The sequence below is a fragment of the Streptomyces sp. RK9 genome (genome assembly GCF_045070545.1).
Lineage (GTDB): Bacteria > Actinomycetota > Actinomycetes > Streptomycetales > Streptomycetaceae > Streptomyces > Streptomyces alboflavus.
In genome coordinates this window covers 2,559,755-2,615,382 of sequence record NZ_CP173704.1, presented here as the reverse complement: position 1 = coordinate 2,615,382, position 55,628 = coordinate 2,559,755, and the positions used below count along the sequence as shown (strand labels likewise).

The window sequence follows — 55,628 nt, the reverse complement described above, 5'->3', positions numbered from 1 at the left end:
GCGCGTGCGGCTCCGCTTCGTCCGGGTGGTCGGCCGGGACGGGCGGCGCCAGGAGTTCGAGGGTGGTCTCCGCGGCGGCGATCAGGGGGTCCCGGTCGCCCGAACGGGACGGCAGGACATTGGAGTTGGCCTCGGCCTCGGAGCCGGGCAGCTGCACCAGCGGGGCCTCGGCGCGCGCGGCGGGCACCGCGCCGGGCATGCCCACCGCGGGCGGGGCGGCGAGGATGCCGTCGGGCAGCACGACGACCGCCGCGATCCCGCCCTGCTTCTGCTCGCGCAGGCGCACCCGCGCCCCGTGCCGGGCGGCGAGCCGCGCCACCACGTACAGGCCGAGCCCGAGTCCGTCGCCGCCCTCCTGGTCGTACACGTCGTCGGGGGAGAACTCCGCGAGCCGCGCGTTGAGTTCCTCCAGGCGCTCCGCGCCGACGCCGATGCCCTCGTCCTGCACGGAGAGCATCACCTCGCCGTTCTCCAGGAGCCAGCCGGACACCTCGACGGCGGCGTCGGGCGGCGAGAACGAGGTGGCGTTCTCCAGGAGTTCGGCGACCAGGTGGCTGATGTCGTCGGCGGCGAACCCGGCGATGTGGGCGTGCGGCGGCAGCGTAGCGATGCGGACGCGTTCGTACCGCTCGATCTCGCTGACGGCGGCGCGCACGACGTCGACGAGCGGCACCGGGCCCGCGTGCTGGTGGCCGTGCTCGGCGCCCGCGAGGACCAGGAGGTTCTCGCTGTGGCGGCGGGTGACGGTGGCGAAGTGGTCGAGCTTGAAGAGGGTGGCGAGCCGGTCGGGGTCCTGCTCGCGCTCCTCCAGGCTCTCGATGACGGTGAGTTGCCGCTCGACCAGGCCGAGCGTGCGCAGCGCGAGGTTCACGAACGTGCCGTGGATGCTGCGGCGCACCCGCTCCAGGTGGACGGCGGCCTCGGCGAGTTCGGCGCGCAGCGCGTCGCGCTCGTCGGCCATCTCCTGGCGGGCGTCGGCCATGGTCTGGCGCTGCCCGATGAGGTGCTTGCGGTCGGACTCCAGGGTGGTGAGCCGGTCCTGGAGGGCGACGGCGTGGCCGTGCAGCGCGTTGACGGAGCGTACGACCGCGGCGAACTCGTCGTCGCGGCCGGTGAAGCGCACCGGCTCCTCGGTCGCGGGCGCCGTCGCGACCCGCTCCGCGCCCCGGCGCAGCGCGGCGAGCGGCCGGGTCAGCGAGCGGGCGGTGCCCATGCACACGCCGACGGCGACGAGCAGGAGCACGCCGACGAGCGCGATCCGGATCTCCAGCGCGGTGACGTCGTCGTCGCGCAGGTCGCCGAGGCTCTGGGTGCGGGCGTCGGCGAGGGCGTTCTCGGCGCCGCGCATGGCCTCGATGCGGGCGGACAGCGCGCTGTCGAGCTTCTTGCGGTCCAGGCGCTGGTCGGCGGCGGAGAGCCGGGGCCGGTCGGTGAGTCGCGTCAGGTACTGCTCGGCGGTCGTGACGCCGTTCCCGGTGACGGTGGACTCGTAGGTGGCGCGGGCCTTGGCGGGCGCGGCGTCCAGGAAGTCGGCGAGCGCGGCGAGCTCGCGGACGTGGGCCTGCTGCGCGGCGGCGCTGAGGCCGTCGCGGCGCCCGTCCTCCTCGCTGTCGCCGGTGCCGGAGTTGGTGGGCAGCCCGGTGACCGGGTCGACGGTGGAGCCGGTCGACGCGGGGCGGGGCACGGCGAGCGCGGCGAGCAGCAGGCCGCGCGCGGATCCCGCCTGGTCGACGGCGTGGTCGAGGTCGGCGAGGGCGTGGGCCCCGGAGCCCGCGCGCGGCGGGAGTCTCTCGGCGAGTTCACGGGTGAGGCCGTGCAGTTCGGCGATGGCTTTCGCGTACGCCTTGTGGGCGTCCAGGGCGCTGGTCTTGCCGGTGAGCGCGGCCCTGCGCACGGACGCGAGCCCGGCGAGGTCGCGGCGCAGCTCGGCGGTGACGGAGGTGTTGGTGTTCGCGCCGTCGGCGGCGTCGCGCAGCTCCTCGATGCTCCGGTCCACGCGCGCGCTGTGGCTCTCGGAGAGGCCCTTGCCGTCGGGGCGTCCTGCGGCGATGTACGCGGTGACCTCGTCGCGCTCGTCGGCCAGGGAGTGACTGAGGGTGATCGACTGCTGGGTCAGCTCGGCGAGCGTCACCAGGCTCTGGGATTCGTTCAGTTGGCTGGACGCGGTCACGATGACGGGCGCGCCCGCTCCGGCGACGGCGGCGGCGACGACTGCGACGGCCACGATGAGGCGGTTGCGGACGCGGGACTTGGGCGGGGTGGGGGGTGCGGGGGTGGTGGGGGTGATGGGGGCGGACGGGGCGTCCGGGCTTGTCGTGAGTGAGGCGGTGCCTGTGGTGGAGGTGGTCGCGGACGTGGCGGTGCCTGTCGTGGACGAAGCCGTGGGCGTAGCGGCGCGTGTCGTGGACGAAGCCGTACCCGTCGAGGGCGAAGCCGCCGACGCAGTCGTGCCCGCGCCGGGCTCCGGCGTGCTCTCCGCGGCGTCGGGCCCGCGCTCCGCGGGAGGGGTCGCGCCCGGCGAGTCACCTGCCGGGGCCTTCTGCCTGCCTTCGCGCCGAGGCCGCATCTCTTGCACCGGTGCTCGCATTCCTGTTTTCGTCTGCCCTAGGGCCCAGGTGACGATCCGTCAACGCGAGCGCTCCCGGCACGGTTCCCGACCTTCGCAGACGATTCCAGTGCCGGAGCGCGGCAGTCGAGCATCGTCTGCCTGGCCACCTGAAGGAGTGAACATCGGCAGGGAGTTGGTGAGCAAGTCACCCTGCGTGTCGTGGGGGCCGCGCGCGGTGTGCCAGTTGGACGTCTGTGGGCGGCTTTGGCAGGATGCGCCGCCACACCGGCGTCGGAGTTGATCATTCCGGCCGAAATCCGGCGCCTGACCTGCCGACTCACCCTCTGTGGCCGCCCACACCGTCCACCCCGGGGGTGTACACCCGCCTCGGGCAGACTGGCCGAATGCGCATCGAACTGACCACCGAACCCGGCGACCCGGACCGCCCCAACGAGGACTACGCGTCCGTGGCGCTCCCCGCGTCCGGACAGGGCGGATCACTGGTGCTCCTGGACGGGGTGACCCCTCCGTCCAGCGACGCCGGCTGTTCGCACACTGTCCCCTGGTTCACCGCACGGCTGGGCGGCGCCCTGGGCGAACTGTCCGTTTCACGGCGGGATCTGACGCTGCCTGAGGTCCTCGCGGCGGCCATCGCGCGCACCGCGGACACCCACCGTGACGCCTGTGACCTTTCTCACCCGCGCACCCCGCAGGCGACGGTGGTCCTCGCGCGGTGGGACGCGGAGCGCTTCGAGCACCTGGTCCTGTCGGACTCCGCGCTGCTCGTGGCGGACGCCGACGGCGAGGTGGAGGCGGTGCTCGACCCGCGGCTCGACCAGCTCCCGGACGCGGTCCGCAGGCAGCGCGACGCCGTACGGGCGCTGCCGCGCGGCTCGGCGGAGCGGCAGGCGGAGGGGCGCAGGTACGCGGCGGCGGTCGAGGCGCTGCGGAACGCCGAGGGCGGCTTCTTCACGGCGGCGGCGGATCCGGCGGTGGCGGCGCTCGCGGTCACCGGCGAACGGCCCCGCTCCGCCGTCACCGCGCTCGCGGCCCTGACGGACGGCGCCGGGCGCTGGGTCGAGACGTTCCGCGAGGGCGACTGGGCGGACTGCTTCGCGCTGCTGCGCAAGAGCGGCCCGCAGACCCTGGTGGACCGGGTGCGGGAGCTGGAGCGGGCCGACCCGGAGGGTGCGGTGTTCCCGCGGGGGAAGCGGCACGACGACGCGGCGGTGGTGTGCGTGGAGCTGTAGCTCCGCGGGCGCGGGGAGTTGTGGCGCCGCGGGCGTTTCGGCACCCACCGGCCGGGACAAATAGCAGAACAATTCAATTCACCAATTCCCGCAGCCGCGGCGAACTGATCTCCGGAACATTTCAACTGAAGCAGAGATCAGGAATTGCCTGTTGAAATTCCATTCCGCGACAGGGAAGGATCAGCGGGCATGGGGAACGCATGGCCACATCCGGTCATGTGCCCGCGCACGAAGGAGAATTGAATGTCCCGGCGCATGGCGGTCATCGCGGGTTCGGTACTCGCGGCCGCGCTGGTGCTCAGCGGCTGTGGTTCGGACGACGACGGCGGCGACAGCAAGGAGGGCGGTTCGGGCTCGGCCGGGGCCGAGGCGAAGGTGCTCGCCGAGGTGGCACAGCCGAAGGTCGGCGAGATGGCCGGTGCCATGGGCATGTGGACGACGGACAAGAATTTCGTCAAGGCCGGCCTCAAGAAGATATCCGGCTACCCACTGGCAGGCGGAAAGGCCGAGTGGGAGGTCCCGCTCACCGGCGAGGTCTGCTGGTCGTCCCAGACGCCCACCAAGGACGGAAAGGTCGCCGTCGTCTTCCAGAACGACAAGAAGGACCCGTCCGTCTGCACGGAGATCGGCGTCGTCGACATCGACAAGGGAAAGCTGCTCTGGCACAAGCAGGCCGTGAATGAATACGGCAGCGCCGAGATGTTCGACGAGATCGCGGTCGGAGGCGGCACGGTCGCCGCGGCGGGCACCAGCGCGAGCGCGGGCTGGAAGCTCGACGGCACCCCCCTGTGGAAGCCGTCCGACGAGACCTGCGACACGGTCGGCCACGCGGGCGACGACACCAAGCTGATCGTGGTCCGCGACTGCGGCGACACCGACGCCCCCAAGCTCCAGGTGGAGACGGTCGACCCGGCGACACGCGCACCGAAGTCCACGTACAAGCTGCCGCAGGGCACGGAGTACGTCCATGTGGTCGCCGTCGACCCGCTGGTGCTCGCCGCCGACGACGGCAAGTCGCAGGGCGGCTCCGGGATCTCGCGGTTCATCACCGTCGACGACAGCGCCGCGCGGGGCGAGGAGCTGAGCACGATCCCCGCGGGCGGCGGCAAGCACGGCAAGTACGAGGCCGACTGCCCGGCGACCGAGGTCACGGGCTGCGCCCAGCTGGCGGTCAGCAAGGAGAAGAACGCGCTGTACCTGGGCACTTCGGACCCCGCGAGCAGTTCGTCCGAGGCCAGGAACGACCTGGTGTCCTTCGACCTGAAGACCGGTAAGCAGCTGCACCGGACGCCCGGCTCGGACTCGGGCCGGCTGGTGCCGATCGGCCTCGACGACTCCGGCAAGGTCATCGCGTACCAGGAGGCGAACATCGCCCGCGAGGAGGGCGGCGGCGTCTGGCAGGCCGACCCCGGCACCCTCAAGGCGCGTCAGATCCTCCAGAACCCGTCGGACAGCTACGAGATGGAGTCCCGCTTCGAGTCCGACCGCCGCGCCCTCTACGCGGGCGGCCGCCTCTACCTGGGCGCGGACCACGTGACGGAACCGTCGACGGTGTACAAGACACCGCAGCCGCTGGCGGTGGTGTTCGGAAAGAAGTAACACTCGTTCGGGAAAGAAGTACCCCCGAACGCACCTGCAGCGCAGCAAGAACATCAATGCGGGCGTACCGGGCGCAACGCCCACCATCCGGCGCGGGGTAAACGGGTGGAGCGGGTGGGAGAAATCCGCCGCGAAGCGGGCGGCATACCCCCGCCCTAGGCCTCCGCGCCAGAATTGAGTTTGCCCAGCAGCCGCGCAAGCTCGGCCACCTCCCCCCGATCCCACCCGGCGAGCTGCCGAACGTACCGCTCCCGCCGGGCCCCCCGAACCGTCCAGAACCGCTCACGCCCTTCCTCCGTGAGCCGCACGAGCCAGGCCCTGCCATCGGCGGGGTCTGGCTCACGCGCGACAAGGCCCAACTGCTCGAGCCCCCGCAGCTGCCTGCTCATCGTCGCCTTGCCGACCCCGATGAACGCGGCGAGATCGGTGGCCCGGCGCGGCCCCGACTCGTCCAGGAACGCCAGCAGCCCGTACGCGGCCGGCTCCAGGTCCGGATGCACCTGCCGGGCCATCTCCCCGGACGAGGCCCGCGCCCGGCGAAGCAGCAGCGTCAACTCCCGCTCCAGGGCCAGAAATTCGTGGTCCACCCCACCGCCGGACCCGGCCCGGTCCACCCCGGCGCCCTCGCCGCGGCCCGCGCCCTCGCGCATGTCAGCACCCATGCCACACTTTTCCGATCCTGAAAGTTTCCGCCGACCACGGCCATCGCCGCAGCTCGACCAGTATTTCGCAGGCGTAGACCAACGGCGGGCGCGAGTGCCTCTTCCCCTTCGGGGTCTACGTGCGTAGCGTCATTGATGACATGTTCACACCAGCGACATGTCGACAGGTCCCCCCACCGAGTCCCGTACCCACCGCACGCCCTCCGTACGACGTGGGAACCGTGAACCCCACGTACGGAAACGGCGCGCCTGCGCACGCGACTCCACGAGGCCATTCGGAGGCACGCCATGCCCGTGCACAGACCTGGTACCGCCCGCCGCGCCCACCCCGCGGCCGGCATTCTCCTCGCCGTCCTCTCCGCCCTGTCCCTCCTCATCACCCTGCCCGGCGCCGCGTCCGCCGCCGACGGTGACGACCTCCCGCCGCGCGGCTCCGCCCGCATGGGCATGGGCGTCCTGGAACACGACGGCCAGGGCGGCCGGCCCAGCGGCGGCGACGCCGTCCAGACCGAGGGCGTCGACGTCAGCAGCCACCAGGGCAACGTCAACTGGCAGGCCCTGTGGAACAGCGGCGTGCGGTGGGCCTACGTCAAGGCGACGGAGTCCACGTCCTACAAGAACCCGTACTTCGCCCAGCAGTACAACGGCTCCTACAACGTCGGCATGATCCGCGGCGCCTACCACTTCGCCACCCCCGACACCTCGAGCGGCGCCGCCCAGGCCAACTACTTCGCGAGCAACGGCGGCGGCTGGTCCCGCGACGGCAAGACCCTGCCGGGCGCCCTCGACATCGAGTGGAACCCCTACGGCGCGGCCTGCTTCGGCAAGTCCCCGTCCGCGATGGTCGCCTGGATCCGCGACTTCCTCAACACCTACAAGGCGCGCACCGGCCGCGACGCCGTCATCTACACCGCCACCAGCTGGTGGAAGCAGTGCACCGGCAACTACGGCGGCTTCGGCAGCACCAACCCGCTGTGGATCGCCCGCTACAACACCAGCCCCGGCGAACTCCCGGCCGGCTGGGGCTTCCACACCATGTGGCAGTACACCTCGACCGGTCCCATCGTCGGCGACCACAACAAGTTCAACGGCGCCTACGACAGGGTGCAGGCCCTGGCCAACGGCTGACCGGGCCCCTCTCCCACCCACAAGCACCTCACCGCCCACGGGCACGCCTCCCGCGTGCCCACTCCCACCCACCGGGCACCCCTGCCGCGTGCCCACTCCCACCCGACAGGCGCGCGCCGCCCACCAGGCAGCAGACGCCGTACGGGTGAGCGGCGGGGCCCGGACCTTCCTGGGGTCCGGGCCCCGCCCTTCCCCGCCGCGCCCGTCACGCCGCGACGGGAAGCCGTGTCACGCCGCCGCCGGAACCCGCACCTCGGCCGGCGCGAGCGCCAGCTCCAGGACCTGGCGGACGTCCGTCACCGCGTGCACGTCCAGCTTCTCCAGGACCTCGGCCGGGACGTCGTCCAGATCCGGCTCGTTCCGCTTGGGGATCACGACGGTGGTGATCCCGGCCCGGTGCGCGGCGAGCAGCTTCTGCTTCACACCGCCGATGGGCAGCACCCGCCCGGTCAGCGACACCTCACCGGTCATCGCCACGTCCGTACGGACCAGGCGGCCGCTGAGCAGCGACGCGAGTGCCGTCGTCATCGTGACGCCCGCGCTCGGCCCGTCCTTCGGCACGGCGCCCGCCGGGAAGTGGATGTGCACGCCCCGCTCCTTCAGGTCGCCCACGGGCAGCTCCAGCTCGGCGCCGCGCGAGCGCAGGAAGGACAGCGCGATCTGCGCGGACTCCTTCATCACGTCACCGAGCTGTCCGGTGAGCGTCAGCCCCGCCGCACCCGTCTCCGGGTCGGCCAGCGACGCCTCCACGAACAGCACGTCACCGCCGGCTCCGGTGACCGCGAGCCCCGTAGCCACACCGGGCACCGCGGTCCGCCGCTCGGCCGGGTCCTGCGCGGACTCCGGCACGTGGTGCGGCCGCCCGATAAGACCGCGCAGCTCGTCCGCGCCGACGGTGAACGGCAGCTCCCGCTCGCCCAGTTCGTGCTGCGCCGCGACCTTGCGGAGCAGCCGGGCGACGGAACGCTCCAGATTGCGCACGCCCGCCTCGCGCGTGTACTCCCCCGCCAGCTTGCGCAGCGCACCCTCGTCGATCGTCACCTCGCCGTCGCCGAGCCCGGCCCGCTCCAGCTGTCGCGGCAGCAGGTGGTCCCGGGCGATGACGACCTTCTCGTCCTCCGTGTACCCGTCGAGCCTGACCAGCTCCATGCGGTCGAGCAGCGCCTCCGGGATGGCTTCGAGGACGTTGGCCGTCGCCAGGAACACCACGTCGCTCAGGTCGAGCTCGACCTCCAGGTAGTGGTCGCGGAAGGTGTGGTTCTGCGCCGGGTCGAGCACTTCGAGGAGCGCGGCCGCCGGGTCGCCCCGGAAGTCCGAGCCGACCTTGTCGATCTCGTCGAGCAGCACCACCGGGTTCATGGACCCGGCCTCCTTGATGGCCCGCACGATCCGCCCGGGCAGCGCGCCCACGTACGTACGCCGGTGCCCGCGGATCTCCGCCTCGTCCCGCACACCGCCGAGCGCGACCCGCACGAACTTGCGTCCCATGGCGTGCGCCACGGACTCCCCGAGCGAGGTCTTGCCGACTCCGGGCGGGCCGACGAGGGCCAGGACCGCGCCACCGCGCCGTCCGCCCACGACACCCATGCCCCGGTCCGAGCGCCGCTTGCGCACCGCCAGGTACTCGGTGATGCGCTCCTTCACGTCCTGCAGTCCCGCGTGCTCCGCGTCGAGGATCTCCTGGGCGCCCTTGATGTCGTACTCGTCCTCGGTGCGCTCGTTCCACGGCAGTTCCAGGACCGTGTCGAGCCACGTGCGGATCCAGGAGCCCTCGGGCGACTGGTCGCTCGCGCGCTCCAGCTTCTCGACTTCCTTCAGCGCCGCTTCCCGGACGTTCTCCGGCAGGTCGGCGGCCTCGACCCGGGCGCGGTAGTCGTCGGACTCCTCCTCGCCCTCCTTGCCGTCCAGCTCGCGCAGCTCCTTGCGCACCGCCTCCAGCTGGCGCCGCAGCAGGAACTCGCGCTGCTGCTTGTCCACACCCTCCTGGACGTCCTTGGCGATGGACTCGGCCACGTCCTGCTCGGCCAGGTGCTCCCGCAGCTGCTCGGTGGCCAGCTTCAGGCGCGCCGTCGGGTCCTCGGTCTCCAGGAGCTGGATCTTCTGCTCGGTCGTGAGGAACGGGGAGTAACCGGAGTTGTCCGCGAGCGCCGACACGTCGTCGATCTGCTGCACGCGGTCGACCACCTGCCAGGCCCCGCGCTTCTTCAGCCAGCTCGTCGCCAGCGCCTTGTACTCCTTGACCAGCTCGGCGGTGGCGCCGGGCAGCGGGTCCGGCACGGTCTCGTCCACCCGCGCGCCCTCCACCCACAGCGCCGCGCCGGGACCGGTCGTGCCCGCACCGATGCGCACCCGCCCACGAGCGCGGATCAGCGCCCCCGGATCCCCGTCCGCGAGCCGGCCGACCTGCTCGACCGTCCCGAGCACGCCCATGCCCGCGTACGTCCCGTCGATCCGCGGAACAAGCAGCACCTTCGGCTTGCTACTGCTTCCACTGGACCGCGCGGCGGCCTGCGCGGCCTCCACCGCGGCTCGTACTTCGGCATCGGACAGGTCGAACGGCACCACCATGCCGGGCAGCACGATCTCGTCATCGAGCGGCAGCACGGGCAGAGCGAGCGATGTGTACGACGTGGACTCAGCAGCCATGATCTCCCCTTCGGCATTCAAGTTGAGCTATACCGACTCAATGCTTGTGAGCCTCTGAATGTTCCCCCGGACTTGTTCGCTGTCAGCGATCACCCCTGTCCCCGCCGAAATCTCCCTACGTAAGGTTCTCTCAGCACTAGCAGCCATTACATGTCGATCGTCATCTGAAGGGGTGCCCCATGCACGGGATAAAGGGAGCAGAGGGAGCCCCCCTCGCGGGCCGCGACGCCGTCCGGGCCTGGATCGACGGCTGGGGCGTCTCGCGCGGCGCCGCCCCGCCGGGCGTGGAGCCCTGGGGCTTCACGATCGACGTCGGCCAGATCAAGCATCCGTACCGACATGTCCTCGGCGCCACCGGCGCGGACGTCCAGGAGGCGGACGTACGCAAGGTGGCCTCGTCGGTGACCGGCGCCGACGTCTGGCTGAAGGTCTTCGACTTCCCGGGCCGCGTCGCACCCTGGCTCGGCCCCGAGTGGTGGGTCGACCCCGAGGACGGCTACCTGATGACCGTGCCGCTCGCCCCGGTCCCCCCGAACCACCTGGTCGTCCCGGACGGCTACCGGCTCCGCACTTGGTCGCGGGGCGGCGTCTTCCGCGCGATGGTCACCACCGCGGACGGCCACTGGGCGGCACGCGGCCAGATCGCCCCGACCGGCCGCACAGCCGTCGCCGACCAGATCGAGACGTCCCCGCAGCACCGCCGCAAGGGCCTGGGCAGCCTGGTCATGCGCACCCTCGCGGTCGCCGCCGTCGACGAAGGCGCGGAGATCGGCGTGCTGGCCGGGACTCCGGAAGGGCGCGCCCTCTACGAGTCGTTGGGGTGGCGGGTGGTCGCCGGCCTGACTAGCGCGCGCCGGAAGGGACCGGAGGAGGCCTGAGCGCCCCGGCTACTCGGCCGCCGCGGCTGCGGCCTTCCTCGCGCGCATGTCCCCGTGGACATAGGGCAGCCCGGGCAGCATCAGGAGCAGCGTCGCCCACAGGGGCAGCCGGAAGAGCGTGCCGTCGCCCACGAGCCAGGTGGTGAGCTGCGCGATCCCGATGCCTATCAGTCCGACCAGCAGCCACCTCAGGAAACCGAGGCTTCCCCGCCGCAGCTCCAGCGTGACGCCGACCGCGATTATCACGGCGTAGAACGCTATGCGCGGGGCCTCGACGGGCAGCGCGAGGGTCCGGTCGATCAGATGCGTGAGGAGCAGCAGTACACCGAGGGCGAACGGGATCAGTGCGGCCATCCGCAGCGCCCGCAGGCGCAGGGGCGTGCGCGCCCGGGCCCAGGAGGCGGCGAAGCCCGGCACGTCCGGGCCCACCACGTCCTTCGGGGAGCGGCCCGCCGACGCGGCCTCCTCCAGGTGCTCGGAGAGCTCGGCCAGCATCTCGCGCACGGAGGCGTCGTCGATGCCTCTGTACTCCCAGTTGCTCCGGCAGACCGCCAGCACGCGGGCGCGCTCCGCCTCGCCGGGCATGCTCTCGGTCGTCTCACTGGTCGTCTGCTGTGTCATGCCGTGCCCCCGTGTCCCCCGTGTCGCTGTTCTGTGCGCCGCCCTGACCTTCCAAGGTCCTGGAGACGGCCACCGTGAAGGTGCCCCAGGTGGCGCGGCCCGCGGCCAGCTCGGCCGTGCCCGCGTCCGTGAGGCGGTAGTACTTGCGCGGCGCCCCGCCCGCTGCGGACGGGGCGCGGTAGGAGTCGACCAGCCCCGCTCTCTCCATCCGGGCGAGCAAGGGATAGATGCTGCCCTCGCTCACCAGGTCGAGGCCGCTCTCGGTGAGGGCCTCCACGAACTCGTACCCGTACCGGGGTTGTTCGCCGATGAGCGCGAGCAGGCACAGGTCGAGCACCCCGCGCAGCAACTGACTGCGACGCTGGTCGTGCATCGCGGACAGTTCCTTTGTCATGCGGTACAAGATAGTCGCGAAGTACCTTGCACCGCAAGACATTTATCCGGAGGTCGTCACTCCACGTACATGACGGCAGAGAAGCCGGCCCAGCGACGGGCCGGACGGGGGCTAAGCGGAAACGTCCCGCCCGTGCCCCCGCAGCAGCGGCCATGTCGCGACCCCCACGACCAGCGCGAGCAGGTGGCCCCAGTTGGTCATCGGGTCCGTGAAGGCAATGAGGTCCTGGACCAGCATCCAGCCGAACCCCGCGAGGACGGCCCAGCGCAGCCACGGCGTGAGAAGCCCGGCGAGCGCGCCGACGCTGGCGGCGACGCCGAAGCTGATGCCGTAGTCCAGGCGGTAGACGGAGCTGCTGGGCAGGTGGCCCGCCAGGACCGAGAGCCCGACGGGGACCTCGGTGGCCAGTGTGGCGACGGCGTGCCCGAGCAGGAAGACGCCGGCGGTGCGCAGTCCGCCCACGCGGCGCTCCAGCGCGGTGAGGACCAGCAGGAACACGATGGCGTACGGCGACGTGATCCCGCCCGCGATCCACAGCGCGCTGGCGACCAGGACGAACATCGGCCGGTCCGCGAGGTGCGCCACGTCCGTGCTCGAACCCTGATGCAGGGAGGAGATGAGGGAGGGGTCGCCGTACTCGGCGAAGAGCGAGGTCAGGAGGAGGACGACGGCGTATCCGAAGGTGAAGGGCGTGCCGGTCGGCGTCGGCAGCAGCCGCCAGGGCCGCAGCCCGCGCAGCCCCCGAAGCCTCGCCCGCACCGCGCACGCCCCGGCGCTCACACCCCGGACCGCCTCGTCGGGCACCCCCGGCACCGGCCCGGCGACAAGGCCCGCCCCACTCGTCCCGTCCACCCCACTCGCCCGATCCGCCCCGCCCACCCGACCCGACCCACTGGCCTGGCTAGGCACCGCGTCCAGCGTCACGAGCCCCGCGGCCCCGAGCAGCGCCTCCGCGCCCACGGACACCGGAAGCCCCACGGCACCCCCGGCGCCCACAGCGCCCTCGGTCGCCGCCCCGCCGCCGTCCTCACCCACGGCGGCGCCCCCGCCCGAAACCCGCACAGACCGGTCCACGCTGAGGCGCTCCTTCCATCACGGCTTCACTGATCTTCCATCACAGAAAGATCACGGGATCACGCTTCACCGATCTTTCCCCTGCTGTCTATGACCGACGCCACGTGAGGCGCGATTCACAGGAACCCACAGCAACCTCACACCATTCCCCGGCGTCCCGCAGCACACGCCCGCGAGGCCGCAGCAAAATGGGCCGATGCACACCCCGTACCGACCCGATCCCCCCGTGGTTCTCGACCGGCACGAAGGCCCCTACGGCGAAGTCGTGCTGCGCCGCCACGGAGACCTGCTGCAGATCATTGCCAACGGCATGTTCCTGATGGACACCTCGGACGGCCGCTCCGAGCGGCTCCTCGTCGACGCGGCGTACGACGCCCTGGACGGGCGGCCGCGGCCGAGCGTCCTCATCGGCGGCCTGGGCGTCGGCTTCTCCCTCGCCCACGCCGCCAAGGACCCACGCTGGGGCCGTATTTCCGTGGTCGAGCGCGAGCGGGCCATCATCGACTGGCACCTCGAAGGACCGCTGTCGGAGCTGTCCCGGGAGGCGCTCGCGGACCCGCGCACGGAGATCCTGCACACCGACCTGATCGCATATGTCAATGGCTCATTCGCAGGCGCCAACGCCCCCTCCGGCACCTACGACGCCCTGTGCCTCGACATCGACAACGGCCCCGACTGGACCGTCACCGAGGACAACGGGAGCCTCTACTCCCCCGCCGGCCTCGCCGCCTGCCAGGCACGTCTCAACCCCGGCGGAGTCCTCGCCGTGTGGTCCGCGCAGCCCTCACCCGCTTTCGACTCCGCTCTACGGAATGCCGGGTTCCAACAGGTACGTACGGAAGAGATCCCCGTTGCCCGGGGCGTACCGGACGTGGTTCATCTCGCGACAAGGGCTGCGTAGCCGAGGTGCCGTCACGCCCCGTACTCTGCTGACCGGACACCAAGCGATCACGTCAGGGGCGGGGCGATGGAGCAGACACACACCTCCCACAACAGCGCCACGGCAGCGATGCCGGGCGCCCAGCGCCGGGTTCTGGTGGTCGAGGACGACCCGACGATCGTCGACGCCATCGCCGCCCGGCTGCGCGCCGAGGGTTTCGTCGTGCAAACGGCGGCGGACGGCCCGGCGGCGGTGGACACCGCACAGGCATGGCAGCCGGATCTGCTGATCCTCGACATCATGCTGCCGGGATTCGACGGTCTGGAGGTCTGCCGGCGCGTGCAGGCCCAGCGGCCGGTGCCAGTGCTGATGCTCACCGCGCGGGACGACGAGACGGACATGCTGGTCGGGCTCGGCGTCGGCGCCGACGACTACATGACCAAGCCGTTCTCGATGCGCGAGCTCGCCGCACGCGTGCACGTCCTGCTGCGCCGGGTCGAGCGGGCCGCGCTGGCCGCCACGACGCCGCGCAGCGGCATCCTGCGCCTGGGCGAGCTGGAGATCGACCACGCGCAGCGGCGTGTGCGAGTGCGCAGCGAGGACGTCCATCTGACGCCCACGGAGTTCGACCTCCTGGTGTGCCTCGCCAACACCCCGCGCGCGGTGCTCTCGCGCGAGCAACTGCTCGCCGAGGTGTGGGACTGGGCCGACGCGTCCGGCACCCGCACCGTCGACAGCCACATCAAGGCGCTGCGCCGCAAGATCGGTGCGGAACGCATCCGTACGGTCCACGGGGTCGGGTACGCCCTGGAGACCCCGACGCCATGACGGCGGACCCGGGCGCCGCCGGCGGGACGGCTCGCGGCGCCCTGAGCGGTACCCCGGGCAGTGCGCACGGCACCCCGGGCGGTGCGGCGGACGCCGAGCGGGGCACGGTCCGGAAGTGGCGCTGCGACCGGGGCGGGAGCATCGGCCTGAACGGCCCGTTCGCGGGTGTGCGGCCGTTCTCCATCAAGACGAAGCTCGGCACCCTGGTGGTCGTCTCGGTCTTCATCACCACCGGGCTGCTGATGGTGGCCATGGAGACGGAGACCGAGCTCCGCTTCATCACGGTCTTCTCCGTGATCGCGACCCTGCTGATCACGCAGTTCGTCGCGCACAGCCTCACCGCGCCCCTCGACGAGATGAACTCGGTGGCCCGCGCGGTCTCGCACGGCGACTACACGCGCCGCGTGCAGGGAGCCGACCGCCGCGACGAGCTGGGCGACGTGGCGATGACGATCAACCGCATGGCGGACGATCTGGAGGCGCAGGACCAGCAGCGCAAGGAGCTCGTCGCCAACGTCTCGCACGAGCTGCGCACGCCCATCGCGGCGTTGCGCGCCGTCCTGGAGAACGTCGTCGACGGTGTCTCGGCGGCCGACCCGGAGACGATGCGCACGGCCCTGAAGCAGACCGAGCGCCTCGGCCGCCTGGTGGAGACACTGCTCGACCTGTCGCGCCTGGACAACGGCGTCGTACCGCTCAAGGCGCGGCGCTTCGAAGTGTGGCCCTATCTGTCGGGTGTCCTGAAGGAGGCCAACATGGTGGCCTCCGCGCGCAAAGGGATGACGTCGGGCTCCGGCAGTCACACCCGTACGGACGTGCATCTGCACCTGGACGTGTCGCCTCCGGAGCTGACCGCCCACGCGGACGCCGAGCGGCTGCACCAGGTCGTCGCCAACCTCATCGACAACGCGGTCAAGCACAGCCCGCCGCACGGCCGGGTGACGGTGCTCGCCCGGCGCGGCCCGCACCCGGAGTCCCTGGACCTGGAGGTCCTCGACGAGGGGCCCGGCATCCCGGAGTCGGAGTGGCACCGCGTCTTCGAGCGCTTCAACCGGGGCGCGCACGTCGGCGTCCCGCCGGGCAGCGACGGCGGCACCGGCCTCGGGCTCGCGATCGCGCGCTGGGCGGTCGATCTGCACGGCGGGCACATCGGCGTGGCCGAATCGGCTCGGGGCTGCCGAATTCAGGTCACGCTTCCGGGCCTGCCCGAAGACTGAAGTTGACGTAAGGTTCGAAGCGGAAGCGACCTCTGGGCGCGCGCACGGTGCGCCGGACGGGTCGCAGCCGCGTGTCGACGTACCCAGGACGTGCACAGACGTCCCCACCAGGGCTCCACGCGGCGCCTTGCCGTAGGCGAACTTCGCTTGTTTCCCGCCATTTACAGCCCCGAAACCAGCTTCCCGGTGTGACTTACGCGACGGATGACCGGCCCGGTCTGCACTGCGCGTCCTTGGAGGCGTAGCCTTTATTTCCGCTGTCCATCACCTTGTGAAGCGGAAGAGGGCGGTTGCCGCCGTGTCGCCACAGTCCCCCAGTAACTCGAGCACTTCGACCGACCAAGAAGCGCAGGGCAAGAACCCTGCTGCCGCGTTCGGTCCCAATGAGTGGCTCGTCGACGAGATCTATCAGCAGTACCTCCAGGACCCGAATTCGGTCGACCGTGCCTGGTGGGACTTCTTCGCCGACTACAAGCCGGGCGTGGGCGCCTCCGTCGCCGCCGCTCCGGCCAAGCCGGCGGGTGACGCGGCCGCGGGGGTCGCGTCCACCACGTCCCCCGCCCCGGCCGCCGCGAAGCCCGCAGCCCCGGCCGCTCCCGCAGCGAAGCCCGCGGCCGCTCCGGCGGCGCAGGCCCCGGCTCCCGCCCCCGCGAAGCCCGCGGCCGCCAAGGCCGCGCCCGCGAAGGCGGAGCCCGCCAAGGCCGCGGCGGACTCTGCGGACGCCAAGGAGAAGGCGGGTCCCGAGTACGTCCCGCTGCGCGGCCCGTCCGCAGCCGTGGCGAAGAACATGAACGCCTCCCTGGAGGTGCCCACGGCCACGTCCGTGCGCGCCGTCCCGGTGAAGCTGCTGTTCGACAACCGCATCGTCATCAACAACCACCTCAAGCGCGCCCGCGGCGGGAAGATCTCCTTCACGCACCTCATCGGGTACGCGATGGTGCAGGCCATCAAGGCCATGCCGTCGATGAACCACTCCTTCGCGGAGAAGGACGGCAAGCCGACGCTGGTCAAGCCGGAGCACATCAACTTCGGCCTCGCCATCGACCTGGTGAAGCCCAACGGCGACCGCCAGCTGGTCGTGGCGGGCATCAAGAAGGCCGAAACCCTGAACTTCTTCGAGTTCTGGCAGGCCTACGAGGACATCGTCCGGCGCGCCCGCGACGGCAAGCTCGGCATGGACGACTTCACCGGCGTCACGGTCTCCCTGACCAACCCCGGCGGCCTCGGCACGGTCCACTCCGTGCCGCGCCTGATGCCCGGCCAGTCGGTCATCATGGGCGTCGGCTCGATGGACTACCCGGCGGAGTTCCAGGGCACGTCCCAGGACACCCTGAACAAGCTGGGCATCTCCAAGGTCATGACGCTGACCTCGACGTACGACCACCGCGTGATCCAGGGTGCGGCGTCCGGCGAGTTCCTGCGCATCGTCGCGAACCTCCTCCTCGGCGAGAACGGCTTCTTCGACGAGATCTTCGAGGCCCTGCGCATCCCCTACGAGCCGGTCCGCTGGCTCAAGGACATCGACGCCAGCCACGACGACGACGTCACCAAGGCCGCCCGGGTCTTCGAGCTGATCCACTCCTACCGCGTCCGCGGCCACGTCATGGCCGACACGGACCCGCTGGAGTACAAGCAGCGCAAGCACCCCGACCTGGACATCACCGAGCACGGCCTGACGCTCTGGGACCTGGAGCGCGAGTTCGCCGTCGGCGGCTTCGCCGGCAAGTCGATGATGAAGCTGCGCGACGTCCTCGGCGTCCTGCGCGACTCGTACTGCCGCACCACCGGCGTCGAGTTCATGCACATCCAGGACCCCAAGCAGCGCAAGTGGCTGCAGGACCGCATCGAGCGCCAGCACGCCTCCAAGCCGGAGCGCGAGGAGCAGCTGCGCATCCTGCGCCGGCTGAACGCCGCCGAGGCCTTCGAGACCTTCCTGCAGACGAAGTACGTCGGCCAGAAGCGCTTCTCCCTGGAGGGCGGCGAGTCCGTCATCCCGCTCCTGGACGCGGTCATCGACAGCGCGGCCGAGTCCCGCCTGGACGAGGTCGTCATCGGCATGGCCCACCGCGGCCGCCTGAACGTCCTCGCCAACATCGTGGGCAAGTCGTACGCCCAGATCTTCCGCGAGTTCGAGGGCAACCTCGACCCGAAGTCGATGCACGGCTCCGGAGACGTCAAGTACCACCTGGGCGCCGAGGGCACCTTCACGGGCCTGGACGGCGAGCAGATCAAGGTCTCCCTGGCCGCGAACCCCTCCCACCTGGAGGCGGTCGACCCGGTCCTGGAGGGCATCGCCCGCGCCAAGCAGGACATCATCAACAAGGGCGGTACGGACTTCACTGTCCTGCCGGTGGCCCTCCACGGAGACGCGGCCTTCGCGGGCCAGGGCGTCGTCGCGGAGACCCTGAACATGTCGCAGCTGCGGGGCTACCGCACCGGCGGCACGGTCCACGTCGTCATCAACAACCAGGTCGGCTTCACGGCCGCTCCGGAGTCCTCGCGTTCGTCGATGTACTCCACGGACGTGGCCCGGATGATCGAAGCGCCGATCTTCCACGTGAACGGCGACGACCCGGAGGCCGTCGTCCGCGTCGCGCGGCTCGCCTTCGAGTTCCGCCAGGCGTTCAACAAGGACGTCGTCATCGACCTGATCTGCTACCGCCGCCGCGGACACAACGAGTCCGACAATCCGGCGTTCACGCAGCCGCTGATGTACGACCTGATCGACAAGAAGCGCTCGGTGCGCAAGCTGTACACCGAGTCCCTGATCGGCCGCGGCGACATCACCCTGGAAGAGGCCGAGCAGGCCCTCCAGGACTACCAGGGCCAGCTGGAGAAGGTCTTCACGGAGGTCCGTGAGGCCACCTCGCAGCCCGCTCCGGCGGAGGTCCCCGAGCCGCAGGCCGAGTTCCCGGTGGCGGTCAACACGGCGATCTCCCAGGAGGTCGTCAAGCGCATCGCCGAGTCCCAGGTCAACATCCCCGACCACGTCACGGTCCACCCGCGTCTGCTGCCCCAGCTGCAGCGCCGCGCGGCCATGGTCGAGGACGGCACGATCGACTGGGGCATGGGCGAGACCCTGGCCATCGGCTCGCTCCTCCTGGAGGGCACCCCGGTGCGCCTGGCGGGCCAGGACTCCCGCCGCGGCACGTTCGGCCAGCGCCACGCGGTCCTGATCGACCGCAACACGGGCGACGACTACACGCCGCTGCTGTACCTCTCCGAGGACCAGGCCCGCTTCAACGCCTACGACTCGCTGCTCTCCGAGTACGCGGCCATGGGCTTCGAGTACGGCTACTCCCTCGCGCGTCCCGAATCCCTCGTGATGTGGGAGGCGCAGTTCGGCGACTTCGTCAACGGCGCGCAGACGGTCGTCGACGAGTTCATCTCGTCGGCCGAGCAGAAGTGGGGCCAGACGTCCGGCGTCACCCTGCTGCTTCCGCACGGCTACGAAGGCCAGGGCCCCGACCACTCGTCGGCCCGCCCGGAGCGCTTCCTGCAGCTCTGCGCCCAGAACAACATGACGGTCGCGATGCCGACCCTCCCGTCGAACTACTTCCACCTCCTGCGGTGGCAGGTGCACAACCCGCACCACAAGCCGCTGGTGGTCTTCACCCCGAAGTGGATGCTGCGCCTCAAGGCCGCGGCCTCCAAGACGGAGGAGTTCACGACGGGCGGCTTCCGCCCGGTCATCGGCGACGACTCGGTGGACGTCAACGCGGTCCGCAAGGTCGTCTTCTGCGCCGGCAAGCTCTACTACGAGCTGGACGCCGAGCGGAAGAAGCGCGGCATCACGGACACGGCCCTCATCCGTCTGGAGCGCCTGTACCCGCTGCCGGGTGCCGAGCTCCAGGCCGAGATCGCCAAGTACCCGAACGCCGAGAAGTACCTGTGGGCGCAGGAGGAGCCGGCGAACCAGGGCGCGTGGCCCTTCATCGCCCTCAACCTCATCGACCACCTGGACCTGGCGGTCGGCGCCGACATCCCGCACGACGAGCGTCTGCGCCGCATCTCGCGGCCGCACGGCTCGTCCCCGGCGGTCGGCTCCAAGAAGCGCCACGAGCAGGAGCAGGAGCAGCTCCTGAACGAGGTCTTCGAGGCCTAGTCCGCGGCGGTCACCGCCGTTCGGCACGTCGGGTGGGCCCGGCTCCGAGTCCTGTACGGGACTTGGGGCCGGGCCCACCGGCGTACGGCCGTACGATGAAACGGAACGCAGCCCGGCCACCGGCCCGGGTCCGGCCCGCACCAGGAGCAAGAGTTGTACTTCACCGACCGTGGCATCGAGGAGCTGGAGAAGCGGCGCGGCGAGGAGGAGGTCACCTTCGAGTGGCTCGCCGAGCAGCTCCGCACCTTCGTGGACCTCAACCCGGACTTCGAGGTCCCGGTGGAGCGCCTCGCCACGTGGCTCGCGCGCCTGGACGACGAGGACGAGGACGAGTAGTCGTCATCTCCGGGGGTGCCGGTACGCCTCCAGGGCTGCCGGTACATCTCTAGGGGCTGCTGATACGTCTCCAGGGCCGCTGATACGTCTCCGCCGGGTTGCCGGTACGGCCCGCTCCGGTCTCGGCGAAAAATCACTTGCCTGTAGGCCCCGGCCGCCCCGTACGCTGCCTCCCATGTGCGCATTCGCAGCTGCTGCCATCACAAGGATCCGCCGCGCCTAGCGGCGGGCCGACCTCATCCCACTCTGGAACGCCCCGCCGCTTCCACGCGTAAGCGCCGAGCGGCACTTCGTGCTGCCCGGCTTACCTCGAAGCCGCGGAGACACCTGTGCGCACGCACCACCATGGCCGCCATGAGTTCGGCCAGAACTTCCTCACCGACCGCTCCACCATCGGCACGTTCGTCGACCTCGTGGGCCGCACCCACGGCCCGATCGTCGAGATCGGCACCGGGGACGGGGCCCTGACGCTCCCCCTGCAACGCCTGGGCCGACGCCTCACGGGCATCGAGATCGACCACCGCCGGGCCGAACGACTGCGGCGGCGCGCCGCCCCCTCGACGACGATCGTCACGGCCGACTTCCTGCGCTACCGCACCCCGCCGGAACCGCACGTCCTGGTCGGCAACCTCCCCTTCCACGAGACGACCCCCATGCTGCGCCGCATCCTGCGCTCGACGGGCTGGACCGACGCCGTCCTGCTCGTCCAGTGGGAGGTCGCCCGCCGTCGCGCCGGGGTCGGCGGGGCGACGCTGATGACGGCCCAGTGGTGGCCCTGGTACGCGTTCGGCCTCGAAGGCCGCGTCCCTGCGGCGGCGTTCCGGCCACGCCCCAACGTCGACGGCGGCCTGATGACGATCGCCCGTCGGGAGCGGCCCCTGGTCGCGTCCGGCCGGCGGCAGGAGTACCAGGAGTTCGTACGCCGGGTGTTCACCGGACGGGGCCGAGGACTGCCTCAGATCCTCGCCTCAGCGGCTCCCGACCTGCCCCGGCACAGGATCCAGGAGTGGGCGCGGCGAGGCGGCCACAGCCCCGCACGCCTGCCCAAGGACCTCGGCGTGGAGGAGTGGGCGGAGCTGTTCGGGATGCGGGGGCGGGGATAGCCGGGTGAGGGCGTGGCGGCAGGAGGGCTCGGCGCCGGTCAGCGGGTGAGCACCGGCGCCAGCTCCCGCCACTGCCGCAGGGGCAGCTCGCCGGGGTCGGCCGTCAGGACCTGGACGCAGACGTGGTCCGCCCCGGCCGCGAAATGCTCCGCCACGCGTGCGTGGATGGCGTCGACGTCTCCGTAGGCGACGATCGCGTCCACCAGACGTCGGCTCGGCTCACCGCTGTCGGCCTCCTCCTGGAAGCCGAGCCGACGCAGACTCGCGAGCTGGTGGGGCGCCCGCAGGTAGCCGACGACGTGCTCGGTGGCCACCTCGCGGGCCCGCGCGCGGTCCGTTTCGAGGACGACGGCCTGCTCGACCCCGAGGAACGCCTCGGGCCCCAGGATGTCCCGGGCCCGCGCGGTGTGCTCCACCGGCACGAAGTACGGATGCGCGCCCCAGGTGCGCTCGGCCGCGAGACCCAGCATCTTCGGCCCGAGCGCGGCCAAGAGGCGGCGCGGGGCGGGGTCCGGCACGGGGCCGTACGCGGGCGCCGCGTCCATGGCGTCCAGGTAGCCCCGCATGGTCGCGACCGCCCGCCCGCGCGCGGGCACCTTGTAGCCGTCGACGTCCATGGCGGTGTCGTCGACCCGGTGCCCGCCCAGGCCGAGGACGTAGCGGCCGGGGAACGCCTCGCCGAGGGTCCGCTCGGCATTGGCCATGGCGAGGGGTTCCCGGTACGCGATGTTGGCGATGCCGGACGCGACGACGATCCGCCGGGTGGCGGACAGCAGCAGCCACGCCTGCCCGTGCGTGTCACGCCCGAACGCCTCCCCGTACCAGATCGCGCCGTACCCCAACTCCTCGATCTCCGCGGCCGCTTCGCGCACCCGCCCCGCGGGTTGCCCCTCGAAGGCGAAGGTCCAGATCCCCGCCCGCCCGGGCCCGTCGGCTCCCTGACCGAGCCCGACGTCTCCTTGGAGGTCACTCATCCCGCACCCCACATCCATTAACGGAGAACTTCTCCGGTTACTTGCGGAGTACGATACGGAGAACCTCTCCGCAAGGCCAGCCCTCTCCCAGCCGTCCTCTCGCCCGCCGCCACCCGCCTCCCTCCTGCCCGCCCCCCTCGACCGTCCCGACCTCGGCCCGGATCCCGGATTCCTGGATCGCACCCGCTCTCGGGAAACGACACCCCGGGACACAGAGATGAACCAGCAGCAGCCCCAGCGCCAGCCCCGAGCGCGAGCCTCCGCAGCCACCCGCGCAGCCGGTCCCGCCACGACCGGCCGCCCCGCCCGCGCCGACGCCGTCCGCAATCGCGAGCGCATCGTCGCCGCCGCGCGGGAGGCCTTCGCCGAGGCGGGCCCGGAGGCGTCGTTGAACGAGATCGCCCGCCGCGCGGGCGTGGGCCCCGGCACGCTGTACCGACATTTCTCCGGTCGCCCCGAACTGCTCGCCGCCGTCCTGAAGGAGCGCGTCGACATGCTGTGCACTCGGGCGCAGGACCTGCTGTCGGCCGACTCTGCGGGGGCCGCACTGGAGGAGTGGCTGCGCGCGTTCCTCGACCACGCGCGCGTGAACCAGGGGTTGGGCGGCGCGCTGATGTTGGAGGAGCTGGAAGCGACCGGCGCGCTGGGTTCCGACTGCCATCAGCGCATCCTCGACGCGGCAGGCGCGCTGCTGACGCGGGCCCAGGATTCGGGCGCCGCCCGCCGCGACCTGTCGCCGGCCGACCTGCTTCAACTGGTCGTCGGGGTCGCCCTCTCCACCACCCACAAGCAGGCCTCAACGGCGGGCGACCCGAAGCAGCCGGGGCGCCTGCTGAGCCTGGTCCTCGACGCGACGAAGCCCCGCTGAGCCGCCCCTGTCCGGACGGCCCCGCACATCACTCCCCGCCCCGGGCCTTCCTCCGCTCACGGACGAGCCCCAGCACCCCGTGCAGCACAAGGACCGCCCCTGCCACCGCCCAGCCACTGCCGCGGCGGCGCGGCGACCAGAGCAGGAGAGGGATGCCGACCGCGAGCTGGGCCCCGGCCAGGGCTCGGGACAGCGGCCCGCTCTCGACGGCGTCGAGCTCCGCCCGTACGGCGTCCCGCCAGCCGGACCACTCGACGTGGCGGACGCCGTCCAGCACCCGGGCGACCTCCCGGAGGCGGTCGGCGGGCTCGCCGGGGCTCAGCCCGGGTGGCAGGTCGACGCCCGCCCGGGTGAGGACGGCGAGCAGCCCCCGCATCCGGGCGCGCGCGTCGGCCGCCGAGTCCGGCCTGGCCAGCGCGTCCAGGGCCTGCATGTCGAGCACCGGGTCCAGGCCCAGGCGCGCGGCGAACGACCGCATCGCCTCGTCCTCGCCGACCGGCGTGCCATTGGCCAGCCACACGTACCCGACCGTCCGCCGGAAGCCCGCCGCGAGCGTGTAGCCGGAGCGGTCGGCGTCCCACCACAGTGCGAGCACTGGCCCGGGTGAGGCGACGGCGAGAGCGGTGGCCCAGCCGGTGAGCACCCGGTCGACCTGCTCGTCGCCGTGCAGCCACGGCTTGCCCTCGGGCACGAGCACGCTCCACTCGTCCCCCGCGGACGCGAGCAGCATCCGCTCCCGCAGCAGCTGCGCGACCGTCTCGACGGCGTCCACTCCGGCCCGGCAGAGCAGCAGCGCGCCCGCGGATCCGGTCGGCTCGGATGACATGGCCCCACGCTAGGACATTTCATGATTTCTGGCCCGGAGGCAGACGGCGGGCGACCGCGGAGAAGAGATAGGTCTTGACTTTCCGTATCCGCGATATATCGTGTGTATCAGAGACGCGATATGGCGCGTCGCGTCCGACCCGCTCAAGGAGGTCCGCCACCATGCCAGAGTGGTCCGTCGCCGAGCCCAGGAAGCTGACGTTCGAGGAGCCCGTGAGGACACTGCGCGTGCGCGTGGTGAACGGCACGGTGAATGTCGTCGGCACAGACGAGGACTCGGCCAGACTGGAGGTCTCCGAGATATCGGGCCCTCCGCTCACCGTGACGCAGCACGACGGCACCTTGTCCGTCGCGTACGACGACCTGCCGTGGAAGGGCTTCCTGGAGTGGCTCGACCCCCACGGCACCCGCCGCCACACGGTGATCTCGCTGGCGGTGCCGGCCGGGACCCGTGTCGAGGTGGGAGCGATCGGCGCGGGTGCCGTGGTCACCGGAATCGAGGGCCGCACCGAGGTGCGGGGCATCACGGGCGACACGACCCTCGTCGGCCTCACGGGACCGGTCCGGGCGGAGACGTTCTCCGGCAACGTCGCGGCCCAGGGCGTCACCGGTGACCTGCGGTTCGACTCGATCTCGGGCGACCTGACCGTCTTCGACGGCTCCGGGTCCTCCGTTCGGGCCGAATCCGTGAGCGGCGCGATGATCGTGGACCTGGACCCGGCCACAGGATCGGCCGATGTCGGGCTCACCAGCATCTCCGGCGAGATAGCGGTCCGCCTCCCGCATCCGGCCCACGCCGAGGTGCGGGCCAATACGGCGAGCGGCTCGGTGTCCAGCGACTTCGACGACCTCCGGGTCAGCGGCCAGTGGGGCGCGAAGAAGCTCACCGGCAGGCTGGGGTCGGGCAGCGGCCAGCTGCGGGCGAAGACGATCTCCGGCTCGATCGCGCTTCTGCGCAAACCCTCGGTGGAGGAAGATCTGTACAAGCACGATCTGTACAAGGCGGATGAGCCCTCGCGGGACGCACCCCCCTCGGACTCCCCGCTCCCGACCCCGCCCTCCCCGGCCGCCACCCCGAGCGGCGGCCCGGACGCGGACGCCCCCGCCGATGCCCCGAAGGCGGACGCCGCCGACGGCCCGACCGACAAGAAGGTGCTCTGAGATGCCTCCCGTGTTCGCCCACGGCCGCCTGCGCCTGTACCTGCTGAAGCTCCTGGACGAGGCCCCGCGCCACGGCTACGAGGTGATCCGCCTCCTCGAGGAGCGCTTCCAAGGGCTGTACGCCCCCTCGGCGGGCACCGTGTACCCCCGCCTGGCCAAGCTCGAGGCGGAAGGCCTGGTCACCCACACCACCGAGGGCGGCAGGAAGGTGTACGCGATCACCGACGCGGGCCGCGCCGAGCTGGCCGACCGCAGCGGCGAGCTGGCCGACCTGGAGCTGGAGATCCGTGAGTCGGTGGCGGGGCTCGCCGCCGAGATCCGCGACGGCGTGCAGGGTGCGGCGGGCGAGTTGCGGCGGGAGATGCGTGCGGCCGCGCAGGAGGCGCGCGCCGGCAGCAAGTCCGGCACGGGCGCGGGCTTCCCGAACCCCTCGGACTTCTTCGACAGCTCCTGGGCGGACAGCGACGGCTGGCGCCAGGCGAAGGAGGAGTTCCGGCGCGCCCGGCAGGAGTGGAAGGAGCAGGCGCGGCGAGCGAAGGACGAGAGCCGCCGGGCCCGCGAGGAGGCCCAGCGGGCCCGTCGACAGGCGAAGGACGCACAGGAGCGGGTGCGGGCGGAGGCCCAGGAGGAGCTGCAGCGCATGGCCAGGCGGGTGCAGGAGCAGGTGCAGGACCACTTCGCGCGGGGCGACTGGCCGACGGGTGTCCGTGAGGGCCTGTCCGAGCTGGCCAAGGAGTTCGGCGACTTCGGGAAGGAGTTCGGCAAGGACTTCGGGGTCGACTTCGGCAAGGACTTCGGTTTCGGGACGTCGGACAAGGCCTCGGGCGGCAAGACGTCCGAGCCGGGCCCCGTGTTCACGGTCGAGCGGGACGAGGTGCCCGTCGAGTACGTCCCGGACTGGGCCCACGAGGAGTCCAGCGGCGAGCCCGCGCGCGACCTGGAGCGACTCCTGGACCGCTTCCGCGACGACATCCGCGACGCGGCCCGCGACTGCGGGGTCTCCGAGGAACAGCTCCGCGAGGCTCGCCGCCACCTCTCGGAGGCAGCGGCCCACATCGGCGTGGCCCTGCGGACCCCCAAGGCGCCCGAGTCCCCCAAGCCCTGACTCGACGCCCACCGGGCCACGGAGCCCCGGCACATCGGCCGGGGCCCGGGGCCGTGAGGCCCGGGGCCGTGAGGCCCGGGGCCGTGAGGCCCGGGGCCGTGAGGCCCGGGGCCGTGAGGCCCGGGGCCGTGAGGTGCGCTCACCTCACGGCAGGGTCGGGGCGCTGGCGCCCGCCTGCGCGCGCCTCCCGCATGGGGCGCATTGCTGGCGTCGGCGCGGGACACGCGGTCGGCCAGGCCGGGCACGTGGGCCGCGACGGCGGCAGGTGGCAGGCAGGTGGGATGTCAGCCCGGGCCGAGGCAGGCGGGCGGGCGATCCCCCGCACTCACCGCGTCCCGTCCCGTCCCCTAGGGCCCTAGGCCTGATACAGCACGCGTTCCACCGCGGCCCGCGTCACCCCGTGGTCCGCCAGGGCTTCGGCGACGATGCCGGGGCGGGTGGTCAGGGCGAGGAGGATGTGTTCGTCGCCGATGCTGCGGTCGCGGCGGGCGGTGGCGATGCGCAGGGACCGTTCCAGGGTGTCCTTGGCGTCACGGGTGAAGCCGCGGTGGCCGATCCAGGATCCGAGGCCACGGCGTTCGCGGCGGGCGCCCACGCCCGCCAGCGCTCCGGCGCCATGGGTCTCCTCGACGCGGGAGACGATCTCCTCGACGTCGATGCCGAGCCCGGCGAGGGCGTCGGCGTCCGCCTGGGTGAGGCCGCCCCGGCGCCGCGCCTCGGCGAGGGCCCGGGTGATGTCCGCACGGCGCCGGTCGGCACCGAGGGCGGCCAGGGCGAAGGAAGCACGGGTGCCCTCGCGGTCGAGGAGGGCGAGCAGCAGATGCCCGTCGTCGATGGAGTCGGCGCCCTCCCGTTCGGACTGCTCGACCGCGCCCGTCACCACGTCACGGGCACCATTGGTGAAGCGTTCGAACATCACTGCCTCCCGTACTTCTTGTGCACGGCCTGCCTGCTCACGCCCAGTTCCGCGGCGATCTCCTGCCACGACCAGCCCTGCTGGCGCGCGCTGCGCACCTGCACGGCCTCGAGCTGCTCCACCAGACGCCGCAGCGCGGTGACGGCTCGCAGCCCGACTCGTGGATCGCGGTCGCCCGCGCGCTCGGCGAGATCCGTTGCTTCGGTCATGTTGTCAACGTACGTTGACAAGCCCGCACTGTCAACCGTGGTTGACAGCGGGCGGGCTCGACGACCTCAGACGGTCGGCGCCTCGGACCGTCGGCGCCTCAGACGGTCAGCACGATCTTGCCGAACTGGTCGCCCGCCTCCAGGCGTTCGAAGCCCTCGCGGGCGCGGTCGAGGGGCAGGACTTCGTCGATGACGGGGCGTACGCCGGTGGCGGCGCAGAAGGACAGGAGGTCTTCCAGCTCGTCCTTGGAGCCCATGGTGGAGCCGACGATGCGCAGTTCCAGGAAGTAGACGCGGGTCAGTTCGGCGTGGGAGGGGCGGTCACCGCTGGTGGCACCGGAGATGACCAGGGTGCCGCCGGGACGGAGCGACTTGATGGAGTGCGACCAGGTGGCGGCGCCGACCGTCTCGATGACCGCGTCGACCCGCTGCGGCAGCCGGGCTCCGGCAGGCAGGGCCTCCACCGCACCCAGTTCGAGGGCGCGCTTGCGCTTGGCCTCGTCGCGGCTGGTGGCGAAGACCTTCAGGCCCGCGGCCTTGGCGAGCACGATGGCGGCGGTCGCCACGCCGCCGCCGGCGCCCTGGACGAGGATCGAGTCGCCGGGGCGTACGCCCGCGTTGGTGAAGAGCATGCGGTACGCGGTGAGCCAGGCGGTGGGGAGGCAGGCGGCCTCCGCGAAGGAGAGTTCCTTGGGCTTGGGGAGGACGTTCCAGGTGGGCACGGCGACCTGCTCGGCGAACGTGCCCTGATACTTCTCCGTCAGGATGGAGCGGCGCTCGCGCGGGCCGACGCCGTGGCCGGACTGGCCGATGACGGAGTGCAGGACGACTTCGTTGCCGTCCTCGTCGAGGCCGGCCGCGTCGCAGCCGAGGATCATCGGGAGCTTGTCCTCGTCCAGGCCGACCCCGCGCAGGGACCACAGGTCGTGGTGGTTGAGGGAGGCGGCCTTGACGTTCACGGTCGACCAGCCCGGGCGTGGGGTGGGGGCCGGGCGCTCCCCCAGTTCCAGGCCGGTGAGGGGGTGATCGCGGTTGATGCGGGCGGCGTAGGCAGCGAACATGGCGCCGACGATATGCCTGGCCCCTGGGCCTTCGGAACGTCCCACGGGTGTGACCCGCACCGCGTCACCGGCCCTACCCGGGGCTCGGCCGCCCCGCGCCTCGCCTCGGCCCTGCCCTTGCCCCCGACAGAGGCCTCTGCCCCGCGCCCCGGTGCGGCCCAGGCAATCCTGCCTCCGTCGGACCCGCAGCACTGCCGCTGTACCCACCCGTCCCGCCCAGCGGGACGATTGCCCACAGCGAAACGCACCAAGCAGCACCCGCAGCACCCGCAGCACCCGCCAGACCAAAGCCCCACAGCAGCACCCAGCACCCAGCACGTCAGAACGACCGCGCACCCCACCCCGCCCGTCAGGGCGGACCCCCACAGGCACCGCGCACCGGGGCACCTCACGCCCCACCCACCAGACCCCTGGGCATGCACCGCCCACCGGAGCAAACCACTCCGCCCCCGCCCGCCAGGGCAAACCCCCCGCAGCCGCCCGCGGCGACCACCCCCCACAAGCGGCGTCCACCCCACGGATCGCCAGAAGCGGGTGGGCGGGCGGGAAAGAAAAAAGCGAGGGCCCCGCCGGACAACCCGGCGGGACCCAGACGCAAGGCTCAGCGCCGAGCCACACCCTCGGCCCGCGCGGCCGCCGCAACAGCCGCCGTGACCGCGGGAGCCACCCGCTCGTCGAACGGCGAGGGGATGACGTAGTCGGCGGACAGTTCGTCGCCGACGACATCGGCCAGCGCGTCGGCCGCCGCGATCTTCATGCCCTCGGTGATCCGAGAAGCCCGCACCTGCAGCGCGCCCGCGAAGATCCCGGGGAACGCGAGCACGTTGTTGATCTGGTTCGGGTAGTCCGAGCGCCCGGTCGCCACCACGGCGGCGTACTTGTGGGCGATGTCGGGGTGCACCTCGGGGTTCGGGTTGGCCATGGCGAACACGAACGAGTTCGGGGCCATGGAGGCCACCGCGGGCTCGGGCACCGTACCGCCGGAGACGCCGATGAAGACGTCCGCGCCGGCCAGGGCGGACTCGAGCGAGCCGCTCAGCCCGGCCTTGTTGGTGAGCTCCGCGAGCTCCCGCTTGACCGGCGTGAGGTCGTCCCGGTCCCGGGACACGACGCCCTTGCGGTCCGCGACCGCCACGTCACCGAGCCCCGCCTCGAGCAGGAACTTCGCGATGGCCACACCGGCCGCGCCCGCGCCGGAGATCACGGCCCGCAGGTCACCGAGGGTGCGCCCGGTCAGCCGCGCCGCGTTGCGCAGGGCGGCCAGGGTGACGACGGCCGTGCCGTGCTGGTCGTCGTGGAAGACCGGGATGTCGAGGCGCTCCTGGAGCCGACGCTCGATCTCGAAGCAGCGCGGCGCGGAGATGTCCTCCAGGTTGACGCCGCCGAAGGACGGCGCGAGCCGGACCACCGTGTCGATGATCTCGTCGACGTCGGTCGTGGCGAGCGCGATGGGCACCGCGTCGACCCCGCCGAACTGCTTGAAGAGGATGGCCTTGCCCTCCATGACGGGGAGCGAGGCCTCCGGGCCGATGTCACCGAGCCCCAGCACGGCGGTGCCGTCGGTGACGACGGCGACGACGTTCGACTTCCACGTGTAGTCGTGGACGAGCTCCGGCTTCTCGGCGATGGCGCTGCACACCTTCGCGACGCCCGGCGTGTACGCCAGGGACAGGTCGTCCTTGTCGCGCACCGGCACGGTCGCCTGGACGGCCATCTTGCCGCCGCGATGCAGCGCGAAGGCCGGATCGAAGGGCTCCTCCGCGCCTTCGTGCCCGGCTGTGCTGTCGCTGCGAGGATTGACGATCTCCGCTGCCACTGTGTCTGACCCCTTAATTCTTCAGGTTGAGGGTGAACCACTTCCTGGTGGAGAAGTGGGGCGGGAACCGCGTCCGGTGTGAGCCCTCGGGCCTTGCGGCCGTCGGCTCCCCGCCTGTCGGCGGAGCGGTACGGGAGGTACGTCCGAACGCGCGGGCACGCCGCACACGTGCCCTGGCCCCGGATGAGGGGTGTAACCGTCTTTTCTACCGGATGCTTCCGACCGCCGACGAGCCATATCTGTGTCAGATCGATGTGAACAGCAGGTATCCCTGGGACCACAGGGGTAAAATGTCCGTATTATTTAGAAATCTCCACCCCGGCAGTCCGCATGGCGAGATTGGGTGGTTATCAAATGGTTGACGAGCGTTCGCACCGGCGCGGCAATGACCGTGACGCACCGGGCTGTTGGGGTTTGCGGATCGCCCGTTATCCGATTTTGACATCTCCAGCCCCCAGAATCGGGGTGTCCGAATGGCAAGATGCCTCATCACACGAGGTCGCGACACCCGAAGGTGTGTGCACGACCGCATGGCTGCTCCCCCATCCGCCGGAGGAACCCCTATGACCGCAGGCACCATTTGTCGCACGACCGCCGCGAAGTCCGCGAAGTCCCGGATCGTCGCTGTCGGCGCGATCGCGGTCGCCGGCACGCTGCTGCTCACCGGCTGCGGCGACCAGACGGACAAGAAGGACGAAGGCGGCAAGAAGGTCGTCAGCGCCCCGCTCTCCGACGAGCTGCCCGCGAACATCCGCAACAAGGGCGTCATCAAGGTGGGCTCCGACATCGCCTACCCGCCGGTCGAGTTCAAGGACAAGGACGGCAAGACGGTCGGCATCGACCCGGACATCGCCGACGCGATGGGCAAGCAGCTCGGCGTGACGTTCGAGTTCGACAACGGCACCTTCGACACGCTGCTCGGCGGTCTGCGCTCCAAGCGCTACGACATCGCCATGTCGGCCATGACCGACACCAAGAACCGCCAGGAAGGCATCGACGAGGAGACCGGCAAGAAGGTCGGCACCGGCGTCGACTTCGTCGACTACTTCACGGCGGGCGTCTCGATCTACACCAAGAAGGGCGACGACCAGGGCATCAAGACCTGGCAGGACCTCTGCGGCAAGAAGATCGTGGTCCAGCGCGGCACCGTCTCGCACGACATGGCCAAGGCCGAGTCGAAGAAGTGCAAGAGCGGCAAGATCTCGATCGAGTCCTTCGACAACGACCAGCAGGCCCAGACCCGGCTGCGCTCCGGTGGCGCGGACGCCGGCTCCTCGGACTTCCCCGTCGCGGCGTACGCGGTCAAGACCTCCGGCGGCGGCAAGGACTTCCAGCTCGTGGGCGAGCAGGTCGAGGCCGCTCCGTACGGCATCGCGATCGCCAAGAACAACCCCAAGCTGCGTGACGCGATCAAGATGGCGCTGGACGCGATCATCGCGAACGGCCAGTACGAGAAGATCATCAAGAAGTGGGGCGTCGACGCCGGCGCAGTCAAGGAAGCCAAGATCAACGGCGGCAAGTGACCGCGTCTCGTCATCTCGTCGCTGAAAGGCCACACCCGTGACAACGGACATCAGCAAGTCGGGCGACTCCGCGCCCAAGGATGAGCCACCGCGCTCCGCCCCCGAGGCGATCAAGGCGATCCCGGTGCGCCACTACGGCCGGTACGTCGCGGCCGTCCTCGCCATCGGCGTGCTCGCCGCGCTCGTCATGGCGTTCGCCAATGGCGACATCAACTGGGACGCGATCCCGGACAACTTCTTCGACGACCGCATCATGAAGGGCGTCCGGGAGACCCTGATCCTCACGGTCCTCTCGATGCTCATCGGCGTCGGCGGCGGCATCGTCCTGTCGGTAATGCGGCTGTCGAAGAACCCGGTGACCTCGTCGATCGCGTGGTTCTACATCTGGTTCTTCCGCGGTACGCCGGTCCTGGTCCAGCTCTTCATCTGGTTCAACCTCGGCTTCGTCTTCGAGTACATCAACCTCGGTCCGGTCTACAAGGACGAGTGGTCGGACTTCATGACGCCGTTCCTGACGGCGCTCCTCGGTCTCGGCCTGAACGAGGCCGCGTACATGGCGGAGATCTGCCGCGCGGGCCTGCTGTCGGTCGACGAGGGCCAGACGGAGGCCTCGCAGGCGCTCGGCATGAGCCACAACAAGACGCTGCGCCGCATCGTCATCCCGCAGGCCATGCGTGTGATCGTGCCGCCGACGGGCAACGAAGTCATCAACATGCTCAAGACGACGTCGCTGGTCGCGGCGGTGCAGTACTACGAGCTCCTGCGGTACGCCCAGGACATCGGCACCTCGTCCGGCGCGACGGTGGAGGCACTGCTCCTTGCCGCCACCTGGTACCTGATCATGACGTCGATCCTCAGCGTCGGGCAGTTCTACCTGGAGCGGTACTACGCGCGCGGCTCCTCGCGCGCCCTGCCGGACACTCCCTGGATGAAGATCAAGGCCAATATGTTGTCGCTGGGCAACCGCTCGGGGGGTGTGCGCTGATGACCGCCATGGTGAAGTCCGAGGGGGTCCACAAGTCGTTCGGACACGTCGAGGTCCTGAAGGGCATCGACCTGGAAGTGAAGTCCGGCGAGGTCTTCTGCCTCATCGGCCCGTCCGGCTCCGGCAAGTCGACGTTCCTGCGCTGCATCAACCACCTGGAGAAGATCAACGCCGGGCGGTTGTACGTCGACGGGGAGCTGGTCGGCTACCGGCAGAAGGGTGACAAGCTGTACGAGCTGAAGGACAGCGAAGTCGCGATGAAGCGCCGGGACATCGGCATGGTCTTCCAGCGCTTCAACCTCTTCCCGCACATGACGGCCCTGGAGAACGTCATGGAGGCGCCGGTCCAGGTCAAGGGCCAGTCCAAGGCGGCGGCGCGGGAGCGCGCCGGGCAGCTCCTGGAGCGGGTCGGGCTCGCCGACAAGGCGAAGAACTACCCCTCGCAGCTCTCCGGCGGCCAGCAGCAGCGTGTGGCCATCGCCCGCGCGCTCGCGATGGACCCGAAGCTGATGCTCTTCGACGAGCCGACGTCGGCGCTCGACCCGGAGCTGGTCGGTGACGTCCTCGACGTCATGCGCGACCTCGCCGAGTCCGGCATGACGATGGTCGTCGTGACCCACGAGATGGGCTTCGCGCGCGAGGTCGGCGACAGCCTGGTCTTCATGGACGGCGGTGTGGTGGTCGAGTCCGGCAACCCGCGGGACGTCCTGACGAACCCGCAGCACGACCGGACGAAGTCGTTCCTGTCGAAGGTCCTGTAGGGATCGTTGCCTACGTAGAGGGGCGGTACGGATCATCATCCGTACCGCCCCTCTACGTAGGAGAGTTGTATTCCCTACTTGAGGCCTAGGACCAGAGCGTCCGAAGGCGACGACCACACCGTGCGGGCCTCGGCGAAACCCGCCTCCCGGAGGGTGCGGATGTGCCACTCGGCGGGCGGGGTGTCGCCGTCGGCGTGCTCTCCGTAGATCTCGAACCGCTTGGCGGTGGGCTCGGCGAGCACCGGGTCGTTGGCGGCGAGCCCCCACCAGTCCGCCCAGTCGAGGACACCGGCGGCCTTCGCGGCGGACTGGCGGGCGTGCCGCTGCTCGCGGTCGGCGGCGTTGATGCGCGGGGTCGAGGGGTCGGGCATGTGGTCGGCGTTCATGAAGACGCCGCCGTCGGCCACGATCTTGCCGAGCTGTTCGTAGAGCGCGGCCAGCGGTTCGCTGAACAGCCAGTGCAGGGCGGTCGCGGTGAGGACGGCGTCGTACGAGTCGTGGGGCAGCTGGGAGGTCCAGCCCGGGTCCTTCAGGTCGGCGGTCACGAAGGTGACGCGGTCGTCGCCGGCGAAGGTGCCCTCGGCGATGGCGAGCAGGGCGGGGTCGAGGTCGACACCCGTGCTGACCGCCTTCGGGAACCTTTTGAGGAGTCTGTCCGTAATACTTCCCGTACCGCACGCGAGGTCAAGGACGCGCGGTTCCGGGCCGACGAGAGCTTCGACCATGTCGAGCATCACGCGGAACCGCTCCTCGCGGTCCGGCATGTACCACTCCTGCTGCCGATCCCAACTCTCCTGCCAGGCACGCCAGTCGGTCCCGAACCCCGTACCGCTCGTCGTTTCCGTCACCGGAAGACCTCCGTCCCGTACTACGCTCGACTAATCTCGTCGAGTAACACCCGCGAACGAAAAGCGACTGTTACCTCGCACGAGAACGAAGATAGCCCGCCCCCGTAAGGACTACAAGTGGAACTGGCCTATTACTCGGACTATGCCGTGCGCCTGGTCAACACCGAGGAACCGGCTCGTCACAAGGACTCGCTGACCTCCGTGGACACGATCCGCGAGCTGTTCGGCGAGAACCAGCAGGCCGCGCGGCGCGCCACGGACTCCGACGTGACGCGCTTCCGCTCGGTGCGGGCGCGGCTGCGGGCCGTCTTCGAGGCGGCCGACGGCGGGGACGAGACGCTGGCCGTGGACCTGCTGAACTCACTGCTCCTGGAGTTCCCGGTCAGCCCCCAGATCTCCGGGCACGACTACCGGGACGACGACGGCCGCCCCCTGTGGCACATGCACCTGGCGGATCACCCGTCGAACGTCACCGCCGGGTACGCGGCGATCGCCGCGATGGGCCTCGCCTTCCACCTCACCGAGTACGGCGTGGACCGGCTCGGCCTGTGCGAGGCGGCCCCGTGCCGCAACGCCTATCTGGACACCTCGACCAACCGCTCCCGGCGGTACTGCTCGGACCGCTGCGCCACGCGCGCGAACGTCGCCGCCTACCGCGCGCGCAAGCGCCTGGAGAGCGAGCGGTCGGCGAGCACGGGGCGCACCGCCGAGAAGGTCCAGGAGACCAGCGCCGCGAGCGAGAGCTGACGCCGCCCGCGCGCCTCCCGCTCCTCACGGAACCTGCTCAGCGGCCGGAACCGCGCCCGCACGCGCGCGAGGACCAGTTCCTCCGGCACGACCCCGTAGACCGTGCTGTCGCCCCCCGCGTTGAACGGATTGTCGCCCAGCACCCACCAGCCGCCGTCGCGCCGTTCGACGGCGCGCTTGACCACCAGCAGGTCCTGCTGCAGCGGATGACGCAGGATCACCACGTCACCGGGCCGCACCCGGGCGCCGTGCCGCACCAGCATCCAGTCCCCCGGATTCAGCGTGGGCACCATCGACGGCCCGTCGACCTCGATCAGCTGGAACGGCACGCGTGTCTCCCGCCCGTCTGCCGTCGTCTCCGGCATCAGACAACCTCCCGGACCAATCCTCCACCGGCCTCCCGGTCCCATCCTCCACCGTCTCCAGTGTGACCCTGGACTTTTGTCCTAAGCCCATGGGGGCACTCGCGAAAACAGGTCTCTCACGGAGTAATGTCCCACCTGAGAAGACGATCACGAGGAAGGACAGCTCAATGCTCTCCCGCCTGTTTGCCCCCAAGGTGAAGGCCAGCGCACACTGCGACCTGCCCTGCGGCGTGTACGACCCGGCCCAGGCCCGCATCGAGGCGGAGTCGGTCAAGGCCGTGCAGGAGAAGATGGCCGCCAACGACGACGCGCACTACCAGGCTCGCGCCACCGTCATCAAGGAGCAGCGCGCCGAGCTCGCCAAGCACCACGTGTCGGTGCTCTGGAGCGACTACTTCAAGCCCCCGCACTTCGAGAAGTACCCGGAGCTGCACACGCTGGTCAACGACACCCTCAAGGCCCTCTCGGCCGCGAAGGCGTCGGCGGACCCGAAGACCGGTGAGAAGGCCCTCGAGCTGATCGCCGAGATCGACCGCATCTTCTGGGAGACCAAGAAGGCCTGATTCAGACCCCGGGCCTCGCGCCCGCCTGACCGCACCCGGTCCCCCGGGGCCGCCGTATCTCGGCGGACCCGATGGGCCGGGTGCGGTCGTTCTCCCGCCGCCGGCTTCTGTGCCGCCGCGTTCTGCCTCGCCTTCCGCGCCGCCGCCGTCACCGTCGCCGCGGGCGCTAAATCGGTTGCCCGCGCCCCGGCCGGCCTGTTGCAGTTACCCCGTCACCACCCCGCCGACCGACGGAACCAGGAGCCCCCAGATGCGGCAGACGTCCATGTCCCACCAGGAAGGAATCGCCCCCCGACACGAGGACATGACGCCTAGTGCAAGCGCACACGCATCAGCAGGAGAAGCTCCACCACACCCTTAACCTGGGCATCCTGGCGCACGTGGACGCCGGGAAGACCAGCCTCACCGAGCGGCTGCTGCACTCCGCCGGAGTCATCGACGAGATCGGCAGCGTCGACGCGGGCAGCACCCAAACCGACTCCCTCGCCCTTGAGCGGCAGCGCGGCATCACCATCAAGTCGGCGGTCGTGTCGTTCGCGATCGACGACGTCACCGTCAACCTCATCGACACCCCCGGCCACCCGGACTTCATCGCCGAGGTGGAGCGGGTCCTCAGCGTGCTCGACGGCGCCGTGCTCGTCGTGTCCGCCGTCGAGGGCGTCCAGGCGCAGACCCGCGTCCTCATGCGTACGCTGCGCAGGCTCGGCATCCCCACGCTCGTGTTCGTCAACAAGGTGGACCGTCGCAGCGCGGACCCCGAGCGCGTACTCGCCGAACTCGCCCGGAGGCTGACGCCCGCCGTCATCCCCATGGGCACGGTGCACGCCCCCGGCGCGCACGCGGCGCGCTACGTCCCGTACGCCGCCGACGACCCCCGCTTCACCGCCCGCCTGGCCGAGGCGCTGGCCGAGCGCGACGACGCGCTGCTTTCCGCGTACGTCGAGGGCGACGCCGCCGTCCTCACGCCCGGCGGGCTGCGCACGGCCCTCGCGGACCAGACCCGGCGGGCCCAGGTCCATCCGGTGTTCTTCGGCTCAGCCATGACCGGCACCGGCCTGGGCGCGCTGACCGACGCCGTCAAGGAGCTGCTGCCCGCGGCGGCCGGAGCGGCGGACGGGCCCGTCGCGGGCACCGTCTTCAAGGTCGAACGCGGCCCCTCGGGCGAGAAAGTGGCGTACGCGCGGCTCTTCTCGGGGACGGTGCGCGTGCGCGACCGCGTGGCGCTGCCCGGCCTCGACGGCAAGGTCACCGCCGTCAGCGTCTTCGAGCGGGGCGCGGCCGTGCGGCGCGACGCCGTGGCCGCCGGGCAGATCGCGAAGCTGTGGGGGCTCAACCGGGTACGCATCGGGGACGTCCTCGGCGACCCGTGCCACGTACCCGAACGGCACGCCGCCGCGCACCACTTCGCCCCGCCGACCCTCGAAACCGTCGTCGCGCCCCGGCACGCCGCCGACCGGGGCGCCCTGCACGCGGCGCTGACCCAGCTCGCCGAGCAGGACCCGCTGATCGACCTGCGGCAGGACGCGCTGCGGCAGGAGATCTCCGTGTCCCTGTACGGCGAGGTGCAGAAGGAGGTCATCGAGGCCACGCTCGCCGAGGAGTTCGGCATCGGCGTCGACTTCCGCGAGAGCACGACGCTGTGCGTGGAGCGGGTCGTCGGCACCGGAGCGCACGTGGAGTTCATCGACACCGACCCCAATCCGTTCCTCGCCACGGTGGGACTGCGGGTGTCGCCGGCCCCGGCCGGGACGGGGGTGGAATTCCGGCTCGGGGTGGAACTCGGCGCCATGCCCTACGCGTTCTTCAAGGCGGTGGAGGAGACGGTCAAGGAGACGCTGACGCAGGGGCTGCACGGATGGGAGGTGCCCGACTGCCTCGTCACGATGACGCACTCCGGGTACTGGCCGCGGCAGAGCCACGCCCACGCCGTCTTCGACAAGAGCATGTCGAGCACGGCCGGTGACTTCCGCCAGCTCACCCCGCTCGTCCTGATGGACGCGCTGCGGCGGGCGGGGACGCGGGTGCACGAGCCGATGCACCGGTTCCGGCTCACCGCGCCCGCCGATGTGTTCGGCACGCTGCTGCCCGCGCTCGGGCGGCTGCGCGCGGTGCCGCACGCGCCGACGGCGCAGGGGTCCGCGTACGTCATCGACGGCGTGATCCCCGCCGCGCGTGTGCACGGGCTCGAGCAGGCGCTGCCCGGACTGACGCGCGGCGAGGGCGAGTTGGAGTCCGCCTTCGACCACTACGCGCCGGTGACCGGGACGCCGCCGGCGCGCCCGCGCACGGACCACAATCCGCTGGACCGGAAGGAGTACGTGCAGCGGGTCACGCGGCGGACCCGGGTGGGGTGAGGTTCAGTCGGCGGCGGGGGGTGCGCCGTCGGAGGTGGAGGGGGCGCCGTCGGCGGCCTCGGCTCCGGCAGCGCCCGCCGACACGACCGCCGCGACCGTCCGCGCGTCCACCAGGTCCCGCAGCCGCTCCTGGTCCGCCAGGATGTTGATCTCGACGATCCGGCCGTCCCTGACAGTGAACTCCCCGACGGAGAAGGGCTCTCCGTTGTGGACGGCGATCTGCCCCACCTTGCCGTTGACCAGCGCCAGATACGTGGTCGGCGCCAGCGTGGCGAACGACCGCGCCCCGGCGACCACCGCGGTCGCGCCCCGCACGAGCCGGGAGAGCCCCGCGGCACCGCCGCCGTCGGCCCGCAGCACCACGCCCGGGTCGAGGAGTTCGAGCAGCGCGTCGAAGTCGCCCTTGCGGGCCGCAGCGAGGAAGGCCTCGACGACCTGGCGCTGGCGCGTGCGGTCCGGGTCCGGGCCGGGCGTGGGGTCGGCGTCCCGCACCCGGCGGCGGGCTCGGCTCGCGAGCTGCCGGGTCGCGGCCGGGGCCCGCTCGACGATGGGCGCGATGTCCTCGAAGGGCACGGCGAACATGTCGTGCAGCACGAACGCGAGGCGCTCGGCGGGGCTCAGCGTGTCCAGGACGACGAGCAGCGCGAGCCCCACCGAGTCCGCGAGCAGGGCCTCCTGCTCGGGGTCGACGGCGTCCCGGCCGCCGGGCAGCGCGCTGACCTCCGGGTCGGGCACGTGGGTGTCGGCCCCTTGGACGTCGAGGGGCTGCTCGCCGCGCTGCTTGCGGGAGCGCAGCAGGTCGAGGCAGACGCGGCCGATCACCGTGGTGAGCCAGCCGCCCAGGTTCTCCACGCGTTCGTCGTCGGCGCGGCTGAGCTTCAACCAGGTCTCCTGGACGGCGTCCTCGGCCTCGCTCAGCGAGCCGAGCATGCGGTACGCGACCGCCCGCAGGCGAGGCCTGTGCTCCTCGAAGCGCTGCGCCAGAAGATCTCTTCCGTCCATCCCGTCACATTCCTTTGCCGTGATCCGTCGTAGCAGTGACGTACCGACGACGGCAGTGCGCCGCGGGTCGACACAGCGGGTGCCGACCAGCAGATCACGAAGCGGTACGACGGCAGCGATCTCGCCGATGTGACATGGAGGACATTGCCATGAAGGACGTCGATGCCCCGGTGCGGGCGGCCGACACGGGGTGGGGCGCGGGGCCGGGAGCTCCCCGGCCCCGTAGGCCCGCCGCGTGCGCCCGCCCCCTGCTTGCCCGGCCCTCTCAGCCCAACACGGGCTCCAGCGCCGCCTCTAGGTCGTCCGGTCCCCGGTACAGCACACCCGTCATGCCCAGCGCCACGGCCGCGTCCACGTTCTCCTGGCGGTCGTCCACGAACAGACAGCGGTCGACCGCGGCGCCCACGCGCTCGGCGGCGGCTTCGTAGATGCGCCGGTCGGGCTTCACCACGCCGAGCACCGCGCTGGACACCACGTCGTCCACGAGGGTGTTGAGGCCGAGCAGCGCCAGGTCGTCGTCCAGCCAGGGGGTGGCGTTGGTGACGATCGACACCCGTACGTGTGCGCGGGCCCTCCGCAGCAGGCCGACGACCGTCTGGTCGGCCCGGAACTTGGAGTCGGCCAGGGCGATGCCGAGTTCGCGCCCGCGCGCCGGGGCGAGCCCGTGCCCGCGCGCGAGTCCGGCCGCGATCGCGTCGGCCCACTCCGACTTGCCGATCCGCCCGAGCATCAGCGGCAGATCGGTCTCCGGCGCGAACGCGACCTCGGCGGTGGCGCCTTCGGGCAGTCCCGCGGCGCGTTCGAGCTCGGCGACGTCCGACATGTCGTAGAAGCGGATGACGCCGTCGAGGTCGGTGAGGACCGCGTCGAACGGAAGGCGGGATCTGCCCCCGTGCTCCCCGTGCTCCCTGTGGTCCCTGTGATCAGGGAAGGGAGACTTGTGCATGTGGTCGTTCATCCACCGGCTCCCAGCACGTTCCGCACGGTCGACCGCACCCTTTCCTGGTCGGCGCGCACGGATTCGTACGCGGATCTGTGCCGGGATATGTCGCGTCGCTGCCGCTCGGCCGTGACGGCCCGCCACACGCCGGCGGTGTTGTGCTCGCGCTTGCACTCGATGTCGGCGACCGCCGTGTCCCGCTCGCGGCGGGTGCGCCGGGTGTCGCCTTCGCCGCCGCGGTGCCACGCCTTGTCGCGGAAGGCGGCTTCCGGGCTCGCGTACCGCTTGAAGCCCTTGCCGACGACGCAGTCCGCCCAGGTGGCGAGGGCGCGGCGCATCCGCGGGTCCTTGGCGACGGCCTTGTCGATCGCCGCGCGCCGGCCGCCGACGTACACCGTCATGCGGGTCTCGTCCTTGACGCCCGCCAGCACGCGCCGCGCCCCGACCTGGGCACAGCCGTCTTCGGCGTCGTTCAGCGCGCTGTACTCGGCCGGTGTGACCAGGCGTCCCTTGGGCTCGCGCCCCTTCTTGAGCTTCTTGAGCGCCTCGCGGTCGATGCCGTAGCCCCGGGTGCGTGCGGCGTCGAGGTCCAAGGAGCCGTACAGGGTCGTCGATATGGCCACCGCCAGCAGGCGGTTGGACATCTCTGTCCCCTGCTCGCGCCAGTGCCGGGGGAAGTCGGCGAAGCCCCGGGACCTCATGCACCGCTGTGTGAAGCGGGCGGTCGCCCGCTCCCGGAGTGCGTGGTCACGCGCACTGAACTCGTACCGCTCCAGGGGCAGTCCGGACATGTCCTTCTGGTCGTCGACCTCGGGCACCCCCGCGTCACGCGCGGCGTCCCCGCCGGATCCGCCCGCCGCGGACCCGCACCCCGCCAGCGCCGCCAGCGCCACGACGGCCACTGCGACGGCCACACGGCGTGACCCTCGCACCCCCCACGTCACCTTCATGCGCAGAACCCTAACCGCGCCCACTGACAGTCAGGGGTGTCACACAGGCCCGACTAGGAGCCGGGCTGCGGCTCCGCCCGTGGTTCGGCCTCGGGGTCGGCCGCGGTCGCGCCGGGCTCCAGGTCGACCTTCGGCGCGGGCTGCCCGCCGGGCCCCGGGGCGGCTTTCCCGCCGGTCTCCGGGGTACGCCTCGACAGGTGCCCGCGCTTGTACTTGCTCTTGTGGCCGCGGCCCGCCCGCGGCTTCCCGCCCGGCTCGTCCACGACGCACGCGTCGCACTCCGGGTTGCGGCAAGGGGCGGGGCCCCACACAGGGACGTACGCCCCGAGCACCTTGCGCCGTTTGATGGCCGTACCGACGGGCCGTCCGCAGTGCTCGCACACGGGGTCGCTCTGCGGGCGGGGGCCGGACCGGCGTCCATCGCTGCCCATGACCTCAGGGTAGGGCGGTTCCCCGAGGTCGGACAGCCCAGCGGTCAGTTCTTCCCGCGCTTGCGGGTGTACGTGCGGACGACGACGCCGTTGCCGAAGATCCGGGACGAGGACAGCTCGAACTCGCCGACAGCGGACTCCACGCCCGCGAACATGGGCATGCCCGACCCGAGCAGCACCGGATAGGTCTTGAGCACCAGCTCGTCGACCTCGTCGATCAGCTGGCCGGCGATCTCCGCGCCGCCGCACAGCCAGATGCCGAGTTCGCCGTCCTCGGCCTTGAGCTCGCGGACCTTGCCGAGCAGGTCGTCGGCGACGATCTCGACGTTGGCGGCGGGGGACGTCTGGAGGCTGCGTGAGGCGACGTACTCGCGCAGGTGGCTGTACGGGCTCGGTTCGCCCTGGTCCAAGCCGAGTTGGTAGCTGCCCCTGCCCTGGATGACGGTGTCGAACTGCCGGTTCGGCACGTCGTCGCCGAAGCCGAGCATCTTGCGCGCGGGGGCGGAGACGGTCTCCGGGTACTCGGCCCTGAGGTACCCCAGGAACTCCTCGTCCACGAACGACATGAAGGAGTCGGCGTCGCCACTCGGGTCACCGATGAACCCGTCGATCGAGACGGCGACGAAGTAGGTGAGCTTTCGCAAGCTGATTCTCTTTCCGCAGATGACAGTAGGGGTGAGACGGGGCGGTTGTGGCCACCCCGACTCGAACAACTGCATTTATAGTGCTTCACTCGCAGTGGTTTCAAGTGTTTCGCCGAGGCAGCCGCAAAAAAAATCGGCCCCGGGGTCCTGGCTGCTTGTGCCAGGACCGATCCGGGGCCGATGCCGATTCCGGGGCCGATGGGCCGACCGGGTGATCGAAGCCTCCGCGTCACACCATCTGCGGCTCACGCCACATGGGCCACATCCGCGGCCCGTCCGGCAGGTCGAGGGCGTCGCCGAGGTCGGTGAAGCCGAGGCGCCGGTACAACTCCCGGCCGCGCGGGCTGCTCGCCTCCAGGTAGGCGTGCAGCCCCTCGCGGTCGCACCGCTCGAGCACCGGCGCGACCAGGGCCGAGCCGATGCCCTCGCCCTGCCGCCGCGGCTTCACGCCGATCATGTGGAGGTACTGGTGCGGCCGGTCGGACGGGTGGATCTCGGACGTCAGGCGGCCGATGGTCTCGACGCGTTCGTTGTCCGGGTCGACGGCCTGCCGCAGGTGCACGGGCCCGTCGGCGGCGTCCTCGGGTGCCGGGCCCGCGGGCACCGACCACCACAGGGCCACGCCCGAGCCGTCCTCGGCGATGTCCACGTACCCCTCAGCGAAGGCCATGTCGAGGAAGGCCTCCATCAGCCCGCCGTGCCGCTCCCGCCGCCTCTGCTCGTCCGGGAACACCCAACTGCTCACGGGGTCCCGCATGAACGCCTCGTCGAGCAGCGCGACCACCTCGGCCCGGTCGCTCTCGCCGGCTCTCCGGATCGGCACGCCCACGACGTCTCCCCTTCGCCTCGTCCTCGCCCCACCCCGGGCCCCGAACCCAGGCCCGTCAACTCCGGGCCCGGCACTGCCGGGTGCAGCCTAGGTGACCATTTCGCGTACGACGACGGTCCCGCAGGTACCCGCCCAGAGGCTGCCCGCCGAACTGTCCGCCCCCTGCACCACCCGCACCGCACCGCACGGCGAGCCGGTCGGCGTACGGCCCCTGACCGCACGCCGACCGACAGCGCCCCACCCCCTCCCGCACCACCGGCTGCCCCAGGACGACCGTCGAACTCCCGGCGGAGCGCCCCCTCTCACGCCCCGCCGGGAGTCCCCCGGACGGTCAGTGGGACCGGCGTGTGACGAACTCCGCGAGCGCCAGCAGGCCACCCGCACGCTCCGGGTCGGGGACCGCGCGGGCGAGTTCCCCGAGCGCCCGCGACATCCGGTCCGCCGCGTGGAGCTGCGCCCAGTCCCGGCCCCCTGCCCCCTCGACGGCACGGGCCATCCGCTCCAGGTCGCCCTGGCCCGGCTTCCGGCCGTACAACCCGGCGAGCTCCGCCCCCTCGGGCGTGCCGGAGGCCAGCGCGGCGACCACCGGCAGCGACTTCTTGCGGACGGCGAGGTCCGCGCGCGCGGGCTTGCCGGTGCGCGCCGGGTCACCCCAGATGCCGATCACGTCGTCGATGAGCTGGAAGGCGAGACCGGCCTGCCGTCCGAACCCGTCGAGCGCCTCCACCGTGTCGGCACCCGCGCCCGCGTACACAGCGCCGATCGCGCAGGCGCAGCCGAGGAGCGCGCCGGTCTTGGCCTCGGCCATGGCCAGGCACTCCGCCAGCGAGACCTCGTCCGGGCCCCGGCTCTCCAGGGCGCAGTCGGCGTGCTGCCCCGCGCACAGCTCGACGACGCAGGCGGCCAGGCGGGCGGCCGCCGCCGGGGCCCCCGGATGGGGGTCCTCGGCGAGCATCCGCTGCGCGAGGGCCTGCAGCGCGTCCCCGGCGAGGATCGCGTCGGAGTCGCCGAACACGGTCCACGCGGTGGGGCGGTGCCTGCGGGTCGCGTCGCGGTCCATGACGTCGTCGTGGAGCAGCGTGAAGTTGTGCGTCAGCTCCACGGCCGCGGCCGCCCTGACCGCGCTGAGCGGGTCCCCGCCGAGGGCCCGCACCGCGGCCAGGACGAGGGCGGGCCTGATGGCCTTGCCCGCGTTCCCGGCCGCGGGCGTGCCGTCGGCGTGTTCCCATCCGAAGTGGTACAGCGCGATGCGGCGCAGCGAACCCGGCAGCGACTCGACCGCGGCGCGCAGCTCCGGGTCGACGCACAGCCGCGCCGCCGACAGGATCTCCGCGGCCTCGTACCCCTCCCCGAGTGCCTGCCCTCGCGGGCGGGGCGCGCAGTCCGTCATGTCCGTGGTGTCCGTCATGGACTCACTCCGGCGGGGCGGCGGACGGTGGCGGATCCTGGGCCTGCGGGCGCGTACGCCAGGGGTGTACCCGCCAGCGTGCCCGCGGACACGGGCGGCGGCCCGCCGCCCGTCCCGACAGGGCGTCGACTCACCTCCACCGGCCGATCTCGACGTTCTCCAGGATGCCGAGGGCGTCCGGCACCAGGACGGCCGCGGAGTAGTACGTCGACACCAGGTAGGAGATGATCGCCTGGTCGCTGATGCCCATGAAGCGCACGGACAGGCTCGGCTCGATCTCGTCCGGGATGCCCGCCTGGTGCAGTCCGACGACGCCCTGCTCGTCCTCGCCCGTACGCATGCAGATGATCGAGGACGTGCGCTCCTCGGTCACCGGGATCTTGTTGCACGGGAAGATCGGCACGCCGCGCCAGGTGGGGATGCGGTTGCCGGACACCTCGATGGTCTCGGGGACCAGACCGCGCTTGTTGCACTCGCGGCCGAACGCGGCGATCGCGCGCGGGTGGGCGAGGAACAGCTTCGATCCGCGCCTGCGGGTGAGCAGTTCGTCCATGTCGTCGGGGCTCGGCACGCCGTCGTGCGGCTGCAGGCGCTGGTCGTACTCGCAGTTGTTGAGCAGTCCGAACTCGCGGTTGTTGATGAGCTCGTGCTCCTGGCGCTCCTTCAGGGCCTCCACGGTCAGCCGCAGTTGCTGCTCGGTCTGGTTCATCGGCTGGTTGTAGAGGTCGGCCACGCGCGTGTGGATGCGCAGCACGGTCTGGGCGACGCTCAGTTCGTACTCACGCGGTCGCGATTCGTAGTCCACGTAGGTGCCGGGCAGGACCGCTTCGCCGACGTGGCCCGCGGAGAGGTCGATGGGGGCCTCTCCGTAGTTGTTGGTGCGCTGCTCCGGGATGGCCCGCAGCCGCTCGAGGTGGGCGCGCAGGGACTCGGAGCGCTCCGCCACCTGTTCCAGGTCCTGGCGCGGGAGCGTGAGGACCGTGCAGGCCGTCACCGCGCGGACCGTGTACTCCCAGATGGTCTCCGGGTCGATGAGGGCCTGCTCTCCGAAGTACGCGCCGTCGGCGAGCGTGCCGAGCACCGTGTCGTCTCCGTAGGGGCCCGTGCCCACCTTCTCGACGCGGCCGTGGGCGAGCAGGAACACCTCGTCCGCCTGGCTGCCGAACGACGTGAGCACCCCGCCGGCCTCGAACTCGCGCTGCTGGCAGCGGCGCGCCAGCTCGCCGAGCACCTCCTGGTCCTCGAAGTCCCGAAGGACCGGCAGCTCGCCGAGCTCGGCGGGGATCACCTCGACGCGGTCTCCCGTCTTGACGAACGTGACCCGGCCGTCCCCGACCGAGTAGCTCGTCCTGCGGTTGACTCGGTACGTACCGCCTTGCACCTGTACCCAGGGCAGCATCCGCAGCAGCCAGCGGGAGCTGATCTCCTGCATCTGCGGCGCGGACTTGGTGGTGGTGGCCAGATTCCGCGCGGCGGATGTGCCGAGGCTCTGCTGCGGCTGGTCCTGCTCCGAACGGATCTCTTCGCCTACCGACATGGACAATGCCCTCCCAATCATGCGCTGACCTGGCTCGCAACCCTTCCAGCACGGTGAGTACGCGCGCCATTACACAAATGAGCGGGAATGGATCGAGGCGGGCGGGGCACGTTGCCGCTAACCAGGCCCGATCCCTCGTACGTCCGTCCAGGACCGCCGACAACGGCACTCGACGCGCGCCCAGAAGCGGAATATCAGCCGCCGAGCCGAATGATTCCGGCCAACCCCTGAGGTGCGGGCCGACCGGCTGACGCGGGCGCCCACCGGGTACGGCGACGCGGCGAGGGGGAACTCCAAGATCCGTGCGTTCGTTCACAAGGGCGAGCGCAGCGTACGCACCATCAGCACCGAACCATCGGGAGAAGGCACATGGCAGGCTTCCTGGACCGCGCCAGAGAACAGGTGCAGCAAGGTCTCACCCAGGGCAAGCAGAAGCTGGACGACGTGCAGGCACAGCGGGCGGGCAACGACCTGCTCAAGCAGCTCGGCGCGGCGTACTACGCGGAGCGGCGCGGCAGCGGCACTCCGGACGCCACCCAGCAGGCACTCTCCGCCCTGGAGACACACATCGCGACGCACGGCGACGGCTTCCTGCGCGCCTGACCGACCGGAGCCGACCAGCCATCCGGCTGACCGGATCGACTCGCACGGTGCCCGAACAGATGGTTCGGGCACCGGCGGTTCCGGTACAAGCTGCGTACGAGGCGGTTCGCGACCGGCGACCGTCGCGCCCGCAAAGGAGGCGGTCATGGCCCCACCCATGTCCGCGAACAGATTCCTGGACCTGCTGAAGGACGAAGGCGTCACGGTCGTCGAAGTCGGCAACTGGCGCGAGCACAACCGCAATCACGTGGGCCCCTGGGGCCCGGTGCACGGCGTGATGATCCATCACACGGTCACGTCCGGCACCGAGCAGACCGTGCGCATCTGCCGCGACGGCCACTCCACCCTGCCCGGCCCGCTCTGCCACGGCGTCATCACCAAGGACGGCCGTGTCCATCTCGTCGGCTACGGCCGCTCCAACCACGCAGGACTCGGCGACGACGACGTCCTGCGCGCCGTCATCGCGGAGAAGCGCCTCCCCCCGGACAACGAGGCCAACACCGACGGCAACCGCCACTTCTACGGCTTCGAGTGCGAGAACCTCGGCGACGGCGAGGACCCCTGGACCGACGAGCAGCTGGACGCCATCGAGAAGGTCTCGGCCGCCGTCTGCCGTCACCACGGCTGGACCGAGCGCTCCGTCATCGGTCACCTGGAGTGGCAGCCCGGCAAGATCGACCCCAAGGGGTTCACGATGGACGCGATGCGGGAGCGGATCGGAGAGCGACTGAAGTAGTCGAAGCAGTCCGCTAGGCCCCGGCCAGGCACGCCTCCCCATCCGCGCCTCTGCTCCCCCAACCCCCCACCTTCGCTCCGCCACGCTCCACCGGACCCGGCCCGCCCACCACGAGGGAGAATGGCGGGGTGCCCCCCACCCCGCCCGCCCCCGCCCTGCGGCCCCGGCTCCCCACCCCGCTCCAGCCGGTCACGGACCCGCGTTTCGAGGCCCGCGACGTCCGCCTGCTCCTCAAGCGCGACGACCGAATACACCCGGACCTGCCCGGCAACAAGTACCGCAAGCTCGTCCTCAACCTGGAGCGGGCGCGCGCGGCGGGCCTCGGGACGCTGCTCACCTTCGGCGGCGCCTACTCCAACCACCTGCGGGCCACCGCCGCCGCGGGCCGCCTGCTGGGTTTCGCCACCGTCGGCGTAGTGCGCGGCGACGAACTGGCCGACCGCCCCTTGAACGCGTCCCTCGCCCAGTGCGCGGCCGACGGCATGCGGCTGCACTTCGTCGACAGGTCGACGTACCGGCAGAAGGCGGATCCCGTGGTCCTGGCCGCGCTCCGGCGGCGGACGGCCACCGAGGACGCGTACGTGATCCCCGAGGGCGGCAGCAACGCCCTCGCCGTCCAGGGCTGCACGGCCCTCGGCGCGGAGCTGCGCGGCCGCACCGACGTCGCGGCCGTCGCCTGCGGCACCGGCGGCACCCTCGCGGGCCTCGCCGCAGGCCTCGCCCCCGGCCAGCGCGCGCTCGGCATACCCGTCCTCAAGGGCGGCTTCCTGGGCCCCGAGACAGCGGCCCTGCAGCGCTCCGCCTTCGGCGCCCCCGGCACCAACTGGACCCTCGACGACCGCTTCCACTGCGGCGGCTACGCCCGTACCACCGACGAACTCACCGCCTTCGCCGACGACTTCGAGCAGCGCCACGGCCTCCCTGTGGAGCGCGTGTACGTGGCCAAGCTCCTGTACGCGCTGACCGCACTCTCCGAAGAGGGCGCTTTCGCCCCGGGGACGACGGTCACGGCGGTCATCACGGGCACGCCGCCCGGCTGAACCCCCTGGGTCCGCTCGGCCCGCCCCGGCCTCCCGTGGGGCCCGCCGCTCACTCCTCGATCTCCCGGTGGGCCGCCGCCTCCTCCAGGTCCAGCTTCCGCAGCAGGGTCCGCAGCAGCTCGTCGTCGATGCGCCGCTCGTCCCGCATCCGTACGAACACCTCGCGCTCCGCGGCGATCGCCTCGCGCGCGAGCCTGCGGTAGGTGTCGTCCGCGGACTCCCCCGTGACGGGGTTGGACTGGCCGAGCCGCTCCCAGACCGAGTTGCGGCGCCGCTCGAGAACGGTGCGCAGACGGTCCTCAAGGGGCCCTGGCAGCCGGTTGCGCTCGTCCTCCATCAGCTCCCGCAGCCGGGCCTCCGCGGCCTGTGAGGCGGCGTTCTGTGCCTGCGCCTCGGCCAGCGTCTGCGCCTGCGCGTCCCGCCCGGGCACCTTCAGGACCCGGATCAGCCAGGGCAGCGAGAGCCCCTGGACCACCAGCGTCCCGATGACCGTCGTGAAGGTCAGGAAGAGCACGAGGTTGCGGCCGGGGAAGGGCTCGTCGTCGTCCGTCATCAACGGGATGGAGAAGGCGATCGCCAGCGACACCACTCCCCGCATCCCGGCCCAGCTGACGATCAGCGGGCGCCGCCAGTCCATGTCGCCCTCGCGCTCACGGATCCGCGCCGACAGCGCGCGCGGCAGATACGTCGCCGGATACGACCACACGAAGCGCACCACCACGACGCACGCGAACACCGCGACGGCGTACCAGACTGCCTGCCCGACGCTGTACTCGCCGAGCTCCCCGAGCACCACGGGCAGCTGCAGCCCGATGAGCGCGAAGACCGCCGACTCCAGGAGGAAGCCCACGACCTTCCAGACCGCGGCCTCCTGGAGTCGCGTCTCGAAGTCGACCTGCCAGGAACGGTGCCCCAAGTAGAGGGCCACCACGACCACGGCGAGCACTCCGGAGGCGTGGAACTGCTCCGCGGCGGCGTACGCGACGAAGGGGATGAGCAGCGACAGCGTGTTCTGCAGCAGCGATTCCTTCAGATGGGTGCGCAGCCAGTGGATCGGCACCATCAGGATCAGCCCCACGCCGATCCCGCCGACCGCGGCCACCAGGAACTCCCGGATGCCGCCGCCCCAGCTCGCGCCCTCGCCGACGGCCGCCGCGAGCGCCACCTTGTAGGCGGTGATCGCGGTGGCGTCGTTCACCAGGGACTCACCCTGGAGGATCGTCGTGATGCGCGAGGGCAGTCCCACACGGCGCGCGATGGCGGTGGCCGCCACGGCGTCCGGGGGTGCGATCACCGCCCCCAGGACGAGCGCGGCGGTCAGCGGGAGATCGGGGATCAGCAGATAGGCGAGCCAGCCGACGACCAGCGTCGCGAACAGAACGTAACCAACGGAGAGGAGCGCGACGGGCCGCACATTGGCCCGCAGGTCCAGATACGAGCTCTCCAGGGCGGCCGTGTGCAGCAGCGGCGGCAGGATCAGCGGCAGCACCACGTGCGGGTCGAGGTGGTACTCCGGCACTCCGGGGACGTACGCCGCGATCAGGCCAACGCCCACAAGGAGCAGCGGTGCGGGGACCGGCGTGCGGCGCGCGGCGCCCGCGACGGCGGCGCTCGCGGCGATCAGCGCCACCAGGGGCAGTACGTCCATCGGCAAGGCCCTTCGCCGTCCGGTCTCCCGTCGTAACCTGGCCATCATGAACGAGTGCTCGCACGTCAGCGCGCTGCCCCACCCCGAACCGACGCCGCTGAGCGAAACGTGTCCGGAATGCCTCGCGGCCGGCAGCCACCCCGTGCAGCTGCGGCTGTGTCTGGTCTGCGGGCACGTGGGCTGCTGCGACTCGTCGCCCTTCCAGCACGCGACGGCGCACTTCAAGGAGACCGGTCATCCGGTGATGCGGACCTTCGAGCCGGGCGAGAACTGGCGTTGGTGCTTTGTCGACGGTTCGATCGTCTGAGGCCTGGGTACGTCAACCCGACGCTCGTTCTTTCCAATTGGGTCCGCGAAACCCCTAGCCACTGTCCGTACCCGTAGGCTTACTATGAGTGACAGCAACGGGGTGGGGCCCCGGGACACGGAACTGAGCAGCGCGGTAGCGTCACCGCTGAAAAACGTGGTGCGTCACCCGTGTGACGCAGTCCGGACCGCCGCGGCGCGACGGCCGGAGCCCCGAAAGTGCTTGTACCACCTTGGAGGTGAGGGTGTCCCAGATCGCAGGCGAGCCCGGGAATCAGGACTTCGTGGAGGTCCGCCTTCCGGCTGCGGGTGCCTACCTGTCGGTGCTGCGTACGGCCACGGCCGGCCTCGCGGCACGCTTGGACTTCACCCTGGACGAGATCGAGGACCTCCGCATCGCGGTCGACGAGGCGTGCGCGATCCTGCTCCAGCAGGCCGTGCCCGGTTCCGTGCTCAGCTGCGTCTTCCGGCTCGTCGACGACTCCCTGGAGGTGACCGTCTCGGCACCCACCACGGACGGCCGTGCCCCGGAGCGCGACACCTTCGCATGGACGGTCCTCTCGGCCCTCGCGGGCAAGGTCAACTCCTCGGTCGCCGACGACAAAACCGTTTCGATCAGCCTCTACAAACAGCGCGGCGCGGGACCCGGGCCGGCGTGAGGAACGGGGACGGGCCGGTGCGGGACGAAGAGCGCGGCACACGTGGCACACACGGTCTGCCCGCCCGCGGCAGGGGCGGCACGCGTCCGGCCTCCGGGCGCGGTCCGGTGGAGCCGGGGCCTGCCCCCGGCGGCATCCCCGAGCAGCAGGCCAGGCCGCACCCACAGGACCCGGAGCAGCAGGGTCAGCGGGCGGTGGCCGGGACGGCCGCCGCGCGAGAGCAGGCAGAGCCGACCGCCGGGGACGGAACCGACGGGCTGTCCGGCCCGGGCGGGCGACAGGACCAAGCAGGCGCCGCACGCAGGGGGTCCCCCCGGGCGTCCAGCACTGGGGGCGAGTCCCCAGAAGGGCGGCGGCGGGTGACGGGCGGGACGATGAGCGAGCACGAGCAGCACAGCCGGCACGATCCACAGGACCGCAGCGGCGCGCGGGCGAAGTTCGTGGAGCTGCGCGCCCTGGAGAACGGCAGCGCGGAGTACGCGGAGCTGCGCAATCAGCTGGTCCGCATGCACCTGCCGCTCGTGGAGCACCTGGCCCGCCGCTTCCGCAACCGCGGCGAGCCCCTGGACGACCTGACCCAGGTCGCCACGATCGGCCTCATCAAGTCGGTGGACCGGTTCGACCCGGACCGCGGCGTCGAGTTCTCCACGTACGCCACCCCGACGGTCGTCGGCGAGATCAAGCGCCACTTCCGTGACAAGGGCTGGGCGGTGCGGGTGCCGCGGCGGCTGCAGGAGCTGCGTCTCGCGCTGACGACGGCCACGGCAGAGCTGTCGCAGCTGCACGGCCGCTCCCCGACCGTGCACGAGCTGGCCGAGAAGCTGGCGATCTCCGAGGAGGAGGTCCTGGAGGGCCTGGAGTCGGCGAACGCGTACTCCACGCTGTCCCTGGACGTCCCGGACACGGACGACGAGTCACCGGCCGTGGCGGACACCCTCGGAGCCGAGGACGAGGCCCTGGAGGGCGTCGAGTACCGCGAATCCCTCAAGCCGCTCCTGGAGGACCTGCCGCCGCGCGAGAAGCGCATCCTGCTGCTGCGGTTCTTCGGGAACATGACGCAGTCGCAGATCGCCCAGGAGGTCGGCATCTCCCAGATGCACGTCTCCCGGCTGCTCGCACGCACCCTCGCGCAGCTGCGCGAGAAGCTCCTCGTCGAGGAGTGACGCAGGAGTGACCGAGGTGTGAGCGGGCCGCACGGCCCCGCAGGAACGCCACTGGGGGCGGCAAGGTCATCCTTGCCGCCCCCAGTGGCGTTCCTGCGACCCTGCGACCGCGTGCCGGTCCGTGCGGCTACTTGCCGCCTTCCTGTACGTTCCCCGCTCCGCCGATGCCGAGGGCCTCGGTAGTGGCGGGATGGATGAGCAGCACCAACGTCGCGACCGCGACCGCCGCCAGCGCGATACCGGCGGGAATCATCGCGCTGTCAGCCTGGAGCAGCTGCCAGGCCACCGGCAACGCCATGATCTGCGTGATGATCGCGGGCCCGCGCGCCCAGCTGCGCAGCCGCAGCAGACCGCGCGCGGCGAGCAGCGGAAGGAGGGCGAGGACGATCAGCGTGACGCCGCCCGTCGTCGCCTGGCGCGGGTTGTCGGGGTCGCCCGCGAGCCCCATGACGAGCATGTAGGCACCGCCGACGACGAGGGCCAGGCCCTCCAGCGCGGCGAGTGCCGCGGCGGCCGTGAGGCGCCCGGGGCGGGAGCCCGACGCGGGGGCTTCGGGGGTGGTCTTCGGCTCAGTGCTCACGCATCGAGGGTAGCCCCGGGCGTCCGGGGAGCGGCACGTCGGTGCGGTTCGGGCCAGACCTCGGTCTGGGCCAGGTAAAGACCCCTAGGTAGTCTGCTGCGCATGCGTGCACTTCTCGTGGTCAACCCGGCGGCTACTACCACCAGTGCGCGCACACGTGACGTACTGATCCACGCGCTCGCGAGCGAGATGAAGCTGGAAGCGGTCACTACGGAGTACCGCGGTCACGCCCGGGACCTCGGCCGGCAGGCCGCGGAGAGCAAGGACATCGAGCTGGTCGTGGCCCTCGGCGGCGACGGCACGGTCAACGAGGTCGTCAACGGTCTGCTGCACAACGGCCCCTCTCCGGAGAACCTGCCCCGCCTCGCCGTCGTCCCCGGGGGTTCGACGAATGTCTTCGCGCGCGCCCTGGGCCTGCCGAACGACGCCGTGGAGGCGACCGGTGCCCTCCTGGACGCGCTGCGTGAAGGAAGTGAACGCACAGTGAGCCTCGGCCGGGTCTCCGGGACCCCCGGGACGGATGACGAAGCGGTGCCGTCGCGCTGGTTCACGTTCGCGGCGGGGCTGGGATTCGACGCCGGAGTGGTCGGCCGGGTCGAACAGCACAGGGAGCGCGGCAAGCGCTCGACGCACGCTCTTTACGTGCGCCAGGTGGTACGCCAGTTCCTCGGCGAGGGCGACCGCCGGCACGGTTCGATCACCCTGGAGCGGGCCGGCGAGGAGCCGGTGACGGACCTCGTGATGTCCATAGTCTGCAACACCTCCCCCTGGTCCTACCTGGGCAATCGTCCGCTGTACGCGTCCCCGAAGGCGTCCTTCGAGACGGGTCTGGACGTGCTGGGACTCAAGCGCCTCTCGACGGCCTCGGTGGCCCGGTACGGCACCCAGCTGCTCCGGTCGACACCCGACCGCGGGCCCCACGGAAAGAACGCCGTCTCGCTGCACGACCTGACGGACTTCACCTTGCATTCGAAGGTGCCCCTCCCCCTCCAGATGGACGGTGACCACCTGGGGCTGCGGACGAGCGTGACGTTCACAGGCGTACGCCGTGCACTGCGTGTGATTGTGTGAGTGGAAGGGCCTAAAGTCCTTTCACTCGAACGTTTAGGCCAGGCTCCACCCCATGGAAGTACGGCTGTGACTCAGTCGACACCGAGGAATCAAAAAAAACTTTCCGGAAGGGGTTGTATCCGCCGCCGAGGTTTGCGAATCTCTACATGGCGATCGGGACGGCCCGCAACATCGGCCTCTACAGGTCGCCAGAACCCCTCCTCTCACCACAAGGTCCACACCAGGCAACTGGTAGTCGGCCCTTCCCGTGCGGGGGGATTCGTGAAAGCGTTCACATTCACAAGCAATCTTCATGTAAGACCAAGGAGAGGTAGCAGCCATGGACTGGCGTCACAACGCCGTTTGCCGCGAGGAAGACCCCGAGCTGTTCTTCCCCATCGGCAACACCGGTCCTGCGCTGCTGCAGATCGAGGAAGCCAAGGCCGTCTGCCGTCGCTGCCCCGTCATGGAGCAGTGCCTGCAGTGGGCGCTCGAGTCCGGCCAGGACTCCGGCGTCTGGGGTGGCCTCAGCGAGGACGAGCGCCGCGCGATGAAGCGCCGCGCCGCCCGCAACCGGGCGCGCCAGGCCAGCGCCTGACGCCCACGCCCCATACGAGCCTGAGCTTGGCGGCGCGTGTGCCTGACGGTATTGATCCGTAGACAGCGCGTACGCAACCCCCGCCCCCGAGCCGCAGCCGCGCAGTACCCCCGATGCGCATCGCAACGTGAGCAGGAAGCCCCGGACCGACATGGTCCGGGGCTTCCTGCTGTGTGTGAATGTCCCTGCTGTGCGCGAGTGCCCCCGCTGTGCGCGAGTGCCCCTGCCGTGTGCGAGTGCTACTTGTCGCCGCGTACCGGAATATCCAGGACGACGCGGGTCCCCCGCTCCGGCGCCTTGACCATGTCGAACGTGCCGCCCAGCTCGCCCTCGACGAGGGTGCGCACGATTTGCAGGCCCAGGTTGCCCGAGCGATGTGGGTCGAAGTCGTCGGGCAGTCCGACGCCGTCGTCCTGGACGGTGATCAGAAGCCGGGCGTCCTTCGCGGTGCCGCCGCGGACCGCAGAGACCTCGACGGTGCCGGTGTCCCCCTGGGCGAAACCGTGCTCCAGGGCGTTCTGCAGGATCTCCGTCAGGACCATCGACAGCGGCGTCGCGACCTCGGCGTCGAGAATGCCGAAGCGGCCGGTGCGCCGGCCCGTGACCGTGCCCGGCGAGATCTCCGCGACCATGGCGAGGACGCGGTCGGCGATCTCGTCGAACTCCACGCGCTCGTCCAGGTTCTGCGAGAGCGTCTCGTGGACGATGGCGATGGAGCCCACACGCCGCACCGCCTCCTCCAGGGCCTCGCGGCCTGAGACGGAGTCGATGCGGCGCGCCTGCAGGCGCAGCAGGGCCGCGACCGTCTGGAGGTTGTTCTTCACCCGGTGGTGGATCTCCCGGATGGTGGCGTCCTTGGTGATCAACTCGCGCTCGCGGCGGCGCAGTTCGGTGACGTCCCGCAGCAGGACGAGCGAACCGATGCGCGGCCCCTTCGGCTTGAGCGGGATGGCGCGCAGCTGGATCACGCCGTCGCCGCCCTCGATCTCGAACTCGCGGGGCGCCCAGCCGCTGGCCAGCTTCGTCAGGGCCTCGTCCACCGGGCCCCGGGACGGGGCGAGTTCGGCGGTGGCCTTGCCGAGGTGGTGGCCCACGAGGTCGGCGGCGAGACCCAGGCGGTGGTACGCGGAGAGGGCGTTCGGCGAGGCGTACTG

At 71.2% G+C, this 55,628-nt stretch carries 52 protein-coding genes (2 of these 52 running past the window's edge); 27 read left to right on the top strand and 25 right to left on the bottom strand.

Features of this window, described 5'->3' with window-relative positions:
* Positions 1-2,287, bottom strand: the 5' portion of a protein-coding gene (locus AB6L24_RS31890; protein ID WP_405663476.1) for a nitrate- and nitrite sensing domain-containing protein. Its footprint begins 566 nt before the window's first position; only the first 2,287 of its 2,853 coding nucleotides appear in the window; it begins with the start codon at positions 2,285-2,287; its stop codon lies off the left edge, out of view.
* 665 nt (positions 2,288-2,952) lie between these two features.
* Between AB6L24_RS31890 and AB6L24_RS31885 the strand changes: the two genes are divergently transcribed.
* Positions 2,953-3,798, top strand: coding sequence for a protein phosphatase 2C domain-containing protein (locus AB6L24_RS31885; RefSeq protein ID WP_405661058.1), 846 nt, complete (start codon positions 2,953-2,955; stop codon positions 3,796-3,798).
* Between the two features lie 243 nt (positions 3,799-4,041).
* Positions 4,042-5,397, top strand: coding sequence for a hypothetical protein (locus AB6L24_RS31880; RefSeq protein WP_405661056.1), 1,356 nt, complete (start codon positions 4,042-4,044; stop codon positions 5,395-5,397).
* Between the two features lie 155 nt (positions 5,398-5,552).
* On the opposite strand, the gene AB6L24_RS31875 is transcribed toward AB6L24_RS31880, so the two are convergent.
* The gene (locus AB6L24_RS31875; protein ID WP_405663474.1) at positions 5,553-6,047 is read right to left on the bottom strand and encodes a MarR family winged helix-turn-helix transcriptional regulator; all 495 of its coding nucleotides are present in this window, start codon (positions 6,045-6,047) and stop codon (positions 5,553-5,555) included.
* A 300-nt stretch (positions 6,048-6,347) separates the two neighbouring features.
* On the opposite strand from AB6L24_RS31875, the gene AB6L24_RS31870 reads away from it, so the two are divergent.
* Positions 6,348-7,187: a lysozyme gene (locus AB6L24_RS31870; RefSeq protein WP_405661055.1), complete on the top strand. Its 840-nt coding sequence runs from the start codon at positions 6,348-6,350 to the stop codon at positions 7,185-7,187.
* 228 nt (positions 7,188-7,415) lie between these two features.
* Here AB6L24_RS31870 and lon read toward each other — a convergent pair whose 3' ends face one another.
* The gene (gene lon, locus AB6L24_RS31865) at positions 7,416-9,833 is read right to left on the bottom strand and encodes an endopeptidase La (protein ID WP_405661052.1); all 2,418 of its coding nucleotides are present in this window, start codon (positions 9,831-9,833) and stop codon (positions 7,416-7,418) included.
* A 179-nt stretch (positions 9,834-10,012) separates the two neighbouring features.
* Here lon and AB6L24_RS31860 point away from each other — a divergent pair, with 179 nt between their 5' ends.
* Complete coding sequence (locus AB6L24_RS31860; protein WP_405661050.1) at positions 10,013-10,711, top strand: GNAT family N-acetyltransferase; 699 nt, start codon at positions 10,013-10,015, stop codon at positions 10,709-10,711.
* 9 nt (positions 10,712-10,720) lie between these two features.
* Here the strand turns inward: AB6L24_RS31860 and AB6L24_RS31855 are convergent, their stop codons facing one another.
* The 3 genes from AB6L24_RS31855 to AB6L24_RS31845 all read right to left on the bottom strand — a co-directional run bounded on the left by AB6L24_RS31855 (position 10,721) and on the right by AB6L24_RS31845 (position 12,800).
* On the bottom strand, positions 10,721-11,332 hold the full coding sequence (locus tag AB6L24_RS31855) for a hypothetical protein (protein WP_405661048.1): 612 nt from the start codon (positions 11,330-11,332) through the stop codon (positions 10,721-10,723).
* Complete coding sequence (locus tag AB6L24_RS31850) at positions 11,310-11,726, bottom strand: PadR family transcriptional regulator (protein ID WP_405661046.1); 417 nt, start codon at positions 11,724-11,726, stop codon at positions 11,310-11,312. The genes AB6L24_RS31855 and AB6L24_RS31850 overlap by 23 nt, the downstream gene beginning before the upstream one ends.
* 111 nt (positions 11,727-11,837) lie before the next feature.
* Positions 11,838-12,800 carry a rhomboid-like protein gene (locus tag AB6L24_RS31845; protein WP_405661044.1) on the bottom strand — a complete coding sequence of 321 codons (963 nt, stop codon included), beginning with the start codon at positions 12,798-12,800 and terminating at the stop codon, positions 11,838-11,840.
* Positions 12,801-12,996: 196 nt separating this feature from the next.
* On the opposite strand from AB6L24_RS31845, the gene AB6L24_RS31840 reads away from it, so the two are divergent.
* The 6 genes from AB6L24_RS31840 to erm all read left to right on the top strand — a co-directional run bounded on the left by AB6L24_RS31840 (position 12,997) and on the right by erm (position 21,269).
* Complete coding sequence (locus AB6L24_RS31840) at positions 12,997-13,701, top strand: spermidine synthase (protein ID WP_405661042.1); 705 nt, start codon at positions 12,997-12,999, stop codon at positions 13,699-13,701.
* 66 nt (positions 13,702-13,767) lie between these two features.
* The gene (locus AB6L24_RS31835) at positions 13,768-14,508 is read left to right on the top strand and encodes a response regulator transcription factor (protein ID WP_016641312.1); all 741 of its coding nucleotides are present in this window, start codon (positions 13,768-13,770) and stop codon (positions 14,506-14,508) included.
* A gap of 167 nt (positions 14,509-14,675) precedes the next feature.
* Positions 14,676-15,725: an ATP-binding protein gene (locus AB6L24_RS31830; RefSeq protein WP_380835443.1), complete on the top strand. Its 1,050-nt coding sequence runs from the start codon at positions 14,676-14,678 to the stop codon at positions 15,723-15,725.
* Positions 15,726-16,023: 298 nt separating this feature from the next.
* The gene (locus AB6L24_RS31825) at positions 16,024-19,830 is read left to right on the top strand and encodes a multifunctional oxoglutarate decarboxylase/oxoglutarate dehydrogenase thiamine pyrophosphate-binding subunit/dihydrolipoyllysine-residue succinyltransferase subunit (RefSeq protein WP_405661040.1); all 3,807 of its coding nucleotides are present in this window, start codon (positions 16,024-16,026) and stop codon (positions 19,828-19,830) included.
* A 153-nt stretch (positions 19,831-19,983) separates the two neighbouring features.
* Positions 19,984-20,166, top strand: coding sequence for a DUF6104 family protein (locus tag AB6L24_RS31820; RefSeq protein ID WP_003961784.1), 183 nt, complete (start codon positions 19,984-19,986; stop codon positions 20,164-20,166).
* A gap of 329 nt (positions 20,167-20,495) precedes the next feature.
* Entirely contained in the window at positions 20,496-21,269 is a 774-nt protein-coding gene (gene erm / locus AB6L24_RS31815) for a 23S ribosomal RNA methyltransferase Erm (RefSeq protein ID WP_405661037.1), read from the top strand.
* Positions 21,270-21,307: 38 nt separating this feature from the next.
* Here erm and AB6L24_RS31810 read toward each other — a convergent pair whose 3' ends face one another.
* Complete coding sequence (locus tag AB6L24_RS31810; RefSeq protein ID WP_405661035.1) at positions 21,308-22,243, bottom strand: TIGR03620 family F420-dependent LLM class oxidoreductase; 936 nt, start codon at positions 22,241-22,243, stop codon at positions 21,308-21,310.
* 217 nt (positions 22,244-22,460) lie between these two features.
* On the opposite strand from AB6L24_RS31810, the gene AB6L24_RS31805 reads away from it, so the two are divergent.
* Positions 22,461-23,111 (top strand): TetR/AcrR family transcriptional regulator, encoded by a 651-nt coding sequence (locus AB6L24_RS31805; protein ID WP_405661032.1) that lies wholly within the window; start codon positions 22,461-22,463, stop codon positions 23,109-23,111.
* 28 nt (positions 23,112-23,139) lie between these two features.
* Here the strand turns inward: AB6L24_RS31805 and AB6L24_RS31800 are convergent, their stop codons facing one another.
* Positions 23,140-23,937: a hypothetical protein gene (locus AB6L24_RS31800; RefSeq protein WP_405661029.1), complete on the bottom strand. Its 798-nt coding sequence runs from the start codon at positions 23,935-23,937 to the stop codon at positions 23,140-23,142.
* 161 nt (positions 23,938-24,098) lie between these two features.
* Between AB6L24_RS31800 and AB6L24_RS31795 the strand changes: the two genes are divergently transcribed.
* Both AB6L24_RS31795 and AB6L24_RS31790 read left to right on the top strand, forming a co-directional pair.
* Positions 24,099-25,097, top strand: coding sequence for a DUF4097 family beta strand repeat-containing protein (locus AB6L24_RS31795; RefSeq protein WP_405661026.1), 999 nt, complete (start codon positions 24,099-24,101; stop codon positions 25,095-25,097).
* Between the two features lies 1 nt (position 25,098).
* The gene (locus tag AB6L24_RS31790; protein WP_405661024.1) at positions 25,099-26,202 is read left to right on the top strand and encodes a helix-turn-helix transcriptional regulator; all 1,104 of its coding nucleotides are present in this window, start codon (positions 25,099-25,101) and stop codon (positions 26,200-26,202) included.
* A gap of 355 nt (positions 26,203-26,557) precedes the next feature.
* On the opposite strand, the gene AB6L24_RS31785 is transcribed toward AB6L24_RS31790, so the two are convergent.
* The 4 genes from AB6L24_RS31785 to AB6L24_RS31770 all read right to left on the bottom strand — a co-directional run bounded on the left by AB6L24_RS31785 (position 26,558) and on the right by AB6L24_RS31770 (position 30,204).
* The gene (locus tag AB6L24_RS31785) at positions 26,558-27,118 is read right to left on the bottom strand and encodes a Clp protease N-terminal domain-containing protein (protein ID WP_405661022.1); all 561 of its coding nucleotides are present in this window, start codon (positions 27,116-27,118) and stop codon (positions 26,558-26,560) included.
* The gene (locus tag AB6L24_RS31780; RefSeq protein WP_030687611.1) at positions 27,118-27,327 is read right to left on the bottom strand and encodes a helix-turn-helix domain-containing protein; all 210 of its coding nucleotides are present in this window, start codon (positions 27,325-27,327) and stop codon (positions 27,118-27,120) included. The genes AB6L24_RS31785 and AB6L24_RS31780 overlap by 1 nt, the downstream gene beginning before the upstream one ends.
* Positions 27,328-27,425: 98 nt before the next feature.
* Positions 27,426-28,388: a zinc-binding dehydrogenase gene (locus AB6L24_RS31775; RefSeq protein WP_405661020.1), complete on the bottom strand. Its 963-nt coding sequence runs from the start codon at positions 28,386-28,388 to the stop codon at positions 27,426-27,428.
* A 601-nt stretch (positions 28,389-28,989) separates the two neighbouring features.
* On the bottom strand, positions 28,990-30,204 hold the full coding sequence (locus AB6L24_RS31770) for an NADP-dependent malic enzyme (protein ID WP_380847990.1): 1,215 nt from the start codon (positions 30,202-30,204) through the stop codon (positions 28,990-28,992).
* A gap of 563 nt (positions 30,205-30,767) precedes the next feature.
* Here AB6L24_RS31770 and AB6L24_RS31765 point away from each other — a divergent pair.
* The 3 genes from AB6L24_RS31765 to AB6L24_RS31755 are packed head-to-tail and all read left to right on the top strand — an operon-like array spanning position 30,768 to position 33,473.
* Positions 30,768-31,727, top strand: a complete 960-nt coding sequence (locus AB6L24_RS31765) for an ABC transporter substrate-binding protein (RefSeq protein ID WP_405661017.1) — start codon at positions 30,768-30,770, stop codon at positions 31,725-31,727.
* Between the two features lie 37 nt (positions 31,728-31,764).
* Positions 31,765-32,712: an amino acid ABC transporter permease gene (locus AB6L24_RS31760; RefSeq protein WP_405661015.1), complete on the top strand. Its 948-nt coding sequence runs from the start codon at positions 31,765-31,767 to the stop codon at positions 32,710-32,712.
* Positions 32,712-33,473: an amino acid ABC transporter ATP-binding protein gene (locus AB6L24_RS31755; protein WP_405661013.1), complete on the top strand. Its 762-nt coding sequence runs from the start codon at positions 32,712-32,714 to the stop codon at positions 33,471-33,473. The genes AB6L24_RS31760 and AB6L24_RS31755 overlap by 1 nt, the downstream gene beginning before the upstream one ends.
* Before the next feature lie 74 nt (positions 33,474-33,547).
* Here AB6L24_RS31755 and AB6L24_RS31750 read toward each other — a convergent pair whose 3' ends face one another.
* Positions 33,548-34,321: a class I SAM-dependent methyltransferase gene (locus AB6L24_RS31750; protein ID WP_405661011.1), complete on the bottom strand. Its 774-nt coding sequence runs from the start codon at positions 34,319-34,321 to the stop codon at positions 33,548-33,550.
* 117 nt (positions 34,322-34,438) lie between these two features.
* Between AB6L24_RS31750 and AB6L24_RS31745 the strand changes: the two genes are divergently transcribed.
* On the top strand, positions 34,439-35,068 hold the full coding sequence (locus tag AB6L24_RS31745; RefSeq protein ID WP_405661008.1) for a CGNR zinc finger domain-containing protein: 630 nt from the start codon (positions 34,439-34,441) through the stop codon (positions 35,066-35,068).
* Here AB6L24_RS31745 and sodX read toward each other — a convergent pair.
* Positions 34,972-35,433, bottom strand: coding sequence for a nickel-type superoxide dismutase maturation protease (gene sodX, locus AB6L24_RS31740; protein WP_405661005.1), 462 nt, complete (start codon positions 35,431-35,433; stop codon positions 34,972-34,974). The genes AB6L24_RS31745 and sodX overlap by 97 nt on opposite strands.
* A gap of 167 nt (positions 35,434-35,600) precedes the next feature.
* On the opposite strand from sodX, the gene sodN reads away from it, so the two are divergent.
* Together sodN and AB6L24_RS31730 are read left to right on the top strand one after the other, a co-directional pair.
* Entirely contained in the window at positions 35,601-35,996 is a 396-nt protein-coding gene (gene sodN, locus AB6L24_RS31735) for a superoxide dismutase, Ni (RefSeq protein ID WP_030359892.1), read from the top strand.
* Between the two features lie 314 nt (positions 35,997-36,310).
* Positions 36,311-38,350 carry a GTP-binding protein gene (locus AB6L24_RS31730; protein WP_405661003.1) on the top strand — a complete coding sequence of 680 codons (2,040 nt, stop codon included), beginning with the start codon at positions 36,311-36,313 and terminating at the stop codon, positions 38,348-38,350.
* 3 nt (positions 38,351-38,353) lie between these two features.
* Here the strand turns inward: AB6L24_RS31730 and AB6L24_RS31725 are convergent, their stop codons facing one another.
* From AB6L24_RS31725 to AB6L24_RS31690, 8 genes are all read right to left on the bottom strand, one after another.
* Positions 38,354-39,352, bottom strand: coding sequence for a sigma-70 family RNA polymerase sigma factor (locus AB6L24_RS31725; RefSeq protein ID WP_405661000.1), 999 nt, complete (start codon positions 39,350-39,352; stop codon positions 38,354-38,356).
* Between the two features lie 265 nt (positions 39,353-39,617).
* On the bottom strand, positions 39,618-40,310 hold the full coding sequence (locus tag AB6L24_RS31720; protein WP_405660999.1) for an HAD-IA family hydrolase: 693 nt from the start codon (positions 40,308-40,310) through the stop codon (positions 39,618-39,620).
* Positions 40,307-41,206 (bottom strand): hypothetical protein, encoded by a 900-nt coding sequence (locus tag AB6L24_RS31715; RefSeq protein ID WP_405660998.1) that lies wholly within the window; start codon positions 41,204-41,206, stop codon positions 40,307-40,309. Before AB6L24_RS31715 ends, AB6L24_RS31720 begins: the two co-directional genes overlap by 4 nt.
* A gap of 89 nt (positions 41,207-41,295) precedes the next feature.
* Positions 41,296-41,673, bottom strand: a complete 378-nt coding sequence (locus tag AB6L24_RS31710) for a hypothetical protein (protein ID WP_405660996.1) — start codon at positions 41,671-41,673, stop codon at positions 41,296-41,298.
* A 44-nt stretch (positions 41,674-41,717) separates the two neighbouring features.
* Positions 41,718-42,317: a dihydrofolate reductase family protein gene (locus tag AB6L24_RS31705; RefSeq protein WP_405660994.1), complete on the bottom strand. Its 600-nt coding sequence runs from the start codon at positions 42,315-42,317 to the stop codon at positions 41,718-41,720.
* 229 nt (positions 42,318-42,546) lie between these two features.
* Complete coding sequence (locus AB6L24_RS31700; protein WP_405660992.1) at positions 42,547-43,146, bottom strand: GNAT family N-acetyltransferase; 600 nt, start codon at positions 43,144-43,146, stop codon at positions 42,547-42,549.
* Between the two features lie 331 nt (positions 43,147-43,477).
* Entirely contained in the window at positions 43,478-44,536 is a 1,059-nt protein-coding gene (locus AB6L24_RS31695) for a family 2 encapsulin nanocompartment cargo protein polyprenyl transferase (RefSeq protein WP_405663472.1), read from the bottom strand.
* Positions 44,537-44,684: 148 nt separating this feature from the next.
* Positions 44,685-46,091 carry a family 2B encapsulin nanocompartment shell protein gene (locus tag AB6L24_RS31690; protein WP_405660989.1) on the bottom strand — a complete coding sequence of 469 codons (1,407 nt, stop codon included), beginning with the start codon at positions 46,089-46,091 and terminating at the stop codon, positions 44,685-44,687.
* 369 nt (positions 46,092-46,460) lie between these two features.
* Here AB6L24_RS31690 and AB6L24_RS31685 point away from each other — a divergent pair, with 369 nt between their 5' ends.
* From AB6L24_RS31685 to AB6L24_RS31675, 3 genes are all read left to right on the top strand, one after another.
* Positions 46,461-46,694 carry a hypothetical protein gene (locus AB6L24_RS31685; RefSeq protein WP_385721078.1) on the top strand — a complete coding sequence of 78 codons (234 nt, stop codon included), beginning with the start codon at positions 46,461-46,463 and terminating at the stop codon, positions 46,692-46,694.
* A 145-nt stretch (positions 46,695-46,839) separates the two neighbouring features.
* Positions 46,840-47,430, top strand: coding sequence for an N-acetylmuramoyl-L-alanine amidase (locus AB6L24_RS31680; RefSeq protein WP_405660986.1), 591 nt, complete (start codon positions 46,840-46,842; stop codon positions 47,428-47,430).
* A 128-nt stretch (positions 47,431-47,558) separates the two neighbouring features.
* Positions 47,559-48,470 (top strand): 1-aminocyclopropane-1-carboxylate deaminase/D-cysteine desulfhydrase, encoded by a 912-nt coding sequence (locus AB6L24_RS31675; protein ID WP_405660984.1) that lies wholly within the window; start codon positions 47,559-47,561, stop codon positions 48,468-48,470.
* 49 nt (positions 48,471-48,519) lie between these two features.
* Here the strand turns inward: AB6L24_RS31675 and AB6L24_RS31670 are convergent, their stop codons facing one another.
* Positions 48,520-50,118: a Na+/H+ antiporter gene (locus AB6L24_RS31670; RefSeq protein ID WP_405660982.1), complete on the bottom strand. Its 1,599-nt coding sequence runs from the start codon at positions 50,116-50,118 to the stop codon at positions 48,520-48,522.
* 46 nt (positions 50,119-50,164) lie between these two features.
* Between AB6L24_RS31670 and AB6L24_RS31665 the strand changes: the two genes are divergently transcribed.
* From AB6L24_RS31665 to AB6L24_RS31655, 3 genes are all read left to right on the top strand, one after another.
* Complete coding sequence (locus AB6L24_RS31665; RefSeq protein WP_405660980.1) at positions 50,165-50,425, top strand: UBP-type zinc finger domain-containing protein; 261 nt, start codon at positions 50,165-50,167, stop codon at positions 50,423-50,425.
* A 244-nt stretch (positions 50,426-50,669) separates the two neighbouring features.
* On the top strand, positions 50,670-51,083 hold the full coding sequence (locus AB6L24_RS31660; protein WP_030359877.1) for an anti-sigma regulatory factor: 414 nt from the start codon (positions 50,670-50,672) through the stop codon (positions 51,081-51,083).
* Positions 51,080-52,246 (top strand): SigB/SigF/SigG family RNA polymerase sigma factor, encoded by a 1,167-nt coding sequence (locus tag AB6L24_RS31655; protein WP_405660977.1) that lies wholly within the window; start codon positions 51,080-51,082, stop codon positions 52,244-52,246. The genes AB6L24_RS31660 and AB6L24_RS31655 overlap by 4 nt, the downstream gene beginning before the upstream one ends.
* 127 nt (positions 52,247-52,373) lie before the next feature.
* Here the strand turns inward: AB6L24_RS31655 and AB6L24_RS31650 are convergent, their stop codons facing one another.
* Entirely contained in the window at positions 52,374-52,826 is a 453-nt protein-coding gene (locus AB6L24_RS31650) for a hypothetical protein (RefSeq protein WP_405660975.1), read from the bottom strand.
* A 102-nt stretch (positions 52,827-52,928) separates the two neighbouring features.
* Here AB6L24_RS31650 and AB6L24_RS31645 point away from each other — a divergent pair, with 102 nt between their 5' ends.
* Both AB6L24_RS31645 and AB6L24_RS31640 read left to right on the top strand, forming a co-directional pair.
* Positions 52,929-53,897: a diacylglycerol/lipid kinase family protein gene (locus AB6L24_RS31645; RefSeq protein ID WP_405660972.1), complete on the top strand. Its 969-nt coding sequence runs from the start codon at positions 52,929-52,931 to the stop codon at positions 53,895-53,897.
* Positions 53,898-54,216: 319 nt separating this feature from the next.
* Positions 54,217-54,474, top strand: a complete 258-nt coding sequence (locus tag AB6L24_RS31640; RefSeq protein WP_016639615.1) for a WhiB family transcriptional regulator — start codon at positions 54,217-54,219, stop codon at positions 54,472-54,474.
* 239 nt (positions 54,475-54,713) lie between these two features.
* Here AB6L24_RS31640 and AB6L24_RS31635 read toward each other — a convergent pair whose 3' ends face one another.
* Positions 54,714-55,628 carry the 3' portion of a sensor histidine kinase gene (locus AB6L24_RS31635; protein WP_380848254.1) on the bottom strand. Its footprint extends 552 nt past the window's final position, so only the last 915 of its 1,467 coding nucleotides appear in the window; its start codon lies off the right edge, out of view; its stop codon occupies positions 54,714-54,716.

What these genes read in the sequence shown, in the direction of transcription:
- AB6L24_RS31720 (WP_405660999.1), bottom strand. Translation starts at nt 40,310, where the DNA reads ATGAACGACCACATGCACAAGTCTCCCTTCCCTGATCACAGGGACCAC.
- AB6L24_RS31775 (WP_405661020.1), bottom strand. Translation starts at nt 28,388, where the DNA reads ATGTTCGCTGCCTACGCCGCCCGCATCAACCGCGATCACCCCCTCACC.
- AB6L24_RS31685 (WP_385721078.1), top strand. Translation starts at nt 46,461, where the DNA reads ATGGCAGGCTTCCTGGACCGCGCCAGAGAACAGGTGCAGCAAGGTCTC.
- AB6L24_RS31665 (WP_405660980.1), top strand. Translation starts at nt 50,165, where the DNA reads ATGAACGAGTGCTCGCACGTCAGCGCGCTGCCCCACCCCGAACCGACG.
- AB6L24_RS31690 (WP_405660989.1), bottom strand. Translation starts at nt 46,091, where the DNA reads ATGTCGGTAGGCGAAGAGATCCGTTCGGAGCAGGACCAGCCGCAGCAG.
- AB6L24_RS31780 (WP_030687611.1), bottom strand. Translation starts at nt 27,327, where the DNA reads ATGACCGAAGCAACGGATCTCGCCGAGCGCGCGGGCGACCGCGATCCA.
- AB6L24_RS31790 (WP_405661024.1), top strand. Translation starts at nt 25,099, where the DNA reads ATGCCTCCCGTGTTCGCCCACGGCCGCCTGCGCCTGTACCTGCTGAAG.
- sodX (WP_405661005.1), bottom strand. Translation starts at nt 35,433, where the DNA reads ATGCCGGAGACGACGGCAGACGGGCGGGAGACACGCGTGCCGTTCCAG.
- AB6L24_RS31840 (WP_405661042.1), top strand. Translation starts at nt 12,997, where the DNA reads ATGCACACCCCGTACCGACCCGATCCCCCCGTGGTTCTCGACCGGCAC.
- AB6L24_RS31695 (WP_405663472.1), bottom strand. Translation starts at nt 44,536, where the DNA reads ATGACGGACTGCGCGCCCCGCCCGCGAGGGCAGGCACTCGGGGAGGGG.
- AB6L24_RS31835 (WP_016641312.1), top strand. Translation starts at nt 13,768, where the DNA reads ATGGAGCAGACACACACCTCCCACAACAGCGCCACGGCAGCGATGCCG.
- AB6L24_RS31765 (WP_405661017.1), top strand. Translation starts at nt 30,768, where the DNA reads ATGACCGCAGGCACCATTTGTCGCACGACCGCCGCGAAGTCCGCGAAG.
- AB6L24_RS31805 (WP_405661032.1), top strand. Translation starts at nt 22,461, where the DNA reads ATGAACCAGCAGCAGCCCCAGCGCCAGCCCCGAGCGCGAGCCTCCGCA.
- AB6L24_RS31855 (WP_405661048.1), bottom strand. Translation starts at nt 11,332, where the DNA reads ATGACACAGCAGACGACCAGTGAGACGACCGAGAGCATGCCCGGCGAG.
- AB6L24_RS31860 (WP_405661050.1), top strand. Translation starts at nt 10,013, where the DNA reads ATGCACGGGATAAAGGGAGCAGAGGGAGCCCCCCTCGCGGGCCGCGAC.
- AB6L24_RS31640 (WP_016639615.1), top strand. Translation starts at nt 54,217, where the DNA reads ATGGACTGGCGTCACAACGCCGTTTGCCGCGAGGAAGACCCCGAGCTG.
- AB6L24_RS31885 (WP_405661058.1), top strand. Translation starts at nt 2,953, where the DNA reads ATGCGCATCGAACTGACCACCGAACCCGGCGACCCGGACCGCCCCAAC.
- AB6L24_RS31785 (WP_405661022.1), bottom strand. Translation starts at nt 27,118, where the DNA reads ATGTTCGAACGCTTCACCAATGGTGCCCGTGACGTGGTGACGGGCGCG.
- AB6L24_RS31850 (WP_405661046.1), bottom strand. Translation starts at nt 11,726, where the DNA reads ATGACAAAGGAACTGTCCGCGATGCACGACCAGCGTCGCAGTCAGTTG.
- AB6L24_RS31725 (WP_405661000.1), bottom strand. Translation starts at nt 39,352, where the DNA reads ATGGACGGAAGAGATCTTCTGGCGCAGCGCTTCGAGGAGCACAGGCCT.
- AB6L24_RS31870 (WP_405661055.1), top strand. Translation starts at nt 6,348, where the DNA reads ATGCCCGTGCACAGACCTGGTACCGCCCGCCGCGCCCACCCCGCGGCC.
- AB6L24_RS31800 (WP_405661029.1), bottom strand. Translation starts at nt 23,937, where the DNA reads ATGTCATCCGAGCCGACCGGATCCGCGGGCGCGCTGCTGCTCTGCCGG.
- lon (WP_405661052.1), bottom strand. Translation starts at nt 9,833, where the DNA reads ATGGCTGCTGAGTCCACGTCGTACACATCGCTCGCTCTGCCCGTGCTG.
- AB6L24_RS31755 (WP_405661013.1), top strand. Translation starts at nt 32,712, where the DNA reads ATGACCGCCATGGTGAAGTCCGAGGGGGTCCACAAGTCGTTCGGACAC.
- AB6L24_RS31795 (WP_405661026.1), top strand. Translation starts at nt 24,099, where the DNA reads ATGCCAGAGTGGTCCGTCGCCGAGCCCAGGAAGCTGACGTTCGAGGAG.
- AB6L24_RS31880 (WP_405661056.1), top strand. Translation starts at nt 4,042, where the DNA reads ATGTCCCGGCGCATGGCGGTCATCGCGGGTTCGGTACTCGCGGCCGCG.
- AB6L24_RS31645 (WP_405660972.1), top strand. Translation starts at nt 52,929, where the DNA reads ATGCGTGCACTTCTCGTGGTCAACCCGGCGGCTACTACCACCAGTGCG.
- AB6L24_RS31875 (WP_405663474.1), bottom strand. Translation starts at nt 6,047, where the DNA reads ATGCGCGAGGGCGCGGGCCGCGGCGAGGGCGCCGGGGTGGACCGGGCC.
- AB6L24_RS31710 (WP_405660996.1), bottom strand. Translation starts at nt 41,673, where the DNA reads ATGGGCAGCGATGGACGCCGGTCCGGCCCCCGCCCGCAGAGCGACCCC.
- AB6L24_RS31810 (WP_405661035.1), bottom strand. Translation starts at nt 22,243, where the DNA reads ATGAGTGACCTCCAAGGAGACGTCGGGCTCGGTCAGGGAGCCGACGGG.
- AB6L24_RS31670 (WP_405660982.1), bottom strand. Translation starts at nt 50,118, where the DNA reads ATGGACGTACTGCCCCTGGTGGCGCTGATCGCCGCGAGCGCCGCCGTC.
- AB6L24_RS31680 (WP_405660986.1), top strand. Translation starts at nt 46,840, where the DNA reads ATGGCCCCACCCATGTCCGCGAACAGATTCCTGGACCTGCTGAAGGAC.
- sodN (WP_030359892.1), top strand. Translation starts at nt 35,601, where the DNA reads ATGCTCTCCCGCCTGTTTGCCCCCAAGGTGAAGGCCAGCGCACACTGC.